This is a genomic window from Burkholderia sp. Tr-20355, assembly GCF_017104685.1.
Taxonomy (GTDB): domain Bacteria; phylum Pseudomonadota; class Gammaproteobacteria; order Burkholderiales; family Burkholderiaceae; genus Burkholderia; species Burkholderia seminalis.
The window spans coordinates 1-56,800 of sequence record NZ_JAAGPK010000039.1 but is presented as its reverse complement, the minus strand read 5'-3'; the positions used below and the strand labels follow the sequence as shown (position 1 = coordinate 56,800).

52 protein-coding genes and 1 pseudogene (1 of these 53 cut by a window edge) are annotated in these 56,800 nt (G+C 67.5%); 39 read left to right on the top strand and 14 right to left on the bottom strand.

Features of this window, described 5'->3' with window-relative positions:
- The 8 genes from G3N62_RS13320 to G3N62_RS13285 form a co-directional block, all read left to right on the top strand.
- Window positions 1-714, top strand: the 3' portion of a protein-coding gene (locus tag G3N62_RS13320; RefSeq protein ID WP_034186127.1) for an ureidoglycolate lyase. It extends 129 nt beyond the left edge of the window; only the last 714 of its 843 coding nucleotides appear in the window; the start codon falls outside the window, past its left edge; the stop codon is at window positions 712-714.
- 23 nt (window positions 715-737) lie between these two features.
- The gene (locus tag G3N62_RS13315) at window positions 738-2,015 is read left to right on the top strand and encodes an L-fuconate dehydratase (RefSeq protein WP_034186128.1); all 1,278 of its coding nucleotides are present in this window, start codon (window positions 738-740) and stop codon (window positions 2,013-2,015) included.
- A 43-nt stretch (window positions 2,016-2,058) separates the two neighbouring features.
- Complete coding sequence (locus tag G3N62_RS13310; protein WP_124669629.1) at window positions 2,059-2,835, top strand: SDR family oxidoreductase; 777 nt, start codon at window positions 2,059-2,061, stop codon at window positions 2,833-2,835.
- 12 nt (window positions 2,836-2,847) lie between these two features.
- Complete coding sequence (locus G3N62_RS13305; protein ID WP_124669630.1) at window positions 2,848-4,386, top strand: sugar ABC transporter ATP-binding protein; 1,539 nt, start codon at window positions 2,848-2,850, stop codon at window positions 4,384-4,386.
- Between the two features lie 14 nt (window positions 4,387-4,400).
- On the top strand, window positions 4,401-5,438 hold the full coding sequence (locus tag G3N62_RS13300; RefSeq protein ID WP_034186131.1) for an ABC transporter permease: 1,038 nt from the start codon (window positions 4,401-4,403) through the stop codon (window positions 5,436-5,438).
- A gap of 77 nt (window positions 5,439-5,515) precedes the next feature.
- Window positions 5,516-6,457 carry an ABC transporter substrate-binding protein gene (locus tag G3N62_RS13295; RefSeq protein WP_049029304.1) on the top strand — a complete coding sequence of 314 codons (942 nt, stop codon included), beginning with the start codon at window positions 5,516-5,518 and terminating at the stop codon, window positions 6,455-6,457.
- Between the two features lie 67 nt (window positions 6,458-6,524).
- Window positions 6,525-7,415, top strand: coding sequence for an amidohydrolase family protein (locus tag G3N62_RS13290; RefSeq protein ID WP_124669631.1), 891 nt, complete (start codon window positions 6,525-6,527; stop codon window positions 7,413-7,415).
- A 68-nt stretch (window positions 7,416-7,483) separates the two neighbouring features.
- Window positions 7,484-8,257 (top strand): FadR/GntR family transcriptional regulator, encoded by a 774-nt coding sequence (locus G3N62_RS13285; RefSeq protein ID WP_034186133.1) that lies wholly within the window; start codon window positions 7,484-7,486, stop codon window positions 8,255-8,257.
- A gap of 23 nt (window positions 8,258-8,280) precedes the next feature.
- On the opposite strand, the gene G3N62_RS13280 is transcribed toward G3N62_RS13285, so the two are convergent.
- A complete protein-coding gene (locus G3N62_RS13280; RefSeq protein WP_059556886.1) occupies window positions 8,281-9,522 on the bottom strand; it encodes an FAD-binding oxidoreductase in 1,242 nt (413 codons plus the stop codon).
- Window positions 9,523-9,683: 161 nt separating this feature from the next.
- Here G3N62_RS13280 and G3N62_RS13275 point away from each other — a divergent pair.
- The 4 genes and pseudogenes from G3N62_RS13275 to G3N62_RS13260 all read left to right on the top strand — a co-directional run.
- Window positions 9,684-10,364 (top strand): annotated as a pseudogene (locus G3N62_RS13275) (molybdopterin cofactor-binding domain-containing protein); the annotation flags it as partial.
- Window positions 10,365-10,644: 280 nt separating this feature from the next.
- Window positions 10,645-11,358, top strand: coding sequence for a YfiR family protein (locus G3N62_RS13270; protein WP_124669632.1), 714 nt, complete (start codon window positions 10,645-10,647; stop codon window positions 11,356-11,358).
- A complete protein-coding gene (locus tag G3N62_RS13265) occupies window positions 11,355-12,623 on the top strand; it encodes a diguanylate cyclase (RefSeq protein WP_124607625.1) in 1,269 nt (422 codons plus the stop codon). The genes G3N62_RS13270 and G3N62_RS13265 overlap by 4 nt, the downstream gene beginning before the upstream one ends.
- A gap of 87 nt (window positions 12,624-12,710) precedes the next feature.
- Window positions 12,711-13,229, top strand: coding sequence for an OmpA family protein (locus G3N62_RS13260; protein WP_034186139.1), 519 nt, complete (start codon window positions 12,711-12,713; stop codon window positions 13,227-13,229).
- A gap of 189 nt (window positions 13,230-13,418) precedes the next feature.
- Here the strand turns inward: G3N62_RS13260 and G3N62_RS13255 are convergent, their stop codons facing one another.
- Window positions 13,419-14,129, bottom strand: a complete 711-nt coding sequence (locus tag G3N62_RS13255; protein ID WP_034186140.1) for an IclR family transcriptional regulator — start codon at window positions 14,127-14,129, stop codon at window positions 13,419-13,421.
- Between the two features lie 165 nt (window positions 14,130-14,294).
- Here G3N62_RS13255 and G3N62_RS13250 point away from each other — a divergent pair, with 165 nt between their 5' ends.
- The 10 genes from G3N62_RS13250 to G3N62_RS13205 all read left to right on the top strand — a co-directional run bounded on the left by G3N62_RS13250 (window position 14,295) and on the right by G3N62_RS13205 (window position 25,392).
- Window positions 14,295-14,993, top strand: a complete 699-nt coding sequence (locus G3N62_RS13250; protein ID WP_034186141.1) for a diguanylate cyclase — start codon at window positions 14,295-14,297, stop codon at window positions 14,991-14,993.
- Window positions 14,993-15,940: a hydroxyacid dehydrogenase gene (locus G3N62_RS13245; protein ID WP_034186218.1), complete on the top strand. Its 948-nt coding sequence runs from the start codon at window positions 14,993-14,995 to the stop codon at window positions 15,938-15,940. Before G3N62_RS13250 ends, G3N62_RS13245 begins: the two co-directional genes overlap by 1 nt.
- Before the next feature lie 21 nt (window positions 15,941-15,961).
- A complete protein-coding gene (locus G3N62_RS13240) occupies window positions 15,962-16,891 on the top strand; it encodes an SMP-30/gluconolactonase/LRE family protein (RefSeq protein WP_124669633.1) in 930 nt (309 codons plus the stop codon).
- A gap of 85 nt (window positions 16,892-16,976) precedes the next feature.
- Window positions 16,977-18,356 (top strand): MFS transporter, encoded by a 1,380-nt coding sequence (locus tag G3N62_RS13235; RefSeq protein ID WP_124669634.1) that lies wholly within the window; start codon window positions 16,977-16,979, stop codon window positions 18,354-18,356.
- A 46-nt stretch (window positions 18,357-18,402) separates the two neighbouring features.
- Window positions 18,403-19,554: a porin gene (locus G3N62_RS13230; protein WP_124607629.1), complete on the top strand. Its 1,152-nt coding sequence runs from the start codon at window positions 18,403-18,405 to the stop codon at window positions 19,552-19,554.
- Between the two features lie 10 nt (window positions 19,555-19,564).
- Entirely contained in the window at window positions 19,565-20,611 is a 1,047-nt protein-coding gene (locus G3N62_RS13225; protein ID WP_124669635.1) for an amidohydrolase family protein, read from the top strand.
- Window positions 20,608-21,888, top strand: coding sequence for an MFS transporter (locus tag G3N62_RS13220; RefSeq protein ID WP_034186145.1), 1,281 nt, complete (start codon window positions 20,608-20,610; stop codon window positions 21,886-21,888). The genes G3N62_RS13225 and G3N62_RS13220 overlap by 4 nt, the downstream gene beginning before the upstream one ends.
- Window positions 21,885-23,123 (top strand): MFS transporter, encoded by a 1,239-nt coding sequence (locus tag G3N62_RS13215; protein WP_124669636.1) that lies wholly within the window; start codon window positions 21,885-21,887, stop codon window positions 23,121-23,123. The genes G3N62_RS13220 and G3N62_RS13215 overlap by 4 nt, the downstream gene beginning before the upstream one ends.
- Before the next feature lie 11 nt (window positions 23,124-23,134).
- Complete coding sequence (locus G3N62_RS13210) at window positions 23,135-24,457, top strand: MFS transporter (RefSeq protein ID WP_034186147.1); 1,323 nt, start codon at window positions 23,135-23,137, stop codon at window positions 24,455-24,457.
- 2 nt (window positions 24,458-24,459) lie between these two features.
- Window positions 24,460-25,392, top strand: coding sequence for an amidohydrolase family protein (locus tag G3N62_RS13205; RefSeq protein ID WP_049031322.1), 933 nt, complete (start codon window positions 24,460-24,462; stop codon window positions 25,390-25,392).
- A gap of 78 nt (window positions 25,393-25,470) precedes the next feature.
- On the opposite strand, the gene G3N62_RS13200 is transcribed toward G3N62_RS13205, so the two are convergent.
- The gene (locus G3N62_RS13200) at window positions 25,471-26,070 is read right to left on the bottom strand and encodes a hypothetical protein (RefSeq protein ID WP_241013081.1); all 600 of its coding nucleotides are present in this window, start codon (window positions 26,068-26,070) and stop codon (window positions 25,471-25,473) included.
- A gap of 833 nt (window positions 26,071-26,903) precedes the next feature.
- On the opposite strand from G3N62_RS13200, the gene G3N62_RS13195 reads away from it, so the two are divergent.
- From G3N62_RS13195 to G3N62_RS13175, 5 genes are all read left to right on the top strand, one after another.
- Window positions 26,904-28,022: a branched-chain amino acid ABC transporter substrate-binding protein gene (locus tag G3N62_RS13195; protein WP_006484706.1), complete on the top strand. Its 1,119-nt coding sequence runs from the start codon at window positions 26,904-26,906 to the stop codon at window positions 28,020-28,022.
- 183 nt (window positions 28,023-28,205) lie between these two features.
- Window positions 28,206-29,132, top strand: a complete 927-nt coding sequence (gene livH / locus G3N62_RS13190) for a high-affinity branched-chain amino acid ABC transporter permease LivH (RefSeq protein ID WP_034186151.1) — start codon at window positions 28,206-28,208, stop codon at window positions 29,130-29,132.
- Between the two features lie 11 nt (window positions 29,133-29,143).
- Entirely contained in the window at window positions 29,144-30,415 is a 1,272-nt protein-coding gene (locus G3N62_RS13185) for a high-affinity branched-chain amino acid ABC transporter permease LivM (RefSeq protein ID WP_124669638.1), read from the top strand.
- Entirely contained in the window at window positions 30,412-31,185 is a 774-nt protein-coding gene (gene livG, locus G3N62_RS13180) for a high-affinity branched-chain amino acid ABC transporter ATP-binding protein LivG (RefSeq protein WP_059556876.1), read from the top strand. Before G3N62_RS13185 ends, livG begins: the two co-directional genes overlap by 4 nt.
- Entirely contained in the window at window positions 31,185-31,886 is a 702-nt protein-coding gene (locus G3N62_RS13175) for an ABC transporter ATP-binding protein (RefSeq protein ID WP_124669639.1), read from the top strand. The genes livG and G3N62_RS13175 overlap by 1 nt, the downstream gene beginning before the upstream one ends.
- An 89-nt stretch (window positions 31,887-31,975) precedes the next feature.
- Here the strand turns inward: G3N62_RS13175 and G3N62_RS13170 are convergent, their stop codons facing one another.
- Entirely contained in the window at window positions 31,976-32,827 is an 852-nt protein-coding gene (locus tag G3N62_RS13170) for a LysR substrate-binding domain-containing protein (RefSeq protein WP_034186154.1), read from the bottom strand.
- 133 nt (window positions 32,828-32,960) lie between these two features.
- Between G3N62_RS13170 and G3N62_RS13165 the strand changes: the two genes are divergently transcribed.
- The 4 genes from G3N62_RS13165 (at window position 32,961) to G3N62_RS13150 (ending at window position 36,322) form a co-directional block, all read left to right on the top strand.
- Window positions 32,961-33,941, top strand: a complete 981-nt coding sequence (locus tag G3N62_RS13165; protein WP_069245987.1) for a hypothetical protein — start codon at window positions 32,961-32,963, stop codon at window positions 33,939-33,941.
- 29 nt (window positions 33,942-33,970) lie between these two features.
- A complete protein-coding gene (locus tag G3N62_RS13160) occupies window positions 33,971-34,960 on the top strand; it encodes a 2OG-Fe(II) oxygenase (RefSeq protein WP_124669640.1) in 990 nt (329 codons plus the stop codon).
- A 13-nt stretch (window positions 34,961-34,973) separates the two neighbouring features.
- Window positions 34,974-35,906 (top strand): DMT family transporter, encoded by a 933-nt coding sequence (locus G3N62_RS13155; RefSeq protein ID WP_124669641.1) that lies wholly within the window; start codon window positions 34,974-34,976, stop codon window positions 35,904-35,906.
- Window positions 35,907-35,971: 65 nt separating this feature from the next.
- The gene (locus tag G3N62_RS13150) at window positions 35,972-36,322 is read left to right on the top strand and encodes a VOC family protein (RefSeq protein WP_034186157.1); all 351 of its coding nucleotides are present in this window, start codon (window positions 35,972-35,974) and stop codon (window positions 36,320-36,322) included.
- Between the two features lie 35 nt (window positions 36,323-36,357).
- On the opposite strand, the gene G3N62_RS13145 is transcribed toward G3N62_RS13150, so the two are convergent.
- From G3N62_RS13145 to G3N62_RS13135, 3 genes are all read right to left on the bottom strand, one after another.
- The gene (locus G3N62_RS13145) at window positions 36,358-36,765 is read right to left on the bottom strand and encodes a DUF2000 domain-containing protein (RefSeq protein WP_034186158.1); all 408 of its coding nucleotides are present in this window, start codon (window positions 36,763-36,765) and stop codon (window positions 36,358-36,360) included.
- Window positions 36,766-36,809: 44 nt separating this feature from the next.
- Window positions 36,810-37,655, bottom strand: a complete 846-nt coding sequence (locus G3N62_RS13140) for an AraC family transcriptional regulator (RefSeq protein ID WP_124669642.1) — start codon at window positions 37,653-37,655, stop codon at window positions 36,810-36,812.
- 73 nt (window positions 37,656-37,728) lie between these two features.
- Window positions 37,729-38,646, bottom strand: coding sequence for an AraC family transcriptional regulator (locus G3N62_RS13135; RefSeq protein WP_034186160.1), 918 nt, complete (start codon window positions 38,644-38,646; stop codon window positions 37,729-37,731).
- 101 nt (window positions 38,647-38,747) lie between these two features.
- On the opposite strand from G3N62_RS13135, the gene G3N62_RS13130 reads away from it, so the two are divergent.
- Window positions 38,748-39,497 (top strand): SDR family oxidoreductase, encoded by a 750-nt coding sequence (locus G3N62_RS13130; protein ID WP_034186161.1) that lies wholly within the window; start codon window positions 38,748-38,750, stop codon window positions 39,495-39,497.
- Window positions 39,498-39,569: 72 nt separating this feature from the next.
- Here G3N62_RS13130 and G3N62_RS13125 read toward each other — a convergent pair whose 3' ends face one another.
- On the bottom strand, window positions 39,570-40,871 hold the full coding sequence (locus tag G3N62_RS13125; RefSeq protein ID WP_059556872.1) for an aspartate aminotransferase family protein: 1,302 nt from the start codon (window positions 40,869-40,871) through the stop codon (window positions 39,570-39,572).
- Window positions 40,872-40,950: 79 nt separating this feature from the next.
- Here G3N62_RS13125 and G3N62_RS13120 point away from each other — a divergent pair, with 79 nt between their 5' ends.
- The 3 genes from G3N62_RS13120 to G3N62_RS13110 all read left to right on the top strand — a co-directional run bounded on the left by G3N62_RS13120 (window position 40,951) and on the right by G3N62_RS13110 (window position 45,435).
- A complete protein-coding gene (locus G3N62_RS13120) occupies window positions 40,951-41,835 on the top strand; it encodes a LysR family transcriptional regulator (RefSeq protein WP_175026792.1) in 885 nt (294 codons plus the stop codon).
- A 299-nt stretch (window positions 41,836-42,134) separates the two neighbouring features.
- Entirely contained in the window at window positions 42,135-43,442 is a 1,308-nt protein-coding gene (locus G3N62_RS13115; RefSeq protein ID WP_124669643.1) for a dicarboxylate/amino acid:cation symporter, read from the top strand.
- Between the two features lie 679 nt (window positions 43,443-44,121).
- Window positions 44,122-45,435 carry a right-handed parallel beta-helix repeat-containing protein gene (locus G3N62_RS13110; RefSeq protein WP_124669644.1) on the top strand — a complete coding sequence of 438 codons (1,314 nt, stop codon included), beginning with the start codon at window positions 44,122-44,124 and terminating at the stop codon, window positions 45,433-45,435.
- A 14-nt stretch (window positions 45,436-45,449) separates the two neighbouring features.
- On the opposite strand, the gene G3N62_RS13105 is transcribed toward G3N62_RS13110, so the two are convergent.
- The gene (locus G3N62_RS13105) at window positions 45,450-46,274 is read right to left on the bottom strand and encodes a response regulator transcription factor (protein WP_226252690.1); all 825 of its coding nucleotides are present in this window, start codon (window positions 46,272-46,274) and stop codon (window positions 45,450-45,452) included.
- 262 nt (window positions 46,275-46,536) lie between these two features.
- Between G3N62_RS13105 and G3N62_RS13100 the strand changes: the two genes are divergently transcribed.
- Together G3N62_RS13100 and flhC are read left to right on the top strand one after the other, a co-directional pair.
- A complete protein-coding gene (locus tag G3N62_RS13100; RefSeq protein ID WP_034186167.1) occupies window positions 46,537-46,860 on the top strand; it encodes a flagellar transcriptional regulator FlhD in 324 nt (107 codons plus the stop codon).
- Window positions 46,857-47,489, top strand: a complete 633-nt coding sequence (flhC, locus tag G3N62_RS13095) for a flagellar transcriptional regulator FlhC (RefSeq protein ID WP_124669645.1) — start codon at window positions 46,857-46,859, stop codon at window positions 47,487-47,489. Before G3N62_RS13100 ends, flhC begins: the two co-directional genes overlap by 4 nt.
- Here flhC and G3N62_RS13090 read toward each other — a convergent pair.
- From G3N62_RS13090 to G3N62_RS13070, 5 genes are all read right to left on the bottom strand, one after another.
- Window positions 47,486-49,312, bottom strand: coding sequence for a hybrid sensor histidine kinase/response regulator (locus G3N62_RS13090; RefSeq protein ID WP_124669646.1), 1,827 nt, complete (start codon window positions 49,310-49,312; stop codon window positions 47,486-47,488). The two genes, flhC and G3N62_RS13090, sit on opposite strands and share 4 nt — an antisense overlap.
- 377 nt (window positions 49,313-49,689) lie before the next feature.
- Window positions 49,690-51,114, bottom strand: coding sequence for an isochorismate synthase (locus tag G3N62_RS13085; RefSeq protein ID WP_124669647.1), 1,425 nt, complete (start codon window positions 51,112-51,114; stop codon window positions 49,690-49,692).
- Window positions 51,111-51,416, bottom strand: coding sequence for an isochorismate lyase (locus G3N62_RS13080; RefSeq protein ID WP_034186169.1), 306 nt, complete (start codon window positions 51,414-51,416; stop codon window positions 51,111-51,113). The genes G3N62_RS13085 and G3N62_RS13080 overlap by 4 nt, the downstream gene beginning before the upstream one ends.
- Window positions 51,413-52,186 (bottom strand): alpha/beta fold hydrolase, encoded by a 774-nt coding sequence (locus G3N62_RS13075; protein WP_034186170.1) that lies wholly within the window; start codon window positions 52,184-52,186, stop codon window positions 51,413-51,415. The genes G3N62_RS13080 and G3N62_RS13075 overlap by 4 nt, the downstream gene beginning before the upstream one ends.
- Window positions 52,183-53,835, bottom strand: a complete 1,653-nt coding sequence (locus G3N62_RS13070) for an AMP-binding protein (protein WP_124669648.1) — start codon at window positions 53,833-53,835, stop codon at window positions 52,183-52,185. Before G3N62_RS13070 ends, G3N62_RS13075 begins: the two co-directional genes overlap by 4 nt.
- Window positions 53,836-54,053: 218 nt before the next feature.
- On the opposite strand from G3N62_RS13070, the gene G3N62_RS13065 reads away from it, so the two are divergent.
- Entirely contained in the window at window positions 54,054-54,995 is a 942-nt protein-coding gene (locus G3N62_RS13065; protein ID WP_124669649.1) for an AraC family transcriptional regulator, read from the top strand.
- Window positions 54,996-55,118: 123 nt separating this feature from the next.
- Window positions 55,119-56,800, top strand: a 1,682-nt coding sequence (locus G3N62_RS13060; protein ID WP_241013080.1) for a condensation domain-containing protein, incomplete at its 3' end; no start/stop codon positions are given.

Below are 56,800 nucleotides of genomic sequence, written 5' to 3'. Positions count from 1 at the left end.
GCGCGGCTGCGCGACATTCCGCCGTCGTCGCTGCCGCGCGTCGAGGGCGCGCCGCGGATCGGCGCGTGCGTCGGCCGCGTCGGCAAGTTCATCTGCATCGGGCTCAACTATTCGGACCACGCGGCCGAGTCGGGCATGGAGGTGCCGAAGGAGCCCGTCGTGTTCGGCAAGTGGACGAGCGCGATCTCGGGCCCGAACGATGACGTCGAGATCCCGCGAGGCTCGCGGAAGACCGACTGGGAAGTCGAGCTCGGCGTGGTGATCGGCCAGGGCGGCCGCTACATCGACGAAGCCGATGCGCTGTCGCACGTGGCCGGCTACTGCGTCGTGAACGACGTGTCGGAACGCGAATACCAGCTCGAACGCGGCGGCACGTGGGACAAGGGCAAGGGCAACGACACGTTCGGCCCGCTTGGGCCGTGGCTCGTGACGGCCGACGAAGTGCCAGATCCGCACGCGCTGCGGCTGTGGCTCGACGTCGACGGCCACCGCTACCAGAACGGCACGACCGCGACGATGGTGTTCCGCGTGCCGCACCTGATCAGCTACCTGAGCCGCTTCATGAGCCTGCAGCCGGGCGACGTGATCTCGACCGGCACGCCGCCGGGCGTCGGCCTCGGGCAGAAGCCGCCCGTCTATCTGCGCGCCGGACAGGTGATCACGCTCGGCATCGACGGGCTCGGCGAGCAGCGCCAGCGCACCGTGCAGGCCTGATCTCCTTTTACGGACGGTTCGTCATGCCTATCATTCGATCGATGCGCGTCCTCGACGTGCGCTTCCCGACCTCGCGCCAGCTCGACGGTTCCGATGCGATGAATCCGGACCCCGATTATTCGGCGGCCTACGTCGTCCTCGAAACCGATCGCGACGGGCTCGAGGGGCACGGGCTCACGTTCACCATCGGGCGCGGCAACGAAATCTGCTGCGCGGCGATCGACGCGATGCGTCACCTCGTCGTCGGCCTCGACCTCGACTGGATTCGCGAGGACATGGGCCGCTTCTGGCGTCACGTGACGTCGGACAGCCAGTTGCGCTGGATCGGCCCCGACAAGGGCGCGATCCACCTCGCGACCGGCGCCGTCGTCAATGCGGTGTGGGATCTGTGGGCGAAGGCCGTCGGCAAGCCGCTGTGGCGGCTCGTCGCCGACATGAGCCCCGAGGAACTGGTACGCACGATCGACTTTCGCTACCTGACCGACTGCCTGACGCCGGATGAAGCGCTCGAACTGCTGCGCCGGCAGGCGCCCGGCAAGGCCGCGCGGATCGCGGCGCTCGAGCGCGACGGCTACCCGTGCTACACGACGTCGGCCGGCTGGCTCGGCTACAGCGACGACAAGCTGCGCCGGCTGTGCCGCGAGGCGGTGGACGCCGGTTTCGACCATGTGAAGCTGAAGGTCGGCGCGAACCTCGAGGACGACATCCGCCGCGTGACGATCGCGCGCGAAGTGATCGGACCCGATCGCAAGCTGATGATCGACGCGAACCAGGTGTGGGAAGTCGACGAGGCGATCGACTGGGTGCGCGAGCTCGCGTTCGCGCGGCCGTGGTTCATCGAGGAGCCGACCAGCCCCGACGACGTCGAAGGGCATCGCAAGATCCGCAAGGCGATCGCGCCCGTGCAGGTCGCGACCGGCGAGATGTGCCAGAACCGCGTGCTGTTCAAGCAGTTCATCGCGCGCGGCGCGATCGACGTCGTGCAGATCGATGCGTGCCGGCTCGGCGGCGTGAACGAGATTCTCGCGGTGATGCTGATGGCCGCGAAGTACGGGCTGCCCGTATGCCCGCATGCGGGCGGCGTCGGGCTGTGCGAGTACGTGCAGCACCTGTCGATGATCGACTACGTGTGCATTGCCGGCACGAAGGAAGGGCGCGTGACCGAGTACGTCGATCACCTGCACGAGCATTTCGTCGAGCCGTGCATCGTGCGCGGCGCGGCGTACCTGCCGCCGACGGCACCCGGCTTCTCGATCGAGATGAAGCCCGAATCGCTGGAGCAGTACCGGTTCCGCGGCTGACACGCATCGAGCGTGCCGACAACATGAACGACGGAGACGCGAAGTGGATCTGAATCTGCAGGACAAGGTCGTGATCGTGACCGGCGGTGCGTCGGGCATCGGCGCCGCGATCTCGATGCGGCTGGCCGGCGAAGGCGCGATACCGGTGGTGTTCGCGCGGCACGTGCCCGACGACGCGTTCTGGCGCGCGCTCACGCGCGAGCAGCCGAACGCCGCGTGTGTGTCGGTCGAATTGCAGGACGATGCGCAGTGCCGCGACGCGGTCGCGCGGACCGTCGCGCGATTCGGCCGGCTCGACGGGCTCGTCAACAACGCCGGCGTCAACGACAGCATCGGGCTCGATGCGGGGCGCGACGCGTTCGTCGCGTCGCTCGAACGCAATCTGGTCCACTACTACGTGATGGCGCATTACTGCGTGCCGCACCTGAAGGCGGCGCGCGGCGCGATCGTCAACATCTCGTCGAAGACGGCCGTGACCGGGCAGGGCAACACGAGCGGCTACTGCGCGTCGAAGGGCGCGCAGCTCGCGCTGACGCGCGAATGGGCCGTCGCGTTGCGCGACGACGGCGTGCGCGTGAACGCGGTGATCCCGGCCGAGGTGATGACGCCGCTGTACCGGAAATGGATCGACGGCTTCGACGATCCGGAGACGAAGCTCGCGGCGATCGCGGGCAAGGTGCCGCTCGGCCGGCGCTTCACGACGGCCGACGAGATCGCCGACACGACGGTGTTCCTGCTGTCGGAACGCGCGTCGCACACGACGGGCCAGTGGCTGTTCGTCGACGGCGGCTATACGCATCTCGACCGTGCGATCAGCTGAGGGCCGCGAGCGATGCAACCCGATCTCCACCCGAACCTCGCGCCGCCGCTGATTGCATTGACCGGCATCGGCAAGCGCTTCCCGGGCGTGCAGGCGCTCGATGATTGCCGCTTCGACCTGCGCGCGGGCGAAGTGCATGCGCTGATGGGCGAGAACGGCGCCGGCAAGTCGACGCTGATGAAGATCCTCGCGGGCGTGTACCCGCGCGACGACGGCGAGATCCGGATGGACGGCCATCCGGTCAAGATCGCCGATCCGCGCGCCGCGCAGGCGCTCGGGATCGGCATCATTCATCAGGAACTGAACCTGATGAATCACCTGAGCGTCGCGCAGAACATCTTCATCGGCCGCGAGCCGCGCGGCCGTCTCGGCGTGTTCGTCGACGAAGACAAGCTGAATCGCGATGCCGCCGCGATCTTCCGGCGGATGCGGCTCGATCTCGATCCGCGCACGCCGGTCGGCCGGCTGACGGTCGCGAAGCAGCAGATGGTCGAGATCGCGAAGGCGCTGTCGTTCGATTCGCGCGTGCTGATCATGGACGAGCCGACCGCCGCGCTGAACAACGCGGAGATCGGCGAGTTGTTCCGCATCATCCGCGACCTGCGGGCGAACGGCGTCGGCATCGTCTACATCTCGCACAAGATGGACGAACTGCGCCAGATCGCCGATCGCGTGACCGTGATGCGCGACGGCAAGTACGTCGCGACCGTGCCGATGGCCGGCACGTCGATGGAGACGATCATTTCGATGATGGTCGGGCGCCAGCTCGAAACGGAAGCGCGCACGCCGCCCGATACGTCGTCGAACGACGTGGCGCTCGAGGTGCGCGGGCTGTCGCGCGGGCGTGCGATCCGCGATGTCGGCTTCACGCTGCGGCGCGGCGAGATCCTCGGCTTCGCGGGGCTGATGGGCGCGGGCCGCACCGAGGTCGCGCGCGCGGTGTTCGGCGCGGACCCGATCGATGCCGGTGAAATTCGCGTGCACGGCCGCACCGTGACGATCCGCACGCCGGCCGACGCGGTGAGGCACGGGATCGGCTACCTGTCCGAGGATCGCAAGCACTTCGGGCTCGCGGTCGGCATGGACGTGCAGAACAACGTCGCGCTGGCGAGCATGCGCCGTTTCTTGCATCGCGGTGCGTTCCTGGATGCGCGCAAGATGCGCGACACCGCGCAGTCGTACGTGCGGCGGCTCGCGATCCGCACGCCGTCGGTCACGCAGCCCGCGCGGCTGCTGTCGGGCGGCAACCAGCAGAAGATCGTGATCGCGAAATGGCTGCTGCGCGACTGCGACATCCTGTTCTTCGACGAGCCGACGCGCGGCATCGACGTCGGCGCGAAAAGCGAGATCTACAAGCTGCTCGACGCGCTCGCCGCCGACGGCAAGGCGATCGTGATGATCTCGTCGGAACTGCCCGAGGTGCTGCGCATGAGCCACCGGATTCTCGTCATGTGCGAAGGGCGCGTGACCGGCGAATTGCGTGCGGCCGACGCCACGCAGGAGAAGATCATGCATCTCGCGACGCAGCGCGAGTCGACCGTATTGTCCTGATTCAGACGCTTACCATGTCCAACGATACGCATCCCGTCCCGCCCCTCGCTTCCGGCGACACGCCGGCCGCCGCGCCCGGTTTTCGCGCGCGCTTCTTCAACCCCGCCGCGCGCCAGAAGCTGCTCGCGTTCGCGAGCCTCGTGCTGCTGATCGTGTTCTTCAGCTTCGGTTCGCCGAACTTTCTCGAAGTCGACAACCTCGTGTCGATCCTGCAGGCCACCGCGGTCAATGGCGTGCTCGCCGTCGCCTGCACGTACGTGATCATCACGTCGGGCATCGACCTGTCGGTCGGCACGCTGATGACGTTCTGCGCGGTGATGGCCGGCGTCGTGCTGACGAAATGGGGGATGCCGCTGCCGTTCGGCATCCTGGCCGCGTTGTGCTTCGGCGCGTTGTCGGGCTGCGTGTCGGGCTTCGTGATCGCGAAGATGAAGGTGCCGCCGTTCATCGCGACGCTCGGCATGATGATGCTGCTCAAGGGCCTGTCGCTCGTGATCTCGGGCACGCGGCCGATCTACTTCAACGACACGCCGGGCTTCACGTCGATCGCGCAGGACTCGCTGATCGGCAACCTGATCCCCGCGCTGCCGATTCCGAACGCGGTGCTGATCCTGTTTCTCGTCGCGATCGGCGCGTCGATCGTGCTGAACCGGACGATCTTCGGCCGCTACACGTTCGCGCTCGGCAGCAACGAGGAAGCGCTGCGGTTGTCCGGCGTGAACGTCGATGCATGGAAGATCGCCGTCTACACGTTCAGCGGCGCGGTGTGCGGGATCGCCGGCCTGCTGATCGCGTCGCGGCTGAACTCCGCGCAGCCGGCGCTCGGGCAGGGTTACGAGCTCGATGCGATCGCGGCCGTCGTGATCGGCGGCACGTCGCTGTCGGGCGGCGCGGGCAGCATCGTCGGCACCATCATCGGCGCGTTCATCATGAGCGTGCTGACCAACGGCCTGCGCATCATGTCGGTCGCGCAGGAATGGCAGACGGTCGTGACCGGGGTGATCATCATCCTCGCCGTGTACGTCGACATCCTGCGCCGGCGCCGCCGCTGACGCACGCCTGCACGCAGGCATCCGCTTCACCGCCGGCCCGGCCGGCATCCAGAAGAATCCAACCAAGGAGACGCGAAGTGATCAGGAGCAAGGTGTTGAACGCGATCGTCGGGCTGACGTTCGCCGTCGGCGTCACGGCCGGCGCGCAGGCGCAGGAAGCCTATATCCCGCTGATCTCGAAAGGCTTCCAGCATCAGTTCTGGCAGGCCGTGAAGTCGGGCGCCGTGCAGGCCGCGAAGGACTACAAGGTGAAGGTGACGTTCGAGGGGCCGGAAACCGAGGCGATGGTCGACAAGCAGATCGACATGCTGTCGGCCGCGATCGCGAAGAAGCCGGCCGCGCTCGGCTTCGCGGCGCTCGACAGCAAGGCCGCGCTGCCGCTGCTGAAGAAGGCGCAGGCCGAGAAGATCCCGGTGATCGCGTTCGACTCGGGCGTCGACAGCGACATCCCGGTGACGACCGCCGCGACCAACAACAAGGCGGCCGCCGCGCTCGCCGCCGACAAGCTCGCCGCGCTGATCGGCGACGAAGGCGAGGTGGCCGTGGTCGCGCACGACCAGACGAGCCGTACCGGCATCGACCGCCGCGACGGTTTTCTCGAGCGGATGAAGGCGGCGCACCCGAAGGTGCAGGTCGTGACCGTGCAGTACGGCGAAGGCGACCAGCTGAAGTCGACCGAGGTGACGAAGTCGATCCTGCAGGCGTATCCGAAGCTCAAGGGGCTGTTCGGCACCAACGAAGGCTCGGCGATCGGCGTGGTCAACGGCGTGCGCGAGATGAAGCGCAAGGTCGTGATCGTCGGCTACGATTCCGGCAAGCAGCAGAAGGACGCGATCCGCAGCGGGCTGATGGCCGGCGCGATCACGCAGAACCCGATCGGGATCGGCTACAAGACCGTCGAGGCGGCCGTGAAGGCGATCAAGGGCGAGAAGCTGCCGAAGGTCATCGACACCGGTTTCTACTGGTACGACAAGACCAATATCGACGATCCGAAGATCGCGGCGGTGTTGTACGACTGAGCGTTGCGCGCGAGCGGCGGCGATGACGCGCGCCGCCGCGACAGCGGCGACTGAACACGAGGGCACCATGGGCGCAGTGCGCATCGATTCCCATCAGCACTTCTGGCGTTATCGCGCGGCCGACTATCCGTGGATCGGCCCCGGGATGGGCGTGCTCGCGCGCGACTACCTGCCCGACGCGCTGTGGCCGCAGATGCATGCGCAGGCGCTCGGCGCGTCGATCGCGGTGCAGGCGCGCGCCGGGCGCGACGAGACGGCGTTCCTGCTCGATCTCGCGCGCGACGACGCCCGCATCGCGGCGGTGGTCGGCTGGGAGGATCTCGGCGCGCCCGGGCTGGCCGAGCGGGTCGCCGCGTGGGGCAGCCCGAAGCTGCGCGGCTTTCGTCATCAGGTGCAGGACGAAGCCGACGTGGCCGCATTCGTCGCCGATCCCGGTTTCAATCGGGGCATCGCGTGGCTGCAGGCGAACGGTTACGTGTACGACGTGCTCGTGTTCGAGCGCCAGTTGCCGGACGTGCGCGCGTTCTGCGCGACGCACGATGCGCACTGGCTCGTGCTCGATCATGCCGGCAAGCCGGCGCTCACCGAGTTCGAGCGGGACGACACGGCGCTCGCACGCTGGCGCGCGTCGCTGCGCGAGCTGGGCGCGTTGCCGCACGTGGCATGCAAGCTGTCGGGGCTCGTGACCGAGGCGGACTGGCGGCGCGGCCTGCGCGCGCGGGACATCCGGCACATCGAGCAGTGCCTCGACGCGGCGCTCGACGCGTTCGGGCCGCAGCGGCTGATGTTCGGGTCGGACTGGCCCGTGTGCCTGCTGGCGGCCTCGTATGACGAAGTGGCGTCGCTCGTCGAACGCTGGGCCGAATCGCGGCTGTCGGCGGCCGAGCGCAACGCGCTGTGGGGCGGCACGGCCGCGCGTTGTTACGCGGTGCCGGGCGATGTGAGGCGCGGCATATAAAATAGGCGCGAACGGTCTGTGCGATTCGTCAGACCGTCCGGAACGAAACCGATTACCAGCGTCAACGTATGTCCATCCAGCCGATTCAGAACCGCCGCCTCTACCAGCAGATCGCCGACAAGCTCAGCGCGATGATCGAGTCCGGCGATTTTCCGCCGGGCAGCTATCTGCCGCCCGAGCGCGAACTGGCCGAGCAGTTCGGCGTGTCGCGCACGTCGGTGCGCGAGGCGCTGATCGCGCTCGAAGTGAGCGGGCTCGTCAGCGTGCGCGTCGGCGACGGCGTGAAGGTGCGTCATCCCGAAGCGGCCGCGGCGCCGGAGCCCGCGCCCGAACCCGTATCCCGTGCGACGGTCGCGCCGTTCTCGATCGTCGAGATCGATCCCGAACTCGGCATCGCGCTCGACCTCGATACCGAGATCCCGCCGTTCGCGCTGTTGCAGGCGCGCCGGCTGATCGAACCGGAAGCGGCGTCGCTCGCGGCAAAGCACGGCTCGGACGCGCAGATCGAAGGAATTCACGAAGCGTTCCTGCGCAACCAGGAAGACAACCGCAGCGGCTCGCTCACGCACCCGGGCGACCGGCTGTTCCATATCCGCATCGCGGAAGCGAGCGACAACGCCGCGTATGCGCTGATGATCAAGCAGCTGCTCGCGCACAAGTACGACCTGATGTTCCAGCGGCTGCAGTCGCTGTACATGCCGAACGACATGCCGCACCGTTCGGAGCTGGAACACCGCGCGATCCTCGACGCGATCCGTGCGCGCGATCCCGACGCCGCGCGCCGCGCGATGGCCGAGCACCTCGACGAAGTCATCCGGATCTTCGGCCGCGCGCTCGACTGAGCGCGCGGTGACGGGTCATCTGTTCAGAAACGATCGGCGCGATACGGCGCCGGATCGGTGAACGGCGCTTCGCCCGTCATCATCTCGGCCAGCAGGCGGCCGGTGACGGGGCCGAGCGTGAGCCCGTGGTGGTTGTGGCCGAACGCGAACCACAGGCCGCGATGCGCGGGCGCGGGGCCGATCACCGGGCGCATGTCCGGCGTGCACGGCCGGAAGCCGAGCCACGGCTGCGGGTCGAGCCGTTCGCCGAAACCGAACACGGGCCGCGCGACGCGTTCCGCGCGTTCGAGCTGCACGCCGGTCGGCGGCACGCGGCGCCGCGCGATCTCGACCCCCGTCGTCAGCCGCAGCCCGCGCCGCATCGGCGCGATCACGTAGCCGTATTCGCGATCGACGATCGGCGCCGACGGCACGCCGCGCGCGGACGGCGCGTAGTGCATGTGATAGCCGCGCTTCTCGCGCAGCGGGATCTTGTAGCCGAACTTGCCGAACACGATGTCGGACCACGGGCCGAGCGCGACGACGACGGCCGGCGCGGCGGCCGGGCCGTCCTGCGTGTGAACCTGCCAGCCGGGCGACAGTGCGTCGAGGCTGGCGGCGTCGCCGCCGAGCAGCGTGCCGCCGCCCTGCACGAACAGTTGCGCATACGCTTTGACGAGCGCGGACGGATCGACGACGCTTTTCGGATCGAGCCAGTGCAGCGCGCCGCAGAAGCCGGGTGCGAGGCTCGGCTCGTGCGCGTGCAGCGCGGCCGCGTCGAGCGGCGTGATGCCGAGCCCGTGGCGGCGCGCGGTGAGGCCGGCCTCGGCCACGCCGCGTTCGAAGGCGGCCGGCGTGCGGAACGCTTCCAGCCAGCCGGTCGCGCGGATCAGTTCGCCGGCGCCGGCCCGCGCGATCAGTGCGTCGTGCTCGACGATGCAGCGCTCGATCAGCGGCAGCATGTCGCGCGAAGCGGCCGCGTGGCGCAGCGGCGCCGATTCCCACCAGAACCGTGCGAGCCATGGCGCGAACGCGGGCAGCGATGCGCTGTGCCAGTAGAGATCGGTCGAGCGGTTCAGCGCATAACGCATGAGCGTGAACGGGCTGCGCGGGAACGGATACGGCTCGACCGACGAGCGTTCGATCAGCCCGGCGTTGCCGAAGCTCGTGCCTTCGCCGGGCGCGCCGCGATCGACAAGGGCAACCTTGCGTCCGCGATCCTGCAGATGCAGCGCGGCGGACACGCCGACGATGCCGGCGCCGAGAACGATTACGTCGAAATCCATCGATGGTGAAGGGCGGTTGGCGGGGCAGGGGGCGTGGTGTCGCGATCGTCGTGCCGCCGCGTGTTGGAGAACGTTCGACGTACAAGCATACTCGCCGCGGCGTGAAGGACCAAGCCGGCGGCGGTGCCGATACGCGGAACGTGGCCCGTGCACGATGATTCGCGATCGTCGCGGCGAGGCGGGCAGCATGGGGCGACGACCCGGCCGCGCGTGTCGTGCCGACGATTGCCGACGGCGATTCCGCGAAGGCGAAAGCGGCCCGCGCACGTACGATCGAGGCGTCGTATTCGATGCCGCACAAGGCCACGAATCCGCCGGAGCCGATCAACGTCACCGTGTTCGCGCGTAACGGCGGCACTCCCGCGCATTGCGTGACGCTGCACGAACGCGTGTCGGGCGGCAGCTTCGGTGCGCGCGAATCGACGTACTGGCTGTTCGACGCGACATGGTGTGCGGTGAAGGCGGGCAAGCCCGTGAAGCTGATGAACAGTCGCAAGGACGGCGCGGTGAAGATGGAGAGGCTCACGTGCGTGGCCGACTGCGGGAGCGCGGTGTCGCCGGCCGGGGGCGACGAGTAATGGTACGGCGGGCTGATGTGGGGGCTCGGCCATGCGACGGTCGATCGCATCGATTTCCGGCACGGCCGCGTGCTGCAGTCGAACTTCGATACGTATCGCGTGATGCGGATGAGCGACATGCCAGAGACCGACATTCACATCGTGCCGGGCGGCGTCGGCGAACTGTCGAGCCCGGCGGTGACGCCGGCGATTGCGAATGCGGGGTTCAGGCTGACGGGGACGCGCCAGCGGGAGACGCCGTTCGATTTGTCGGCGATCGCATAGCGCGCATGAACGTATGAAGTTTGCCGCCCGCGGGCATCCAATCCGCTGACCAATCTACCGGCGTCGACACCGGATCGACGCCGGTCATCGCCTTCGCTCGCATCGTCGTGACGCAGTACCGATTCCGCATACTTTCCGACGTTTTATCGGGTGTTTCCCACTGCTTGGTCATCCGAATTTTTACCTAAGATGAAGCCATCATGCGCGTAATTCGGTGCCTGCACGCGCATGGGAAGAGGCGAGGGGCAGCGCCGGAGCGACGCCAGCGGATGTTGCCATCATGGATGCGAAAGTGTGCGCGTCGGCTGTCGGTCTCGCGACTGCAGCGACGTCAGCGGGCGCGGCGCCCATCGCCGCGCGGACGGTGTCCGGCCGTCTCGGCCGAGCCGCTTCGCTGCGCCACGCGCTGTTCGCAATCGTTTGCTGGTTGGGCGCGGCGCCCGCCGTGCTCGCAGGGGCGCCCGTCGATACCGACGTTCCGGTCGATCCCATGCACCTCGCCGCCGCAAGCCCTGCCGATCATGTCGATCACGCCGACCCGGCCCATTCCTCACACGACTCCGCCGTGCGTCAGGTCGTGCTCGGCATCGTCAGCTTCACGCGCTGGCCGACCACGCCCGTTCGCCTGCATCTGTGCGTCACGGGCCGGCCCGACTACGCGCGCGGCCTGACCGACACGCTGGAGGCCGGCTCGACGCTGGTCGACGTGCAGCGCGTACGTCCCGACGATCCGGCGCTCGGCATCGCATGCGACATCGTCTACCTCGGCACGCTGAGCAACGACGAACGCGCGCGGGTGAGAACCGCGGTGGCCGGTCATCCGGTGCTGACGATCTCGGAACACGATCCGTCCTGCACCGCGGGCGGCATGTTCTGCCTGAGTGTCGACGGCGATCGCGTGTCGTTCGACATCAATCTCGACGCCGTCGCGCGCAGCGGCGTGCGTGTGCACCCGAACGTGCTCAATCTCGCCCGGCGGCCGGTGACGCCATGACACGGTCCGCGCTCCCCGTTTCCGCTTCCCGCATGCCGCGCCCGACGCTGCAAAGCGTGCTGCGTCGGGCGCACCTGCGCCTCGCGTTCATCGCGGTGACGATGGCGGCCGTGTCGTTGATCGTCGTCGCCGTGATCGCGTTGCGCGCGTACGCGGGCAACAACCTGAACCTGCTCGCGCGCTCGCTCGGTTACACGGTCGAGGCGGCGCTCGTGTTCGGCGATCGCGTCGCGGCGAACGAGGCGATCGGATTGATCGCCAGCGACGAGGATGTCGCACAGGTGGTCGTCACGGACAGCAAGGGGCAACTGTTCGCGACGTGGCAATTGCCTGCCGGCAACGGCATCGCGCGGCTCGAACGCGCCGTGGCGGATGTGGCGCTGCCCGGGCCGGTGACCGTCCCGGTGCTGCACGACGGCATCATTGTCGGACACGTCGTCGTGCGCGGGCGCGGCCATCAGTTCTTCGGCTTCCTGCTTGGCGGCGTGGGCGGCATTCTCGGCTGCCTGGCCGTCAGCGTGTTCGGCGCGTATGTCAGCTCGAAGCGTCTGCTGCGCAACATCGTTTCGCCGCTGCGCGCGCTGGCGGGCGTCGCTCACGCGGTGCGGCGCGAGCGCGCCTTTGCGCGGCGCGTCGAACCGGTGGCGATCGCCGAACTGAACCAGCTCGGCGACGACTTCAATGCATTGCTCGACGAATTCGAGGACTGGCAGAACACGCTGCGCGACGAGAACGCGTCGCTCGAGCACAAGGCGACGCACGATGCGCTCACGGGGCTGCCCAACCGCGCGCAGTTCGAATCGCGCCTCGCGCTTGCGCTGTGCGACGCGACTTTGACGGGGCAGCGGGTTGCCGTCCTGTATCTCGACTGCGACCGCTTCAAGGAAATCAACGATTGTCTCGGCCACGATGCCGGCGACGCGGTGCTGGTCGGCATCGCGTCGCGGCTGCGTACGCAGGTGCGCGAGGCCGATCTCGTTGCCCGTCTGGGCGGCGACGAATTTGCGGTGATGCTGGCGGCGGTGCCCGAAGCGGGCAGCGTATGCCGGATCGCCGACGGGATTTTGTCCGGCATGGCGCCGTCGATCGAGCTGTCCGACGGCCGCATGGTGGCCACCATGATGAGTGCCGGCGTTGCGCTGTATCCCGATCACGCGTCGGACGCGAGCGGCCTGCTGCGGGCGGCGGATGCCGCGATGTACCGCGCCAAGCGTGCGCGGCCGGGCTCCTGGCAATTGGCGGAGGGGGTGGTCGGATCGGCTTGAGGATGAACGTTTCGCGCCGCGGGCGAGGCCGCGGCAGCGATTGACAAGAAGCGCGTTCAACAAGGGCGCACTCGAAGGGGATGCGAAATGAACCACTCGTTTCCTGTAAGCATGGAGCGGCTGTGCGTGGGAAGCGCATTGCTGCTGGGCATGCTGCTGGGGGGCTGCAAGACGCCGCCGCCGCCGCCGCTTCATCGCGGGCTGACGCAGACGCAGGTCACGGCGCTGAAATCAGCCGGGTTCCAGGAGACTGGACAGGGGTTCGAGTTCGGGTCCACCGGGCCCATTCTGTTTGATTTCGACCGGTACAACCTCAAGCCGGACGTGCGGCGGATCGTCGAACGGATCGGGCGGACGCTGCGGTCGTCGGGGATCAACGGCGTGCGGGTGTATGGCTACTCGGATGACAGCGGGACGGAGAAATACGATCTCGAGTTGTCGAAGCGGCGGGCGGAGGTGGTGGCCGCCGAGCTGGTCGACGTCGGGCTGGATGCGAAGCAGATCGCGATCGCGGGGAAAGGGAAGCGTGATCCGGTAGGGGATAACCGGACGCCGGCCGGGCGGGCGCAGAATCGGCGGGCGGCGATTGTGATTTCGCCGAGGTGACGGGCATCGTTGTTCTGCGTGAAGCGCGATGCCGGCAGGCAAGACAGTCCGCGTTGGCACGCTACGCACGCGTAGCGGAATGGCGCTGTATCGCCAGTTCCAGTCGTCAGCTCGAACCAACGCGCGGCGACTTGGGCAACCGCTGTTGCTTCAGCGCCGACCTGAACCATGCGTTGGTCGCCGCGAGGATCAGGTGCCGTAGATGTTTTCGCAGAGCGCGACACTCGCGCCCAGCTTCCGGGACAGATCGGCGGCCGCATCCAGTTGCGGTCGATCCAACTCGCCCGACTCGTATGCGGCGCTGAGACGAGACGCAGGACCGGAAAGCGTCAGTGCCGCCATGAACTTGTCGCCGGCGCCGAAGATCGGCACCGCGAACGCTGCCGTGTGCACGTCGCGCGCACCCGCGGTGAAGAGGGGCAGCGCAGGCGGCTTGTCATAGATCGGTTCGCCGAGTCCCCAGAAGCGGATCACCTGGCTGATGGCCGTGTCGTCGAGCGGCAGCATCGTCCCCGCGAGCCGCGTTTCACGCAGGCCTTCGGACGGCTCGGCCCGAAACAGGCAAAGCCGCTGCCCGCTGTCGTGCACGTAGTACGATGCGCTTTCCTTCGTCAGCGCGGCCAGCGCGTGCAGCGCCGGTTCAACCACCGTGGACAGATGGAACGACTGCTCGTACAGCTTGCCGAGGTACAGCACGCGATGTCCCAGCGAATAGTTGCCGGATTGCGCGCGCACGACATAGCCCATTCGCTCCAGCGAGTTCATCAGCCGATAGACCGTCGTCTTGTGCATGCCGGATGCCTGCGACAGCATCGCGAGTGACTGCGATTCGGCACCGGGCTTGAAGCAGTCCAGCAGCGAAAGCGCCTTTTCCACGGCAACGACCCCTTCATTTCCCATCTCTTCTCTCCTGTCGACATGCAACAGGGATTGTACAGAGTAAAACGCTGGTTTACCACGTAAAAGGGTAAACGCCAGTGCCATGATGCTCGTCCTCTGGTTATAGTGATTTCACGATGTACACCATTGTTGTACAGAGTACAACGCACAACCCGAGGTCGAATCATGAGCAAGCCACCCGTCAGCACTTCCCCGATCATTCGCGACATCGAACGCGTGTCGCCCGAACTCGTTCAGGCCGCCGCCCGCTATCAAGCGGCGATCCTGGCCGACGTCGCCGGCCGCCGCGGCACCGTGCATGGCCGCGTGCGGCCGCTGTCGCCGAAGATGAAGGTCGCCGGCCCCGCGATCACGGTCGAAGTCCGCGTGGGCGACAACCTGGCGATCCATGCGGCGCTCGCCGTCGCGAAGCCGGGCGACGTCGTCGTGGTCGACGGCAAGGGCGACATCTCGTGCGCGCTGCTCGGCGAAATCATGGCGGCGCAGGCGAAGGCGAGCGGCATCGCTGGCATCATCATCGACGGCGCGGTGCGCGATGCGCATGAACTGGCCAACGGCGACTATCCGATCTTCTCGGCCGGCCTCAATCCGTGCGGCCCGACCAAAAGTGTCGCGGGGCGCGTGAATGCGCCGATCTCGCTGGGCGGCACGGCGGTCAATCCGGGCGACCTGGTGGTCGGCGACGCCGACGGCGTCGTCGTCGTTGCGCGCGCCGACGTCGCGCGCATCGTCGATCTGGCGCAGAAAAAGCTCGATGCCGAAACGGCGCGTATCGCGGCGATCCACAAGGGCGACGTTCGTCCGGGCTGGATCGAGAAGGAACTGCGCGCAGCCGGCATGCTGGCCGAAGGCGAGGCGCTGTGATGCAGACCGCTTCGCATAAGCCCGTCGTCCTCGTGACCGCCGCCGACCTTGCGGCTCAAGCGCTCGACATGCTCACGCAGTTCGACGTCGTGTTCGCCGGCAAGCAGCCGACCGAAGACGACATCGTCGCGCTCTGCATCGCGCACAAGCCGGTCGCGATCATCGTCCGGTACGGCAAGATCAACGCGCGCATCATGGACGCCGCCGAAAACCTGCAGGTGATTTCGAAGCACGGCAGCGGCATCGACGTGATCGATCAGGACGCCGCCGCCGCACGCGGCATCGCGGTGCGTGCCGCGGTCGGCGCGAATGCGGCCGCCGTCGCCGAGCACGCATGGGCGCTGCTGCTCGCGTGTGCGAAGTCGGTTCCGCAGCTCGATTCCCGCATGCGCGAAGGCCATTGGGACAAGTCGACGCACAAGTCCGTCGAACTCGACGGCCGCACGCTCGGCCTCGTCGGGCTCGGCGCGATCGGCCGGCGCGTGGCCGCGATCGGCGCGGCGTTCGGCATGAAGGTTGTCGCGTTCGATCCGTTCGCGAAGGAAGTGCCCGCCGGTGTGAAGCGGGTGCCGCTCGACACGCTGTACGCGGAGTCGGACGTCGTGTCGCTGCATTGTCCGTTGACGGCCGACAACCGCCGGATGCTCGACCGCGACACGCTCGCGCGTTTCAAGCGCGGCGCGATCCTCGTCAATACCGCCCGCGGCGGCTTGATCGACGAAGCCGCGCTTGCCGACGCACTGACGAGCGGTCACTTGCGCGCGGCCGGGCTCGACAGCTTCGACGTGGAACCGATGGCGGTGCCGCACCCGTTCCAGCAGATCCCCAACGCGATTCTGTCTCCGCATATCGGCGGCGTGAGCGATGCCGCGTACGTGAACATGGGCAAGGGCGCGGCCGCCAACCTCCTCGCGGTGCTGGACGAACGCGCGCACAGCGCGGCTTGAACCCTGGACATCGAGGTACGCATGTTTTATCTGACGAATCCCGACGTGCGCGAAGCCGAAGTCTTCACGCGCATGCCGGAGAAGTTTCGCAAGCCGGACGTCCGCACGGAATGGGCGCGCGCGAATCGCGGCGGAATGGTCACGGATTCCTTTCTCGAAGGGCCGGTCTGGGATCCGGACGGTTATCTGTTCGTCACCGACATTCCGCACGGGCGCATCTTCCGCATTTCACCGTCGGGCGACTGGGAACTCGTCGCCGAATACGACGGCGAGCCCAACGGGATGAAGCGCTTCGACGCGTCACACCTGATCATCACCGACTACCGGAACGGCGTGATGCTGCTCGATATCGAGCGCGGTGAAGTCCGCCCGTATCTCGAGCGCCGCAACACCGAGCGCTTCAAGGGCGTGAACGACCTGACGTTCGACTCGGCCGGCAACCTCTATTTCACCGACCAGGGGCAGACCGGCCTGCACGATCCGACGGGCCGCGTGTACCGGCTGTCGCCCGACGGCAAGCTCGACATGCTGCTCGATACCTGCCCGAGCCCGAACGGGCTCGTCCTGTCGCGCGACGAGAAGGTGCTGTTCGTCGCGATGACGCGCGGCAATGCCGTGTGGCGCATGCCGCTGCAGGCCGACGGCTCGGTCACGAAGGTCAGCCAGTTCTTCACGTCCTACGGACCGAGCGGCCCCGACGGCCTCACCGTCGATCTCGACGGCCGCCTGTTCGTCGCGAATCCGGGGCTCGGCCGCGTGTGGGTGCTCAACCACTGCGCGGAGCCCGTCGAGATCCTGACCGGACCGAAAGGCGCGTCGCTCACGAGCGTGTGCTTCGGCGGCCCGGACATGAAGACGCTTTTCATCACCGAAGCGACGTCCGGTTCCGTCCTGAAAGCGGACATGACCGTTGCCGGCCCGCTGCCGAAACAGGCAGCGAAGCAGGACTGAGACCACGAGCCGGGAAGCCGCGCGTCGGCTTCCCGCCCGCATGCCGAAAGATCGCGCCGCCAGCCGCGCGACGAAGGAGACAAGCATGACCATTTCGCACGTGCTGCATGCCGGCGAGGACGCACCGCGCGCCGCCGCGCAAGCCGCGGAGCGCCTGGCCGCCGACGATTACGCGGCCAGCGAGCGCACGCTCGCCAAGGCGTTCCGGCGCATTCTGCCGTTCATCTTCGTCTGCTACGTGATCAGTTATCTCGACAGGACCAACGTCGGTTTTGCCGCGCTGACGATGAACAAGGATCTCGGTCTCACGGCCGAGCAGTTCGGCATCGGCGCCGGCCTGTTCTTCATCGGCTATTTCCTGTTCGAGATTCCGAGCAACCTGATCATGCAGAAGGTCGGCGCGCGCGTGTGGATCGCGAGAATCATGATCACGTGGGGCCTGTTCTCGATGGCGACGGCGTTCGTCGTCGGCCCGAAGAGCTTTGCGGCCGCGCGCTTTCTGCTCGGGCTCGCCGAGGCAGGATTCACGCCCGGCATCTATCTGTATTTCACGCACTGGTTTCCCGGCAAGTGGCGCGCGAAGGTGACGGCCGCGTTCCTCGTCGGCATTCCCGTCGCGAACATGATCGGCTCGCCGATTTCCGGCGCGCTGCTCGAACTCGGCGGCCTGCACGGGCTGCGCAGCTGGCAGTGGCTGCTGCTGATCGAAGGCGTGCCGGCCGTGGTGCTCGGCATCGCGTGCCTGTTCGTGCTGGCCGACCGTCCCGAGAAAGCGGCGTGGCTCGGTGACGAAGAGAAGGCGTCGCTCGCGAAGCGCCTCGCGTTCGAGCAGCGCGACATTGGCGCGAAGCATGGCAGCGACCTGCGCGACGCCATGACGAACTGGCGCGTGTTCGTGCTCGCGTTCATCAACTTCTGCGGGATCGTCGGCTCGCTCGGCGTCGGCTTGTGGATGCCGCAGATCATCCGGCAGTTCGGCGTCGAACACGCGGTGGTCGGCTGGCTGACGGCGATTCCGTATGCGATCGGTGCCGGCGCGATGCTCTGGTGGGCGCGGGTCGCCAATCGGGCGGCCAACCGCATTCCGTACGTCGCCGGTGCACTGGCCGTCGCCGCCGGAGCGCTGTGCGCGAGCGCCTTCATTCACGCGCCGGCTTTCAAGCTGATCGCGCTGTGCGTCACGGTGAGCGGGATCCTCGCGTTCCAGGCGACTTACTGGGCCATTCCGTCCGGATTCCTCACCGGGCGGGCCGCCGCCGGCGGCCTCGCGCTGATCGTGTCGGTCGGCAACCTCGGCGGCTTCGTCGGACCGTCGCTGATCGGTGCGCTCAAGCAGTTCTCCGGCGGTTTCACCACGCCGCTCGTCGCCGTGTCGGCCGTGCTGCTGCTCGGTGCGCTGACCATTGCATGGCTCGGCGATCCGGGCTCGTGCGCCGGCGAAGCGCCCGCCGCCCGCAGGACGTGAATATTTCTTCGTCAGACCCACCCACAAAAAACAGTTTGGAGACTCCATGTTGTCGAATCAGGCCAGCCAGAATGCCCGCCCGAAATCCCGCTTCGTGCTCGGCGCCGTCACCGTCGCGAGCGCGGTGTTGGGGGGCGGTGTCGCACATGCGCAAAGCAGCGTCACGCTGTACGGCATTGCCGACGTCGGCATCGAACACATCAACAATACGAGCACCGGCGGCGCGCAGACGCGCGAAGCGTCGGGCAACCTGTCCGGTTCGCGCTGGGGATTGAAGGGCGTCGAGGAACTCGGCGGCGGCATGAAGGCCATTTTCCAGCTGGAAGACGGCTTCAACATCAATGACGGCACGACCGCGCAGTCGACGAAAGGCCTCGGTGCGAACGCCGCCACGACGTCGCGGATTTTCGGCCGGCAGGCGTGGGTGGGGCTGTCTTATCGAGGGCAGCAACTGACGTTCGGCCGCCAGAACTCGCTCTTCTACGAACAGGCCGTGGCGTTCGACCCGATGGGCGCGTCGTCGCGCTATTCGGTGCTGTCGCTCGACTACGCGGCGGCCGCGCGTATCGACAATTCGGCGAAATACACCGGCGTGTTCGGTCCGCTGACGGCGCAAGCGATGTACAGCACCCGCTACGACACCGGATACGGCGCCGAGGTGCCGGGCGCGCAGCTCACCGGCCGCTTCTTCAGCGGCGCGTTGAGTTTCGCGCAGGGGCCGCTCGCCGCGAGCGTGTCGTACGAGCAACGCAACAGCAACACCGTCGCGACGAACACGGGCACCGAGCGTCGCGCGACGGCCGCCGCGTCGTATGCGATCGGACCGGTGAAGGGATTCGCCGGTTATCGCTACCTGCATGCGTCGAACGCGTTCCTGCCGGCGAACCCGATCCGTGTCGCGAACGGCGCCGAAGCCAGCGCGGCGAACCTGTACTGGGCCGGCGCGCAATACGCGGTGTCGCCGGCGTTCGTGGTCACGGCAACGGCGTATTACCAGGACGTGCATTCGACCAGTGCCGATCCGTGGCTCGCCGTGCTCTGTGCGGACTATCTGCTGTCGAAGCGCACCGATGTCTACGCGACGGCCGGTTTCGCGCGCAACAAGGGCGGCTCCGCGCTTGGCGTGAACGGCTACGGCACGGTTGCACCCGATCACAACCAGACGGGCGTGGTGATCGGCATGCGCCAGAAATTCTAAGGCGATTGCGATGCAGACCGTTCACGCGCCCCATCTGCCCGTCAGGCCCGAGTGGCTCGCATTGCGCGACGAGCCGGTGCTCGAACCCGAGCTTGCCATCGTCGACGCCCATCATCACCTGTGGGACCGCCAGACCGGGCGCTATCTCGCGGACGAATTCGGCGCGGATGTGCGCAGCGGGCATCGGGTCGTGTCGACGGTCTACGTGCAGTGTCGCTCGATGTTGCGTGCCAGCGGGCCGGATGCGCTCAAGCCGGTCGGCGAAGTGCAATTCGCGAGCGGCGTCGCCGCGATGTTCGAAAGCGGCGCATACGGCCCCGCGCGGTGCTGCGAGGCCATCGTAGGCGGCGCCGATCTGTCGCTCGGCGCGGCGCTCGATGCGGTGCTCGACACGATGCTGCAGGTGTCCGGCGGACGACTGCGCGGGATCCGCAATCCGCTCGCGTGGCATGCGAGCCCCGACGTGCGATCGAGCCCGGTCACGCCGCCGCGCGACCGGATGTCGGATCCGGCTTTCCGGCGGGGCGTGACGACGCTCGCTCGCTACGGATTGTCGCTCGACGCCTGGGTCTATCACACGCAGCTCGACGACCTGTACGAACTCGCGCGCGCCTGCGAGGACGTCGTCGTGGTCATCGACCATTTCGGCGGCCCGGTCGGCGTGGGCCCGCATGCCGGCCGGCATGCGGAAGTCCGTGCGCAATGGCAACGGCAACTCGCGCGTCTCGCCGCGCTGCCGAACACGCGCATGAAGCTCGGCGGCGCGGGCATGAGCGTGTTCGGTTTCGATTTCGCCGCGCGCGACCTGCCGCCGTCGTCGCAGGAACTGGCGGCCGCGTGGCAGCCGTATTTCGATACCTGCGTCGAATGCTTCGGCGTCGATCGCTGCATGTTCGAGAGCAACTTCCCCGTCGACAAGGGGATGTTCGGCTATCGCGTGCTGTGGAACGCCTTCAAACGACTCGCGTCGGCGATGTCGGCCGATGAAAAGGCCGCGCTGTTCAGCCGGACGGCCGCATCGACGTATCGCATCGCAATTCCCGGAGACAACCCATGAAGACGAGTGCAACCGTGGCGACGCAGGAGAGGGCGTCCGCTGCCGCGGAAAAAGGCGGTACGCGCATGACCCGTATCGAGCGGCGTTCGCTGACGCTCGCGGGGCTCGGCTGGACCTTCGAGAGCTACGACTCGTTCCTGCTTTCGCTGCTGCTGCCGACGCTCGCGCTGCAGTTCGGGCTGAGCAAGGCGCAGCTCGGTTTGTTCACGAGCGTCACGGCGGCCGGACAGATCGTCGGCGGCATTCTGTTCGGCTTCGTGTCGGACCGGATCGGGCGCGTGCGCACCGCGTTGCTGTGCGTCGGCATCTACTCGCTGTTTTCCGGCCTGATCGCATTTGCGCCCGACGCGCATTCGTTCGCCGCGTTGCGCTTTTTCGGCGCGCTCGGCATGGGCGGCACCTGGACCGCCGGCGCGGCGCTCATCGCGGAGACCTGGCACCCGAGCCGGCGCGGCAAGGGCGGCGCGCTGATGCAGATGGGCTTGCCGGTCGGCGCGATCCTCGCGATCGTGATCTCGGGCATCGTCGGCGCCGCGCATGGCGGATTGGCCGGCGACAGCTGGCGTCTGCTGTTCCTGATCGGCGCGTCGCCGTTCTTCATCCTGTTCTGGGTCGCGCGCAAGACGCCGGAATCGCCGATCTGGCTCGAACGCCGGCACGCGAAGCCGCACGCCCGCAAGCTCGACGCGGCCAGTCACGAGAAGCTTAACGTGCGCGGCCTGCTCACCGCCTTCTGCTTCATCTTCTTCCTGCAGTACCTCTACTGGGGCGTATTCACGTGGACGCCGACGTTCCTCGTCACGGTGAAGCACCTCGACTTCGTGCATAGCCTCAAGTTCGTGCTTGCGCTGCAGTTCGGCGCGATTGCCGGGTTTCTGCTGTTCTCGGCATGGGTCGACCGGCTCGGCCGGCGGCCGATGTTCCTGGCCTATCTGCTGGTCGGCGCGATGGCCGTCGGCGTGTACATCGTGTCGGCGAATCCGTGGCTGCTGATGACCGCGATCTTCCTGACCGGCTTCAGCGTGAACGGCATCTTCGCGGGCGCCGGCCCGTTCCTCGCGGAGATCATCGGCAACACGGCATCGCGCGGGTTCTTCATGGGCCTCGCGTACAACGGCGGCAGGCTCGGCGGCTTCATCGCGCCGTTGATCATCGGCGCGCTGGCGTCGACGTCGGGCGGTTTCGTGCTCGGGCTCGCGACGACGATCGTCGCGTTCGTCGCCGCGGCCGCGGTCGTGCTGTTCGCGCCCGAAACGCGCGGAAAGGCGCTGTCATGAGCGTGGCAACGCGAGCGGGGTGGGTGAGCACGCTGTTTCCGGCGCTGTCCGAGGCGTCGCTGCGGCGCTATCTGAGCGGGCAGGTCGCGTCGGTGCTCGGCAGCTGGACGCAGAACGTCACGCTGAATCTGCTGGTCTATCACCTGTCCGGCTCGGGGGCGATCCTCGCGCTGCTCAACTTTCTGCTGTACGGGCCGCAGTTGATCGTCGCGCCGGTGGCGGGCTCCCGCATCGGCTCGGCCAACGCGCGCCGCGTGACGCTGTGCGTGCTGACGGCGTCGCTGCTGCTGACCGGCAGCCTCTTCACGTTGTCGCTGCTCGGCCTGCTCGGCGTGAAGCTGATCCTCGCGCATGCGCTCGCGATCGGCGTGTCGAGCGCGGTGGAAACGCCCGCGCGGCAGGTGCTGCTGCTGACGAGCCTGCAGGACGCGACGCATACCTCCAACGCGGTCGCGATGAACACGATGGTCTACAACGTCGGGCGCATGGTCGGCCCGACCATCGCCGGATTCGTCTATCCGACGCTGGGGCCAAGGACGTCGTTTGCGATCTATGCGCTCGCGCTGTGCTTCATGGCGGCGTGCGTGCGGTCGATCCGGACCGCGTCGGCGGGCCGCCCGTCGCGCGCGGAGAGCGGCCTGCGCGATGCGGTCGGCTATGTCCTGTCCGATGCGTTCTCGGCCCGCTATCTGCCGATTCTCGCGTGCATCGGCCTGTTCGCCGGCAGCTACCAGACGCTCGTGCCGCTGCTCGCGGACCAGGGCTTTCACGATGCGGCGCGCTTTACCGGCGTGTTCTTCGCGTGCGCCGGCGCCGGCTCGTTGAGCGCGGCGGTGCTGCTGTCGTCGGCATTCGGGCCGCGCGCGTCGCACCGGTTCATCGCGTATGCACCGTGGACGGCGGTCGGCGCGCTTGCCGTGCTGGCCGCGACGACCGATGCGGCCGGATCGATTCCCGCGTTTTATGCGCTCGGCTTCAGCCTCACGTTCGCGGCCACGTCGACGAACGCGACCATTCAGCGCCAGTGCCCGGATCACGTGCGCGGCGGGCTCGTCGGGATGTACGGCATGGCCTACAACGGCACGATGCCGTTCGGTTACCTGCTCGTCGGCAGCGCATCCGAGGCGCTCGGCGTGCGACACACCTTCGCGGCAATGGCCGCCGTGCTCGCGTGCGGCGTCATGGCGGTCATCGCGTGGCAACGGTTCACAGGAACGCGCCCAGGCGCACAATAAACGGAGACAACATGCAAACCGGGTTCATGGAAGCGTCCGCGATCGAGCGCCGGACCATACGAAAGGTCGTCTGGCGACTCATTCCCTTTTTGATGATCTGCTACCTGCTTGCCTTTATCGACCGGGGCAACGTGGGGATGGCGTCGCTGCAGATGAACCACGACCTCGGGATGTCGGCGACGGTCTTCGGTTTCGGCAGCAGCCTGTTCTTCATTTCCTACTTCTTTTTCGAAGTGCCGAGCAATCTCGCGCTGCAGAAATACGGCGCGCGGATCTGGATCGCCCGGATCATGATCACGTGGGGCATCGTGTCGGCGGCGACCGCGCTCGTGCACAACGCGACGACGTTCTACGTGCTGCGTTTCCTGCTGGGCGCGGCCGAAGCCGGCTTCTTCCCGGGCGTGCTGCTTTATTTGTCGTACTGGATTCCCGCGCAGTATCGTGCGCGCATCGTCGCGACGTTCATGGTCGCGATTCCGGCCGCGAGCTTCATCGGCTCGCCGATCTCCGCGCTGCTGTTGCAGATGGACGGCGTCTGGGGGCTGCGCGGATGGCACTGGCTGTTCATCCTCGAAGGCATTCCGACCGTGCTGCTCGGCATCGCATGCCTGTTCATGCTGACGAACAAGCCGGAAAACGCGAGGTGGCTCGACGACGACGAGCGCGCGTGGCTCTCGGGCGCGCTTGCCGCCGGCCACAAGACCCGCAAGAAGGTGCCGTCGCTGCCGCTCACGCAGCTGTTCCGCAACCGCTACGTGCTGTGCCTCGCGCTCGTCGACACGTGTGCGTCCGCGGCGGGCAGCACGCTGTCCGTGTGGCAGCCGCAGCTGCTCAAGTCGTTCGGCCTGACCGTCATGCAGACCGGCCTGCTGAACGCGGTGCCGTACGCGGTGGCCTCCGTGCTGATGGTTTACTGGGGCCGGCGCTCGGACCGTGTCGGCGAACGGCGCTGGCACACGGCCGTGCCGATGCTGCTGATCGGCGTGGGCCTGTTCGCGACGTCGCTGAGCGGCTCGCTGCTGCCGACGGTCTGCATGCTCTGCGCGGTGCTGGTCGGCGCGTATTCGTTCAAGGGGCCGTTCTGGGCGCTCGCGACCGACATGCTGTCCAACAGCACCGTGGCGGCCGGGCTCGCGACGGTCAATGCGATCGCGAACCTGCTCGGCGGCGGGCTGATGGTGAACGTGTACGGGTGGGTGAAGGCCGCGACGGGCAGCTACGCGCTCGCCTTGATGCCGCTCGCGATCCTCACGCTCGTGAGCGTCGCGACGCTGCTGCTGCTCACGCGCAATCATGCGGCCGGCAAGCTGGTCGGCAAGACGGGGACCATCTGATCATGGCACGCATGGCGAGACGCGCATTCCTCCGGATCGCCGGCGCGACGCTGGCTTCGGCTGCATTGCCGAGGCCGGCCGCCGCCGACGAAACGTGGTCGAGCGGCATCGAGCCGCCGGCGTTCCGGCTGCCCGACGGGGCGATCGACTGTCACATGCACATCTACGACGACCGGTTCCCGGTCGCGCCGGGCACGACGCTGCGACCGCCGAATGCGACCGTCGCGCAATACCGGCGCGTGCAGGCGCGGATCGGCGTGAAGCGCAACGTGGTCGTGACGCCGTCGACGTACGGGACGGACAATCGCTGCACGCTCGCGGCGATCGCGCAGTTCGGCGGCGACGCGCGCGGTGTCGCCGTCGTCGACGGCACCGTGAGCGACGACGAACTCCGGGTGCTCGATCGCGGCGGCATCCGTGCGATCCGGTTCAACCTGAGCTATCCGGGCGCGACGACGCTCGACATGCTGGCGCCGCTCGCCGCGCGTATCGCGAACCTCGGATGGCACATCGAGCTGGTGGTGCAGGGCGCGCGGCTGCCCGAGCTGGAGCCGCATCTCGCGGCGCTGCCTTGTCCGCTCGTCATCGACCATATCGCGCACGTGCCGCAGCCCGGCGGGCTGGCGTCGGCCGCGCTTCGTACCGCGCAACGCCTCGTCGACAAGGGCCATACGTGGATCACGTTGTCCGGCCCGTACGTCGACAGCAAGACGGGCGCGCCTGCCTACGAGGACGTCGCCCCGGTCGCGAAGGCGCTGATCGGCATGGCGCCGGAGCGCATGCTCTGGGGCACCGACTGGCCGCACCCGACGCAGAAGACGGACAAGCCGGACGACGCGAGCCTGCTGGACGTGATCGCCGGCTGGATCGGGCGTCCGGACTGGCAGCAGCTGATATTCGTTGCGAACCCCGCGAAGCTGTACGGGTTTGCATAGCGCGGACAGGATGAGGTCGCGAACGGGCGCGCATGCGCGGACTTGGATTGACGCGCCGCGCGGCGTTACCACTCTGCGTCACCAGGCGATATTGCAGGACGACCACGACGTCCCCGCGCCTCCGGTAGCCGTGCAATGCGTGCCCGCACCGTTGTCGAAAAACGTCCGTGTTTCCGGTTGCGGTACGGACGGATCGTACGGATTCGGCGTCCCGTGCGGACCGCGTGCGGCATCGTACGGCTGCGTCGGCGCATACGCCCCGCCGCTGCCGACCGGTTTCGAACCGTTGTCCCGCAGGTATTCGTTCCAGTTCCGTGCGCGCTGTTCGGATCCGGGCAACGCGCGCCCGAGGCTGTCGCTGCCGCCCGCGCCGAGCGCGACGCGATTCGCAGGCAAGACGAAGCCGGATGCATGTCCGGCCGGCGTTTTCGCTTCGAGCGTATTGCCGGACACTCGCAACGGCCGCGTATCGGGCGTATCGAACGGGCTGCGTTCCGCGGGCGCGGCATACTGCGCGCGTCGAGTGACGCGCCGCGCACGCACCTCGTCGCGACCGGCAGCACGACGCTCCGAGCGAAACACATTGGCGCCGGCCGACCGATCGGCCAGCGTGCCGCGCTCCGAGGCATCGGCTACGGAAACGGAAAGCGTCCACACGAACGCAGCGGCGAAAGACAAGCGAAGAGCGTGACTCATCAGCGATCCCAATCAGGTGATGTGCATGGAGAAAAACGGCAGATCACTGGCTGGCGAGACTGAACGACGGACGGGCGTTGGTGCGGCCCCGAAGCGACGCGGCGAAGCGCGGTGGCGCGGTTCGCGGGAAGGCTGGCTGGATTGCAGAAGCGAGTTCGTATTATTTCATGAAAATAACAATTTGCTTTCTGTGACGATGAAATCGTCGGCGAACGGAAGGTTTTACCGCTTCGCGCGAACGCCCCTCATTGGTGCTTGCTGCCCCAATCGTCAGTTGATTGATTTTTCGCGATCGGCCTCCTGGCACCCTCCAATCGTGCCGGACTCCGCACCGAATCGCCTAAACCCTTGCACGGCAAGGCATAGATCTATCCCGCCACCTGCTATCGCAACCCGATTGCACCCCACGCAAACGTTCCCGCCCCGTCGGGGTTGCGCCCTCGTCGCCACCGTACAACACCCAAACCCTACGTGTTTTCCCTCAGTCGACAGGCATTTTTGACAGACGATTTAAAAACGCCCATATAATTTCGACTGCCTTGCCAATGGCTGTCGGACCATCCCTCCGAACCAGCGATCTGGCAAGCGGGGCAGGCGAAACGCTTGCGCAATGCAAGACGCATCACGATGTCTTTCCGAACCAGACGTCCCCCTCCGGGGACTGCAAGAGCCGGGCCCCGCTACGCAACATTCCGCTGGAGTTCCGTCTTCTATGTGTCTCGGGCGTGTCCCATGTCCTCGCCCCGGGTGCTGTTCGATTGCGCAAGTCATGCCGCCTTTGCCCGTATGACTAAACAACATCGAGGAGCTCCCAGATGACGCTGTCCCGTCTTACGTCCATTTCCGTTGCCGCCGTGCTGTTCGCCGCCGGCGCCGCCGCCGCGCAAGCGGAAACCGTGAAGATCGCCATTGCTGGTCCGATGAGCGGCTCGGTCGCCCAGTATGGCGACATGGTGAAGGCCGGCGCGCTGACCGCGATCGAACAGATCAACGCGGCAGGCGGTGCGGGCGGCAACAAGTTCGAAGTGGTGATGATGGACGACGCGTGCGAACCGAAGCAGGCTGTCGCCGTCGCCAACAAGATCGTCAGCCAGAAGATCAAGTACGTGATCGGCCACGTGTGCTCGGGTTCGACGATCCCGGCCTCGGACATCTACGAGAACGAAGGCATCGTGATGGTCACGCCGTCGGCGACCGCGCCGCAGCTGACCGAAGGCAAGAAGCGCCACTTCATCTTCCGCACGATCGGCCGCGACGACCAGCAAGGGCCGGCCGCCGCGCACTACATCATCAACAACGTGAAGCCGAAGAAGGTCGCCGTCCTGCACGACAAGCAGTCGTACGGCCAGGGCATCGCGTCGTCGGTGAAGAAGGACCTCGAGGCCGCGAAGATCCCGGTCGTGCTGTTCGAAGGCATCAACGCCGGCGATTCGGACTACTCGGCGATCATCACGAAGCTGAAGTCGCAGGGCGTCGATTTCGTCTACTTCGGCGGCTACCACCCGGAAATGGGCCTGCTGATGCGCCAGGCGCGCGAGCAGGGCGTGAAGGCCACGTTCATGGGGCCTGAAGGCGTGGGCAACAAGGACGTGACGGCGATCGCCGGCCCGGCCTCGGAAGGCATGCTCGTCACGCTGCCGGCCGACTTCTCGGCCGACCCGGCCAACGCGGCGCTCGTGAAGGCGTTCGCGGACAAGAAGCGCGACCCGAACGGCCCGTTCCAGATGCCGTCGTACGCAGCGGTGAAGATCATCGCCGACTCGATCGCGGGAGCGAAGACGACCGACCCGACGAAGGTCGCCGCGTACATGCACAAGACGACGTTCGACACCCCGATCGGCAAGGTCGCGTACGACGCGCAGGGCGACCTGAAGGCGTTCAAGTTCGTCGTCTACACGTGGCACAAGGACGCGACGAAGACCGCCGCCAAGTAATACGGCGTACCCGCCCGCGCGCCCGCCCTGTCCGAGACCCGGACGGGGCGGGCGCGTATTGGCCGCGCATCGGCCCATCGCGCGGCCAACGGGCGGCCCGAGACGACACCGTGCGTTGCGCGCGGCCGAACGCCGTGATCCGGCGGCGGCAGGCGACCCAGCGCCAACGGGAGCTTCCCGCACATGACTGACTTCTTTCCGCAATTCGCCCAGCAGCTGGTCAACGGCCTGACGCTGGGTGCGATCTATGCGTTGATCGCCATCGGCTACTCGATGGTCTACGGCATCATCGGCATGATCAACTTCGCCCACGGCGAGATCTACATGATCGGCGCGTACGTGGGCCTCGTGACCCTCACGGCCATCGGCATTTCCGCCGGTTATCCGCTGCCGCTCGTGCTCGGCGCCGCACTGATCGTGTCGGTGATCGTCACCGGCCTGTACGGTTTCGCGGTCGAGCGCGTCGCATACCGCCCGCTGCGCGGCGGCCCGCGCCTTGTGCCGCTGATCTCCGCGATCGGCATGTCGATCTTCCTGCAGAACTACGTGCAGATCGGCCAGGGTGCGCGCGACGTGTCCGTGCCCGTGCTGATCTCCGGCGCGTTCGACATCCATCTCGGCGGCGACTTCGACGTGACCGTCCCGTATTCGCGCCTGATGATCGTCTGCGTGACGCTCGTGCTGATGATCGCGCTCACGCTGTTCATCTCGCATTCGCGGATGGGCCGCGCGTGCCGCGCATGCGCCGAGGACATGAAGATGGCGAACCTGCTCGGCATCGACACGAACCGCGTGATCTCGTTCACGTTCGTGCTCGGCGCGATGCTGGCGGCCGTCGGCGGCGTGCTGATCGGGCTGACGATCGGCAAACTGAATCCGTATATCGGTTTCGTCGCGGGCATCAAGGCGTTCACCGCCGCGGTGCTCGGCGGGATCGGCAGCATCCCGGGCGCGATGCTCGGCGGCGTGCTGCTCGGCCTCGCCGAAACCTTCGCCGCGGGCTACATGCCGGCCGAGTACAAGGACGTCGTCGCGTTCGGGCTGCTCGTGCTGATCCTGCTCTTCCGCCCGACCGGCCTGCTCGGCAAGTCGGACATCGAAAAGGTCTGAGGGAGACGCAGATGAGTCAAGTCATTTCCGTTCGCCGCCCGGCCGCCGACGCTTCGCTCGGCCAGGCGCTGAAAAATGCCGTGGCCGCCGCGTTGCTGACGGCGATCCTCACGATCCCGGTGCTCGGCCTGCAGCTGAAGCTCGACGGCTACCAGGTCGTGCTGACGCCGCATTGGCGGCCGGTGTGGATCGCGGTCGCGGCCGTGTTCCTGTTCCAGTTGTTCAAGCCGTGGCTCGTGCGCGCGAAAGCGGCCGTGAAACTGCCGGCGGCGCCCGCGATGGGCGCGCGGCAGCAGCGCGCGATCATCTGGGTGCTGCTCGCGGTCGGGCTCGTGTGGTCGTTCTTCGGCTCGCGCGGTGCGGTGGACGTCGCGACGCTCGCGCTGATCTACGTGATCCTCGGCCTCGGGCTGAACATCGTGGTCGGTTTCGCGGGCCTGCTCGATCTCGGCTATGTCGGGTTCTACGCGGTCGGCGGTTATACGTACGCGATGCTGAACCAGTATTTCGGGCTGTCGTTCTGGGCGTGCCTGCCGATCGCGGCGATCGCCGCGGCGACGTTCGGCTTCCTGCTCGGCTTCCCGGTGCTGCGCCTGCGCGGCGACTATCTCGCGATCGTCACGCTCGGCTTCGGCGAAATCATCCGCCTGCTCGCGAACAACCTGACGAGCCTCACCGGCGGCCCGGACGGCATCTCGGGCATTCCGAAGCCGACGGTGTTCGGCTTCGAGATGGCGCGCTCGGCGAGCGTCGAAGGCGCGAAGACCTTCCATGAACTGATCGGGCTGGAATACAGCGGCGAGCACATGGTGATCTTCCTGTACCTGATCGCGCTGGTGCTGGTCGGCTTCACGCTGTTCGTGACGAGCCGCCTGATCCGCATGCCGATGGGCCGCGCGTGGGAAGCGCTGCGCGACGACGAGATCGCGTGCCGTTCGCTCGGCCTGAACCCGACGCGCATCAAGCTGTCGGCATTCACGCTCGGCGCGGCGTTCGCGGGGATCGGCGGCGCGTTCTTCGCGGCGCGCCAGGGCCTCGTGAATCCCGAATCGTTCACCTTCATCGAATCGGCGCTGATCCTCGCGATCGTCGTGCTCGGCGGGATGGGGTCGCAGCTCGGCGTGATTCTCGCGGCGATCCTGCTGACCGTGCTGCCGGAAGTCGCGCGCGGGTTCGCCGAGTACCGGATGCTGATCTTCGGTCTCGTGATGGTGTTGATGATGATGTGGCGTCCGCAGGGCCTGCTGCCCGCGAGCCGTCCCCACGTGGAGCTGCCGCGATGAGCGTGAATACGGAACTGTTGAAGGTCGCCGGGCTGCAGATGCGCTTCGGCGGGTTGCTCGCGGTGGACGGCATCGATTTCGACGTGCGCCGCGACGAGGTGTTCGCGATCATCGGGCCGAACGGCGCGGGCAAGACCACGGTGTTCAACTGCGTCGGCGGCTTCTACAGGCCGACCGGCGGCGCGGTCGAACTCGACGGCCACCCGATCGCCGGGCTGCCGAGCCACAAGATCGCGCTGAAGGGCCTCGTGCGGACGTTCCAGAACATCCGTCTGTTCAAGTCGCTGACCGTCGTCGAGAACCTGCTCGTCGCGCAGCATCGCAAGGTGAAGGCGGGGTTGCTGCACGGGCTGTTCGCGACGCCCGCGTATCGTCACGCGGAGAAGGAGGCGCTCGAGCGCGCGGCCGTGTGGCTCGACCGGATGGGGCTGACGTCGGTCGCCAACCGCCCGGCCGGCACGCTGTCGTACGGGCACCAGCGGCGTTTGGAGATCGCGCGCTGCATGATCACCGATCCGCGGCTTTTGATGCTCGACGAGCCGGCAGCCGGCCTCAACCCGCAGGAAAAGATCGAGCTGCAGCATCTGATCGACACGCTGCGCCGTGAATTCGGCGTATCGGTGCTGCTGATCGAACACGACATGAGCCTCGTGATGGGCGTGTCCGACCGCATCCTCGTGATGGAGCACGGCCGGCCGATCGTGATCGGCACGCCGGAAGCGGTCCGCAACGACCCGCGCGTGATCAAGGCGTATCTGGGGGAAGAGTGATGCTGAAGCTGGAACAGGTCCATACGCACTACGGCGCGGTCGAGGCGCTCGCGGGCGTGTCGATCGAGGTGAACAAGGGCGAGATCGTCACGCTGATCGGCAGCAACGGCGCCGGCAAGACGACGCTGATGATGACCGTGTGCGGCACGCCGCGTGCCTCGTCGGGCCGCGTGCTGTTCGAGGGCAACGACATCACCGCGATGTCGACGCACCAGATCATGCGGCAGGGGATGGCGATCTCGCCGGAAGGGCGGCGCGTGTTCCCGAGCCTGACGGTGCTCGAAAACCTGAAGATGGGCGGCTTCTTCGCGAGCCGCCACGAGATCGACGACGGCATCGAGCACGTGTTCAAGCTGTTTCCGCGCCTGAAGGAGCGCGCGGCGCAGCGGGCCGGCACGATGTCGGGCGGCGAGCAGCAGATGCTCGCGATCGGCCGCGCGCTGATGAGCAAGCCGCGCCTGCTGCTGCTCGACGAGCCGACGCTCGGCCTCGCGCCGCTCGTGATCGCGCAGATCTTCGACATCATCCGGACGATCCGCGACGAAGGCGTCACGGTGTTCCTCGTCGAGCAGAACGCGAACAAGGCGCTCGGTGTGGCCGATCGCGGCTACGTGCTCGAAACGGGGCGCGTGGTGCTGGCGGACACGGGCGCGAACCTGCTCGCGAACGACGGCATCAAGCAGGCGTATCTCGGCGGCTGAGCGACGGGAAGCCGCCGGCCTGCAACGGGCCGGCGGTGTCCGGCTCTCGACGTTTCCGCATGCAGGGCCGGTTCCCGGCCTTGCTTTTCCTACCCGATCCTGAACGTGCTTTTCAGTACGTCGCGCAGATGCAGCGCGGCGCGATTGCTGTCGTCCGTCAGGATCGTGATCAGATGCGGCGGCAGATCGGGCAGCACGATCCCGGCGACATGGCTCGTCAGGTTGCCCGACACGCGATCGTGCTCGATCAGCCCGACCGCGAGGCCGTTCGCGATGCAGGCTTCGACCGCGGGCGAGCTGGCGCTCTCGAGCAGCATCCGGTGCGCGATCTTCGCCTTCTTCAGCGCGTTCAGCGCGGTGTCGCGATACGGGCAGCCCTGCAGCTGCACCGCGATCGGCAGCGGCGCATCGGGATTGAACTTGAACGTGCGCGCGGCGACCCACACCGGATGGGTCTTGCTGAGCAGCTCGGCGTGCGGCGGCGCTTTCGACACGACGGCGATCGTGATGTCGAGCTGGCCGCGCGCGAACAGCTGCTGCAATTCTTCGCTGGAGCGCGCCTCGACGGTCAGTTCGAGCAGCGGCCGGTCGGCGGCGAAGCGCGGCAGGAATTCCGCCATGAAGTGCGCCGCGTACGAATCCGGGATGCCGAGCCGCAGCTTGCCGGTCAGCATCTGCGGCGACAGCGATTCGACGAGCCGGTCGTGGCTCAGCAGGAACTCGGTGGTGTCGCTCAGCAGCTTGTGGCCGAACTGCGTGAGTTCGACGGCCTGGTTGTTGCGCGTGAACAGGCGCTGCGCGACCATTTCCTCCAGCTTCTGAATCTGCGCGGTGACCGACGACGGGCTGCGGTTCACGTGAGCGGCCGCATCCTTGAAGCGGCCGAGCTTCGCGACGGCGTGGAAGGTTCGCAGCAGGTCGACGTCCAGGGTGCGCGGCATGATTTGGTTTTTCCGAATCAGTGATTCAGGTAATGTCGATTGACGGAATTATTGGGCATCCCATATTCTCGGGTCAACAGGCAGACAACGGCAGGCAGCCGGTCGGGCGTTGCACGCATCCGGGGAACGATTCATGTCGATCAATGATTTTGTCGTAGATGCATTGGTGCGGGACAGGAAGCTGAAGGCGGAGTCGGTATGGACGGTCGAGAATCACGAAAAGTATTCGACGCTGAAGCGCACGGACGATGACGCGCGGCGCAGGGCAGCGGGGCGCGAAGTCTTCTCGCTGATGCGAAACCTGAACGAGCTGGGCGTGCGGAGCCCGGCGCTGTGTGCGGATCGCGACGGCAACGGTTCGTTGCGCGAAGCGATCGGCGCGTTGAGCGAGCGGCTGGCCACGTTGTCGCGCGGCCGCGATGTCCACTACATCGAGCTCGGGCCCGAGCCGGTCAAGACGACCGAGCTGATGAGGGCCGTCAGCGGCGGCGGGCCGGACCATCTGCGCTACACGGCCGTCGACATCAACGAGTCGTCGGAAGACGCGATGCGGCACGCGATCATGCCGTTCCTGAAAACGCCCGGCTGTTTCAACTACATCGCCGACGATTACCGGAACGTGCAGTGGAACCACATCCACTTGGGCCAGGACGTGACGTTCATCACGATGCTCGGGTTCCAGGAGGGCAACGAGTTGCCGGTGACGATCGGCCGGCTGATCCGCACGCTCGGCGGGAAGTCGACCTACGTCGTATCGGAGATGCAGTTGCTCGTGGAGGGGCGCGAAGAGCCGATCTACAACTTCTACCGCAACGAGAACATGGTGCGGTTCTCCGAAATCGTCAGCCGGCAGCAGGGCTTCGAGCCGCTCGGCGAGCATCATGTGTCGATCGTGCGGCTCAATCTGCTCGGCGACCAGTTTCACGTCGCGGTCACGCTGCAACCGGTGTCGAGGGCGGGCGCCGACGGGCATCTGATCACCAACGTCTGCCTGAAGTACACGCCGGAGCAATTCCGCAACGTGCGCCTGAGCCACGGCAATTGCCGCGTGATCGAGGAGCTGCGCAGCGGGGACGGCAGCGTCGTCTACCAGATCGCGCAGTTCAAGGGCTGAATGCCGGAATGCCGACAGCGAGGCACGCGATGAACAAGGGAAATGCATTGCCGGTGTTTGCGCGCGGGTTCGACCGGGTGAGGCTCGCGTTGCGGACGTCGCTGTCGGCCGGCGTGAACGTCGACGGCACGCTGGACGCAGCGACGGAACCGATGCGCTGGACGAGCGCATGCCTGCGCGACGGTTACGAGGTGCGATACCGCCGCAACCTCGACGATCTCGGCTATCGCGAGGTGCCGATGCGCGGCACGCGTTCCGATTCGCTGAACGCGGTGTGCCATCTGCGCGGGCTGTTCTCCGACGAGGCGGTGAGCGCGTTGCGCGAGATCGGCCGCGCGCTGGAGCGCAGCGCGTCGAGCAGCAACTGGATCATCTCGAAGCGCGTGCGCGCGGTGACGAACCGGTCGCGCTTCATCGACGACATGATGCACGACCGCGCGTTCCTGATGCGGGTGTCGCGTCTTGCCGGCGCCCCGCTGATTCCGTATCCGATGGTCAATGCGCGGTCGCAGTTCAATTACTACTATCCGACGGACTCGCGCGAAGGCGGCAACGCGCCGCTCGGCATGTGGCATACCGACGGCACGAGTTTCGTGCTGAATGTCGTGCTGTCGGATCGCGCCGATTACGAGGGCGGCAACTTTCTGTTCTACGAATCGACCGCGGAAACGTTCGATCGTCACGACAAGGAACGCCGGCTTGTGAAGACCGCGAACCTGGACCGCGCGGGCGACGCGCTGCTCATCTACGGCAGCAAGCTGTTCCATGGCGTCGAGCCGGTCGAGGCCGGACGCCGCATGTCGCTGGTGCTGTCGTTTCATTGCCCGTACACGCGCGAGGACGACAACGGGTTCTGGCATCTCGCGTCGGACGACGGCATTCCCCGCACGATCGTCAACTGGCTGGCGCTGCAGCGCGCCCTCCGGGACGACGCCGAATTGCAGTACCGCCGCCTGGGGCTCGAACCGATTCGCCCCGAAGACCTGGACGACCAGCGCCTGTCTCCGGCCCCCTTCTGAGAGCCGTCGCCCCATGCAGCTATTCCTGCTTCAGCTCGTTTTCGTGTTGTCGTGGAGTTCCGGTTTCATCGGCGCGAAGCTCGGCGCGGAGACGGCCGGTGCGTTCAACCTGCTGTTCTGGCGGTTCCTGCTCGTCACGCTGTGCCTGGCGGTCGTCCTCAACCGGCGGCTGGGGCGCCTGACGCTCGAAAAAATCCGCTATCACGCGGTGATCGGCTTCCTGTCGCAGTTTCTTTACCTGACCTGCGTGTACATCGCGATTCAGCATGGGCTGCCGCCGGGCATCGCCGCGATCATCGCGGCGTTGCAGCCGCTCATCACGGCCGCGATGACGTCGCTCGAGGGCAGCGAGCGCAGCGGGGCGCGCCAGTGGGCCGGGCTCGTCGTCGGGTTCGTCGGCGTGGGCATCGTGATCGGCGGGCAATATGCGTTGCCGGCCGGGTCGGTCGGGATCGTCATGTACCTGTTGCCGCTGGTGTCCGCGCTGGGGCTGTCGATCGCGACGATCTATCAGCGGCGGCGCGCGCTGACGGCGGCGCGCAGCAACGAGGACGGGCTGTTCCTGCCGCTGTTCGTGCAAGGGTGCGTGAGCCTCGTGCTGTTCGCCGCGTGCGGGATCGTCACGGGCAACCTGCATGTGCCGACACAGCCGAACGTATGGGTGTCGGTCGTGTGGCTGACGGTGTTCTCGACCTTCATCGCGTACCTGTCGCTGTGGGCGCTGCTCAAGCGCATGCCTGCGACGCGCGTGGCGACCCTCGTCTATCTCGAGCCGCCGGTGACGCTGTTGTGGGCCGCATGGATGTTCGGCGACCGGATCGAGGTGACGACCTATCTCGGCATCGTCGTCGTCGCGATCGGTGTGTGGCTGGCCGGCAGGCACGTCGAACGGCCCCCGCGGGCGCGGCGGGCGCGGCGGGCGGAGATGAAGGCGGCCGGGCGCTGACGGGCTGGCCGCGCGGGCGATTCCGGTGTAGCGTCGCGAGACAACCCGACTCGCGAAGGAACCCGATGAAAGTCAAACGGATCGTCGCCAACATCGACACACGGTCGGTCGACGACGCAACGCGTTTCTACCGGCAGATCTTCGGTCTCGACCTGCTGATGGATCACGGCTGGATCGCGACCTACGGCAATGCCGAGCAGATGGACGTACAGATCAGCTTCGCGTCGCAGGGCGGATCGGGCACGCCGACCCCCGATCTGTCGATCGAGGTCGACGACGTCGACGAAGCGCTCGAACGGGTTCGCGCGGCCGGCATTCCCGTCGAATACGGGCCGGCCGACGAGCCGTGGGGCGTGCGGCGCTTTTACGTGCGCGATCCGTTCGGCAAGCTCGTCAACGTGCTCGCGCATCGCTGACCCGACGCGTCGGGCAAGCTTCCGCGCGGCGACGTTCAGGCATGCAACGCCAGCCCCTTCACCGCCTTGTCCACGGCCTTCTTCGGCCCGTGCAGCGCCAGACCGACCAGATCGGGATTGGCCGCATCCTCGGCGCGAAACGCCGCGCGGTTGGCTGCGTCGTGGCCGGTCGAAAACATCGCGCGCACGTAGGGCACGATCGTCAGTTCGCGCGATAGCGCCTGCCGGTGCGCGGCCTGCAACCCGTTCAGGTCGGCCGCGAATACCAGCATCGGCTGGCCGAGCATCCGGCCGTAGCGGCGGCCGGCCGCATCCTCGTAAGGTTCGCCGAGCGCGTCGGGCGCGCCGGCCGCGACCCCCGTCGCGAGAAACGCGACCACATTGAGTTTTTGCCATGCGGCGAGATCGTCGCGCACGATCAGCGCTACTTTCGTATCGAACATGCTTGCTCCTGGTTGGAGCGTCCATGATCGGATGCCGCGCGCGATCAGTCTGGAACGTTTGTGCAGAGTTGCCGGTACGCGGCCGGCGTGATCCGGTACGCGCGGCGGAACCAGCGGCCCAGATGGCTCTGGTCGGCAAACCCGACGTCCGCGGCCGCCTGCGCGGGCGTGCGGCCGGCCGCCAGCAGCCGGCGCGCGGCGCGCAGCCGCAGGCGGACGAGGTACGCGTGCGGCGACGTGCCGAAGGCGCGCTGGAACATCCGCGTCAGCCGGAATCGGTCGATGCCGGCGACGCCCGCCAGTTCATCGAGGCCGATATTGCCGTCCATGTGTGCATGCAGCAGGTCGCGCACGCGGGCAATCGCGGGCGGCACGACGCCGCTTTCCAGCGCGGGCGGGCCGCGCAGTTCGCCGCCGAGCCGCGTCAGCAGGCGGTCGAGCGTCTGGTCGCGGGCGAGCCGGCCTTCGTTGTCGTGGATCGCGAAGAATGCGTTGCGGATCGCGTCGACGAGGCTGCGGTCGTCGACGAGCGTATGGCCGAACGTGGCTTCGACGCCGCCGAGGCCCGGCAGGTTCAGCCGGCGCGCGGCGCGCTCGACCCACGCTTGCGGCAGGTACAGCATGCCGTAGGTGAAGCCGCCGGCCTCGGGCGCGTGGCCGTCGTGCATCGCGCCCGGCTCGATCAGGATCGCGCGGCCCGGCACGCTGGTATGCAGCGACCGGTGGCACTGGAAGCGCTGCACGCCCTGTTCGGTGAAGCCGACCAGCATGTCGTCGTGATCGTGCGCGTCGTACGCATGGCCGGTGAAATGCGCGTGCAGGCTTTCGATGCCGGTTTCCGCATCGCGCCGTGCGACGAGCCAGTGGTCGGTCGTGGCGGTTGTCGTCATCGGATGCCTCGCGCGTGGTCGTTGCGTGACGGATAGTGTACGCAGGTCGCGGGATGGCGGCGGCGGGCGCGGCTCATGCGTCGTTCGCCGCCGCCTGTGCTTCACGCGCATATTGCGCGGGCGGCCGGCCGACGTGCCGCGTGAAGGCGACGCTGAACGTGCTGGCCGAGCTGTAGCCGACGCGCCCCGCGACCTCCGCGATGCGGCCCTCGTTGCGGCGGAGCAGGTCCTTCGCGAGCGCCATGCGCCACGTCAGCAGGTATTCCATCGGCGCGACGCCGACCGCACGGCTGAAGCGTTCGAAGAACGTCGAGCGCGACAGCGCGGCTTCCTTCGCGAGTTCGACGATCGTCCACGGGTGCGCGGGGCGTTCGTGCATCTGGCGGAGTGCCGCGGCCAGGCGGTTGTCGGCAAGGCCGCGCACGAGGCCCGGCGACGCGTTCGTGCCGGACGTGAAGCGCAGCGCCTCGATCAGCAACACTTCGAGCAGGCGCGCGAGCACGATCTCGCGGGCAGGCCGCTGCGCGCGCGATTCGTCGCGCACCAGTTGCACGAGCGTGGTCAGCCGCGGTTCGCCGCGCACGTGCACGAAGCGGGGCAGCAGTGACACCAGCAGCGAGGCGTCGGGCGAACCGAAGCTGCAGTTGCCCGCCATCATCCGCGTGTCGACCGGGTTGGCCGGATCGCCGATCCGGTATTCGCCGTGCTCGAGCGCGACGGGCGGTGCGGTCTCGACGCCCGGCGCCGGCGGTTCGAGGCTGGACATCGCGACGCCGTGCGCGGCCGGAATCAGCATGAAATCGCCGGGCAGCAGCTCGATCGGCGCATGCCCGTCGATCGCGATCCGGCACCCGCCGTCGAGGATCGCGCAGTAGAACGGCTCGCCGGCGACCGTGCGGCTGATTGCCCACGGGCTCGCGCCGCGCACGTACTTCGAGTACCGCGCGCCCGGTTGCAGCAGCGTCACGACTTCGGTCAGCGGGTCGATCATCGCCGGACTCTCGCAAATGAAAAGCGGATTTTAGATTGTAGCGAATACGGATTCAGCCATCTATCGTACGAACACCTGCCCCACCCATCACAGGAGTTTGCATGAAGACCGTATTGATCACCGGCTGTTCCTCCGGCTTCGGCCTCGAGATCGCGCGCCATTTCCTGGCCCGCGACTGGCGGGTCGTCGCGACGATGCGCACGCCGCGCGAGGACGTGCTGCCGCCGTCGGCTAACCTGCGCGTGCTGCCGCTCGACGTGACGAACGCGGACAGCATCCGCGCCGCGATAGACGCGGCCGGCCCGATCGACGTACTCGTCAACAACGCCGGCTTCGGCGCGGCCGCACCGGCCGAACTGACGCCGCTCGACACGGTGCGCGCGCTGTTCGAGACCAACACGATCGGCACGATCGCGCTCACGCAGGCCGTGCTGCCGCAGTTTCGCCAGCGCGGCGCCGGCGTGGTCGTGAACGTCACGTCGAGCGTCACGCTGAAGGCGCTGCCGCTGGTCAGCGCTTACCGCGCGAGCAAGGCGGCGGTCAATGCGTTCACCGAATCGATGGCGGTCGAACTTGCGCCGTTCGGCGTGCGCACGCATCTCGTGTTGCCGGGCCGTGCGCCCGACACGCGTTTCGGCGACAACGCACGCGCGAACATGCACGGTTTCGAGCACGAGGCGTATGCGGAATTCGTCGGGAAGGCCGTCGCGCGGATGCTCGATGCGACGGGGCCGATCACCCATGCGCAGGATGTCGCCGAAGCCGTATGGCGTGCGGCGACCGATCCGTCGAGCCCGCTGCACATGCCGGCCGGTGCCGATGCGCACGCGTGGGCGGCGGAAGCAGGCTGATCGATCGGGTGGGCGTCCGTCGTGCCGGTCGGGCAACCCGGCACGACGGTTCGTGCGAGGCGGGGACGCGCGTTACAGCGCGCGCGTGATCGCCTGCTCCAGCAGCGACAGGCCGAGGTCGATCTCCGCCTCGCTGACGGTCAGCGGTGGCGCGATCCGGAACACGCCGCCCATGCCGGGCAGCTGCACGATGTTCATGCTGAGCCCGAGGTTCATGCACTCGCGCGTGATTTTCGCGCCGAGCCCGTCCGCCGGCTCCTTCGTGCGGCGATCCTTGACGATCTCGACGCCGAGCAGCAGCCCGCGCCCGCGCACGTCGCCGATGCAGTCGAACCGCTCCATCAGGTCGAGCAGCCCGCGCCGGAGCCGGTCGCCCATCGTGTTGGCGCGCGCGACGAGCCCGTCGCGCTGCACCACGTCGAGCACGCGCAGGCCGACGGCCGCCGGCAGCGGGTCGGATACGTGCGTCGTGTAGAACAGGTAGCCGAGTGCGTGCGCACGCTCCTCGATGGCCGCGGACGTGACGATCGCCGCGAGCGGCAGGCCCGCGCCGAGCGTCTTCGACAGCGTCAGGATGTCGGGCGTCACGCCGTCGCGCTGGCACGCGAACATCGTGCCGGTGCGGCCGACGCCCGTCTGCGCCTCGTCGAGGATCAGCAGCATCCCGCGCTGCTCGCACTTGCGCTTGAGCGCCGCCATATAGCCTTCCGGCAGCTCGATGATCCCGCCCGAGCTGAGGATCGGCTCCGCGATGAACGCGGCGAGGTTGCCGCTCGACTGGCGGTCGATCAGGTCGAATGCGTAGTCGAGTTCGGCGAGCGGGTCGTACGCGCCGTTGCGCTCGAAGCGCGGCCGGTACGCGAACGGCGCCGGAATCGCGAACGACCCGACCGACGCCGGGCCGACACCCTTGCGGCCCGCGCTGTACGTGGCCGACGCGGCCGCGCCCGTCATCCCGTGCCAAGACTGCGCGAAGCCGACGATCTCGTACTTGCCGGTGACGAGCTTCGCCATCCGGATCGCCGCTTCGTTCGATTCCGCGCCGGTGCTGAGCAGCAGCGCGCGGTCGAGCCCGGGCGGCGTGACGTCGGCGAGGCGCGTCGCGAGATCGACGACCGGCCGCGACAGCATGCCGCTGAACAGGTGGTCGAGCTTGCCCGCGTAGTCGCTGATCACCGACACGATCTCCGGATGGCAGTGGCCGAGCACCGCGCTCATCTGGCCCGACGTGAAATCGAGGATCGCGCGGCCGTCGGCGTCGTAGACGAAGCTGCCTTTCGCGCGCTCGATGATCATCGGCTCGAACGTGCCGCCGTAGCGGACCAGGTGCTGCCTGGCGTTGCGCCAGAAGGTTGCGTCGTCGTTCAGGGACATCGGGCGTCTCCGCGCAAAAAGGGCTGGGATCGCTTGCAGTCTAGGCGCGCGTCTGGTTTGATGGAAACGAATAGTTCTTATGCAAGGTAGAAAAGGAGCTAATACCTTGGGACTTTCGCTTGAAATCGACCTGCTGCGGTCGTTCGTCGTGATCGCCGAGGTGCGCGCGCTCAGCCGCGCGGCGGCGCGCGTCGGCCGGACCCAGTCCGCGCTCAGCCAGCAGATGAAGCGGCTCGAGGAAGTCGTCGACCAGCCGCTGTTCCAGCGCACCGGCCGCGGCGTGGTGCTGACGCATCCGGGCGAGCGGCTGCTCGTGCACGCGCAGCGCATCCTGCGGCTGCACGACGAGGCGATGGCCGACCTGTGCGGCACGGGGTTGTCGGGGTCGATCCGGTTCGGGTGCCCGGACGATTACGCGGCGGTCTGGCTGCCGTCGCTGCTGCGGCAGTTTTCGAGCCAGCATCCGCAGGCGATCGTCGAGGTCGTGTGCGGGCCGACGCCGCGGTTGCTCGAACAGCTGGAGAAACGCGCGGTCGATCTCGCGATGATTTCGCTGCCGGACGACGGCGCGCACGCCGACATCATTCGCCGCGAGCAACTCGTGTGGATCGGTTATCCGGGGCTGGAGCCCGAGCATTTCGATCCGCTGCCGCTCGCGCTGTCCGATCGCGACACGCTCGATCACATCGCGGCGTGCGACGCGCTGGATCGCGTCGGCCGCGATTACCGCGTCGCGTATGCGAGCAGCAGCCTCGCGGGGTTGATCGCGCTGGTGCGCTCGGGGCAGGCGTTCGCGGTGATGACGCAGACGGCCGTGCCGGCCGACCTCGCGATCGTCGTCGGCGGCCCGCGGCTGCCGCCGCTGCCGGCTGTCGGCATTACGCTGAAGTTCGACCGGAAACGGCCGTCGCATCTGACGGCAGCGTTTGCCGAGCACATCCGGAATGCGTTGCCGCTGTTGTGACACGCGATGTCCGCGGGTTTTCGAGAATGGATTTCCGGATCGATTCGGTCCGTCTGCGGATGGATTGTCAATGAGTGTCAGCGCGCCTTGTGCGCCGGAATATGAAACGGGAGGATCGGGTATCCGGCGAAGCAGGCGGTGCCTTCCACGCAGGTACGGAAGCGATCTGTAAGGCGCCGGTGCGACCGGCCCGATTCGGCGGAGACGGATCGAAGCGACTCCGTGGCGCTGGATCGCGGCGGGTCGGCCAATCAATTTCGACGAGGTTCACTCGTTCCTGATGAAAAGGAATCCTTATCATGAAGAGAAGGGGAGGCGCGGCCGTCTGGATCCTGGCCGCCATGGTGATGGGGATCATCATCGGCTACATGATTTACACCAATTTTCCGGACAAGAAGGCCGCGACCGAGATCGCCGGTTATATTTCGCTGGTGTCCGACGTGTTCCTGCGCCTGATCAAGATGGTGATCGGCCCGCTGGTGTTTTCGACACTGGTGGTCGGCATCGCGCACATGGGCGATGCGGCGTCGGTCGGACGCGTGTTCACGAAGGCGCTGGGCTGGTTCGTGACGGCGTCGCTGCTGTCGCTGCTGCTCGGCCTGCTGATGTCGAACCTCCTGCGGCCCGGCGAGAACCTCGGCCTGCCGCTGCCCGATATCGGCGCGACGGCGAATCTCGCGACGGCGAAGTTCACGCTGAAGGATTTCATCGGGCACATGGTGCCGAAATCCTTCGCGGAATCGATGGCCAACAACGAGATCCTGCAGATCGTCGTGTTCTCGATGTTCTGCGGGGTGGCGCTGGCTTCGCTCGGCGAACGGGCCGCGGCGCTCGTGGCCGTGATCGAACAGACGTCGCACATGATGCTGAAGATCACCGGCTACGTGATGAAGCTCGCGCCGCTCGCGGTGATGGCCGCGATGGCGGCGACGGTCGCGGTCAACGGCCTGTCGATCCTGTACAAGTTCGCCGTGTTCATGGCCGACTTCTACCTGAGCCTGACGTTGCTCTGGACCTTGCTGGTGCTGGCCGGGCTGCTGTTCATCGGCCCGCGCGTATTCAAGCTGCTGGTGCTGATCAAGGAAGCGTTCATGCTGTCGTTCGCGACCGCGAGCTCGGAGGCCGCTTATCCGAAGATCCTCGACGCGCTCGACCGTTTCGGCGTGAAGCGCAAGATCTCGAGCTTCGTGATGCCGCTGGGCTACTCGTTCAATCTCGACGGCTCGATGATGTACTGCACGTTCGCGTCGCTGTTCATCGCGCAAGCCTACGGCATTCACCTGTCGCTCGGCACGCAGGTGTCGATGCTGCTCGTGCTGATGCTGACCTCGAAGGGCATGGCGGGCGTGCCGCGCGCATCGCTCGTCGTGATCGCGGCGACGCTGCACCAGTTCAACATCCCGGAAGCCGGCCTGCTGCTGATCCTCGGTGTCGACACGTTTCTCGACATGGGGCGCTCGGCCACCAATGCGGTCGGCAACTCGATCGCCAGTGCGGTGGTGGCCAAGTGGGAGGGCGAACTGCTGTCGGAGAGCGATGCGCAGGCGCACGCCGCGCTCATGGACGCGGAACCGGCCGCGTCGAACAAGCAGACCGTCGGCGCCTGAGCGGCCGTGTCATCTTCCGCGCGCAGACGCCGAATCATGCGTCTGCGCACGTCGTCCGTGTCCGGTCCCGTACGGGATCGGCAAGTCTGAATTCAAACGCAGTCCTGAATATCAGGCACATCCCTCGCGTCTGATGCCCGCACCTGCCCGATCGGGATTTCGATCCCGGTTGCGGCCCGTCCCCTCTCTCCCGACGTTCCGCTCGATGCCGCACCACGCACGCGTGCCGGCCTGACGAGTCGTACGCCGTCTCGTTCTCCGTGGCGATACAGGCTCGGGACCCGTCCTACGACGGTCGCGGGGCTTCTGTCGGATTTACGCGCGCCGACGGCGAAATAGACTTCCAATCGAGCGACATGATCGTACGGGACGGAACACGAAGCCGACCGGCCCGCGTCGCTCGCGCAAGCGCTTCGGCATGTCGCCCGACGGTCGCACGCTGCCGGCACCGTCGACGTCGACCGCTCTTGGGGGAGCGGCCCGCCTGTATCGGCAGACGAGGGGCAATCGCCTGACACGGGCGTTGCCCGACTGTTTCCGGACCGGATCCGGACCAAATCGTTACGCCCAGAGGGTCGACACACGTCGTGCCGGTGCGCCGGCCGACCGTCGATGCCGTGCGACCGGATGCCGTCGCATCGTGCGCCGCGTCGGGCGAATGCCTATCGAGGGGGTCATCATGACCAGGTCATTTCGTATCGTCGGCGCCGCGGTTGTCGCATGGGCGTGCGCCGTTGCCAGCTTTCCGGTTCAGGTTTGCGCCGCGACGCTCACGGAGTACACGGCGCCGCGCCATGCCGCGCGGGCGCGTCCGGCGGTACGGGCCGTGCCGGCGGCCGTGACGGTCCGGGCGGCAAGCGACGGCAGCGACCAGACCGATGCGTTGCAGGCCGCGCTCAACGCGTTGCAGGCCGGACAGACGCTGATCCTCGCGCCGGGACGCTACACGGTCAGCCGCTCGTTGTCGGTGGCGACGTCGGGCGTCGTGGTGTCGGGCTACGGCGCGACGCTCGTCGCGACCAACCCGTCCGACCAGACGATCGTGATGAGCGGCGCCGGCTCGACGCTGGTGGGCGTGACGCTGGTCGGTACCGGCACCACGCGGCTCACGACGCCGGCGTCGACCAAGGTCGAGGTGACGGGCACGGGTGTCCAGGTGCTCGGCGTGACGATCCAGGGCGGCGCCAGCGCCGGGATCTTCGTGTTCGGCGGCAGCAACGTCGCGATCGTCGGCAATACGGTGAGCGCCACGCTGGCCGACGGCATCCATACGACCTACGGCTCGACCAACGTGCTCGTGCAGAACAATACGGTGAAGGGGACCGGCGACGACCTGATCGCCGTCGTCAGCTATCTGGGAGACGGCCGCGTCAGCAGCAACGTGCTGATCGATCGCAACACCGTGTCGGGAAACGCGTGGGGGCGCGGTATTGCGGTGGTCGGCGGGCAGGCCGTGACGATCTCGAATAACACGGTCGACGGCGTGCAGAAGGCGGCGGGCATCCTGCTGGCGCAGGAGGACAGCTGGAAGACCTACGGCGTGTCGAACGTCGTGATCGACGGCAACGTGGTGACCAACGTCCAGAATTCGACCGTGAACAACGGGTTGCAGCCGACGCAGCAGGCGGCGCTCGAACTGGACACGTGGTCGGGCACGGTGTCGACCGTGACGGTCACGCGCAATCGCGTGACGGGATCGGGCTATGCGGGATTCCGGGCGCTGGGCAACGTATGCGACTTCGAGGTCGCGGGCAACACGTTCGCAGCGATCGCGGGTAGCGCGGTGTCGTTGCTGTCGAGCGGATGCACGGCCAGCCGGATCGTCGCCAGCGGCAATACGCTGGATGGCGTCGCACTGGTGCCGCCGGTCGGCGCATCGTCGTCGGGCACGATCGCGGCTGCGGGCGCGGCGACGACGGCGATGCCGCAGGTGCGCGCCGGCCTGATGCAGTCGTCGGGCAGTGCGGCGCCGGCGGCCGGCGCCGCACGATGACGTCGCGACGACGATCAGAGGAGCCCCAGGCGCTGGCCCGCGGCCGCGGCCTGGGTGCGATTGCGCACGTGCAATGCCTTGAAGATGGCGGTGATATGGGCTTTCACGGTTTTCTCGGACAGGCCGAGCCGGTCGGCGATGAGCTTGTTCGGCACGCCTTCCGCGATCAGGCGCAGCACGTCGAGCTGCCGCAACGTCAGGCGCGGGCTGTCGGGTTCGTGCGCGGACGGCGGGTCGCGATGCGCCGATTGCATGTCGAGCAGCAGCGGCGGCACGTACCGCTCGCCGTTCATCACCATCTTGATGGCCGACAGCAGCGTGTGCGCGGTGGCGGACTTGGGGACGTAGCCGAGCGCGCCGCGCGTGAATGCCGCGCGTACGTCCTGCGGGTCCTCGGACGAAGACAGCACGACGATCGGCAACTCGGGCCGCAGCTGCGTGATTCCGTCAATCGCGGCGAAACCGTCCATGCCGCTCATTTTCAGATCCAGGACGATGACGTCGAGGTCGGTGTGCAGCTCGAGCAGCCGCAACGCGTCGTCGGCGTTGCCCGCCTGAATGTCGATCATCCCGCCATTGTCCTGGCGCAACAACGTCGCCACGCCGTCTCGCAGAACCGGATGATCATCGACAATGAGTATTTTCATGAAAATAAAAATAAAGTCGGAGGCAGATCTCTTTCGCTCATAGGGAATCCGGGGTTTTCGAAAAGTCTTAATACTTTGGTCGTATGCGACGCCGTTTTTCCATGGGCTAACGTCGGATTTACATCCGGTCAAGCGTGTTTGACACTGAATCGTCGCGGTTTTCGGTGCGCTGGGACGCACAACGAGCGTCACGAAGATCGCGATGGCAAGGGCTCGGGCAAGCTGCGGAAGCCGAGAGTTTTCGGGGTGCGATCGAACCCGGGTGCAGACTATACGATAAAAAGAACCGAACGTGCCAATACGGGGTGCGCTGATTATTTCAATTGATTGCCTTCTGAAAATCAGGCAATTGACGCCGAGGCGGGCGATTCACACCGTAAAACCAGACATGTTCCTTTGCACGGATTTGACGGACGTCTCCATCGGCCTGATTCGATATCAATCAAGGTGCAATATGGAAACTATCAATGAAGAGGATTTAATTCGCGACCTGAACATGTCTTATCTGTGGCTGGCGCAGCGGTTGCTGCGGACGGATCGTGCGACCGGCATGTTTCGTCTCGGCGCGACGCCGGATATGGCGGAGGCACTGGAAAGCCTGTCGATGCGATCGATGCTGAACCTGGCATCGTCGGGCCAATTGATCTGCGTGCTGCGACTGAGCCGCCGCGATACGGTGGACGCGCTCGCGCGGCACGCGCCGTCGGACGAAGTCGCGCCGCTGCACGTCGCGCTGGCGTTCTCCAGTATGGGGGCGTTCGACCAGGATATGCCGTGAACGGCGCCGCCGATGCCGCGCATGCGGCGAGTCTTGCCGATCACGCGCGGCTCGTGCTCGATGCCGTCACGCTGATCCGGCTCGGCGCGCGCCCGCAGATGCTCGAGATCGAGCTGGCGCTGCCGCACGAGCGCCTGGTCCGCCTGTATCGCGAGGTGCGCGGCGTGGCGCCGCCAAAGGGCCTGCTGCCGTTTTCCAGCGACTGGTACATGACCTGGATGGCCAACATCCACGCGTCGCTGTTCCACAACATCTACCGTTTCCTGCGGATCGACGCGCGGTGTTCGCGACTCGACGCGCTGGTGAAGGCGTACGGGCTGTATGCGGGGCGATGCCGTGCCGCGCACTGCGATCCGCTGCTCGACCTGACGCGCGCGTGGATGCTGGTGCGCTTCGTCGACGGCGGCGTGCTGTCGACGGCGCGCTGCGTCCGGTGCCATGCCGCATTCGTGATCCATCGTCACGACCTGCGCCCCAATCGCGTCTGTGTCGCCTGCCGGCCGCCGGCACGGGCCGGCAAGCGCGCCGGCCACGTGAAGCCGGAGCCGTCCGCCGGAAGCGCGTGCGGCACGAACGCGCGGATCCGGCATGACCCGGCAAGCGCCGGCGGACACGCGCGGTGCCGCTAGATCGCGACGCCGCGGGCGTCCGCGTCGGCCATCGAGCGCCGCCGCGCACCGGCGGCGACGAGATGACCGACCGCCGTGCGCAGTTTGCCGTTCGGCAGCGGGCGGTGCAGCAGAACCAGCCCGCGCGCATGCGCCGCGGCCCGTTGTTCGTCGGTCGTATCGCCGCTGATCAGCAAGGCGGGCACGGCGGCGTCGAGCGCCCGGCGCAGCCGCTCGATGACCGCGATGCCGTTTTCACCGCGCGGCGGCAGGTAATCGCAGATCAGCAGGTCGGGTTGCCGCGCGCCGGCCGACAGCCGGTCGAGCGCCTCCTTGCCCGAGCGTACCGCGATCGTCTCGTAGCCCCACGTCGCCAGCAGTGCGGACAACCCGGTGCGGGTCGCGCGATTGCCGTCGATCACGACGACGCGCCCTGTCGTGCCGGGCACGTCGTCGTGACCGGCGATCGGCAGGTCGAGCGGATCGGGCGGGCAGGCGGCAAGCGCGATCGCGACTTCGAAGCACGAACCGCGGCCGGGCGTCGAGTGCACGGCCAGCCGGCCATCGAGCAGGGCGGCCAGCCGCCGCACGATCGCGAGCCCGAGCCCGAAGCCTTTCTCGTGATCGCGTTCGGCATTGCCGACCTGGTAGTACTCGTGGAACACGAGCTTCTGCAGGTGATCGGGAATCCCGCAGCCCGTGTCCCAGACCTGGATCGCAAGCCGGGTGCCGCGGCGCCGGCAGCCGACGACGATTCTTCCGCGCGCGGTGTAGCGCACCGCGTTGGAGACGAGATTGCGCACGATGCGTTCGACCAGCAGCGGATCCGATTGCACCACCGCGCGGCACGGCACGCGCGACAGCGCGACGCCTTTCGCTTGCGCGTCGAGCAGGCAGTCGTTGCACACGTATTCGAGCACCGCGTCGACGGCAAACGGCCGGCGCTGCACGTCGACGCTGCCGGCGTCGAGCCGCGAAAGGTCGAGCAGCGCGCCGAAGAGCCGGCTGAGCGCGTCGGACGAGCGCTCGATGCGCTCGACGAGCTGGCGCCCGTCCGGCGGCATCGGGATGCCGTGCAGCGCGCCGATCAGCAGATTCAGCGCATGCGCGGACTGGCGCAGGTCGTGGCTGGCCGCCGCGAGGAATTGCGATTTGGCGAGATTGGCCTGGTCGGCGATGTGTCGCTGGCAGTCGAGGTCGACGGCGAGTCGTTCGATCCGTGCGTTCTGCGCCTGCAGATCGACTGCGTACCGTTCGGCCTTGAAGCGCAGGCGGATGTTCCGCGTGGCCGCGCGGTTCGCCAGCAGCCCGAGATAGCCGATCACGCAGGCGATCAGCAGCATCATCGGCGCGGTCGTGCGCTGGAGCGCGTTCGTCGACAGGAGCGCGGCGCCGATATACGGGAGGGTGGCCGGCAACAGAAAGGCGATGAACGCCGGAAAGTACGTGCCGAGCACCGGGATGGCACCGGCCACGACGCCGGTCGTCGCGATGACCACGAGGCTCGCGATTTCGAAATCCGCGTGCGCCGCGAGATGAATCGACGCCCATCCCCAGCCCATGCCGGTGGCCGTGCTGAAGGCGGAGAGCCCCAGCGCCCAGCACTGCCAGCGGCTCGCGGACGACGGCGATCGCCGATACAGACGCGACAGCACGATCTGGCCGGTCGAGCACACGGCGATGTAGAGCGGCCACGCAAGGCCCGATGCGGGGGCAGGACGGCCGAGCCAGCCGATCGAAAGGGTCGCGAAGAGGGCAAGCAGCGTGCTGCCGACGGCGTAGGGCATCACGACGTCGTAGACGATCCTGACCTGTTCCGAGGCAATCCGGTCTCGCGACTGCATATGCGTCCACCAAGATCGCTGCGCACGGCAGCGGGGCGTATCGGCGCGCCCGGCACAGACGCGTATTCCCGTTACATCAGCATAGTCGTTGCGGTGTCGAAATACGCGGTATTTTTTGACGTAATCTGAAAGTTACTCAGGACTACAGATGTAATTGAGAATCGCCGGTTTGGATTCGAACGGGGTTGCATTGGATTGTGCCTCGGCAGTGCGCAATCGGTTACATGCGGCCGCGCAGCGGCCGCGCCGGCATGGCTGGAGCACCCGACATTTTCACGGAGAAATCGTCGTTGCCACGGACGGCGCCGCCTGCCGAACGCGTGCGGCGTGGGAATGGGCCGCCGTTGCCGTGAAGCGAGCGGCGGCCACGGCAAGCTTCAATCGACCGTCGACGACATGCGCGCGCGGCCGTGGGCATCCGCCGCATCGCGCACGCGGATCGCCGCCTGCATGCCGGACAGCTTCAGTTCGGTTTCCTGATACTCGTTGACCGGATCGGAATCGGCGACGATGCCGCAGCCCGCGAACAGCCGGCACGCGCCGCCTTCGATCAGCGCCGAACGCAGCGCGACGATGAAGTCGCCGTTGCCGTGCGCATCGATCCAGCCGATCGGTGCCGCGTACCAGCCGCGATCGAAGCCTTCATGTGCGCGGATATGGTCGAGTGCCGGCGCGCGCGGATGGCCGGCGACGGCGGGCGTCGGGTGCAGCGCCGCGACGACCTGCAGCAGCGTCGCGTCCGCATGCAGCGTGGCGCGGATCGGCGTGCTCAGGTGCTGCAGTTTCGGCAGCCGGTGCAGCGACGGGTGCTCGGGCACGTCGAGCATGCGCGACAGCGGCGTCAGCGCGGCGCGGATCGCGTCGACGACGAGCGCGTGTTCGAGCCGTTCCTTCGCGGAGCCCAGCAGCGCGGCGCCGAGCGCGTGGTCGTCGTCGGGCGTGGCGCCGCGCCGGATCGTCCCGGCGAGCGCATGCGTGCGCACGTCGCCGGCCGCGACCCGCGCGAGCCGTTCCGGCGTGGCGCCGACGAAGCATGCATTTGCGCGACGGATGGCGAACAGGTGGGCATGCGCGTCGCGTTGGCGGAGCCTGCGCAGCAGCGGCGCGATCGCGACGGGCCGCGCGTACTGGTCGAGCACGTCGCGGGCGAGCACGACCTTGCCGAACGCGCCGCCGCGTATCGCGTCCACCGCGCGCCGGACTTCGCGCTGCCATTCGCTTGCCTGCAGTGCCTGCGTGTGCAGCAGGTGGGATGCATCGTCGTCGTGGGCGGCGGCGAGTGCACCGAGCGACTCGATCCGTGCAAGACACGCATGCGCGAGCGCGGCCGGATCGTCGTGCGCGGCGACGACGTGCTGGCAGACCGCCCAGTGCGCTTCGCCTTCACGCACGATCAGCAGCGTGGCCACCGTCATGCTCGCGTCGGGAAACGACGCCCAGTGCACGCTGCGCGCCCCATGCGAATCGAACCGGAAGCCGCCGACGACGCGCGGCGGCTGCGGGCCGGCCGTCACCGCGCCACGAACCAGCGTGCGCCAGCGCGCGTCGATCTGCGCGAAGCGCGTATCGCCCGTGGCGTTCAGCTCGAGCGCGCGGTCCCAGCCGAACAGCGTGACGGACGCGTCGCCGGCTTCGTGAAAGAACCACGGCGTGACGCCGTCGTCCCAGGCCGCGATCAGGTCGAAGAAGTCGAGCGGCCGCAGCGGCACCGACACCGAGGCGAGCGTCGGCTCGCCGGTGGCGGCGGCGCGTCGGGCGGCACGCGCGAACGTGTCGTGCAGCAGCGGAAGGCCGGCGTTCATGCGAGCCCCCGCTGTTGCCGCCAGTACTGCGTTTGCTGGGCGATGTACCACGCGATCAGCCCGGCGAACAGCGACTCGACGTAGTCGGCGTCGAGACCGGCCTGTTCGGCCCAGCGGCGCCGGTCGGGCAGCATCGCGGCCACCCGTTCCGGCGCGGCGATGCTCGCTTCGTCGGGCTTGAAGCGCGACGCGGCCTTCACGTATTGCATGCGCCGGCCGAGCGCGTCGATGATGTCGGCGTCCAGGCGATCGATGGCGTCGCGAATGTCGGGAAGCCCCGTGCAGGCGTCCGGTGCTTTCATGTGTACTCCTTTCCGTAACGAAGGGACTGGTCGATCCGTTCGACCAGATGCGCGATCACCGCCGGGTATTGGTGCCGCAGGTAGAAGTGGTCGCCGTCGAACGTCTCGATGCGGATCGGGCGCGCCGCGACGTCCTGCCACGCATGCGCTTCGTCGCGGTCGAGTTCGGTATCGGCGAGCGGATGCATCACGCCGAGCGGCGCATCGATGCGTGGCGGCCGGTCGCGCCGGTACGTCTCGATCGCGCGATAGTCGTCGCGGATCATCGGCAGGTAGATCGCACGCATTTCCGGATCGGCGAGCAGCGCGGCGTGTTCGCCGGACAGCCGGGCGACATCGCCTGCGAGCGCGTCGTCGGATTGCAGGTGCAGATTCGACAGGCGCTGGCGATGCGGCGGCGGCAGCGCGGAGACGGCCACGTAAAGCGGCGCGGCGCCGCGTGCTTCGAGCCGTAACGCGACCTCGTACGCGAGCGCCGCGCCGAGGCTGTGCCCGAACAGCACGAGCGGCGCGTGCGCATAGCGTTGCAGGGCGTCGGTCGCGGGGCCGGCGAGTGCCTCGATCGACTGCAGGCACGGTTCGCCGAAGCGCTCCTCGCGGCCCGGATACTGCAGCGCGAGCAGATCGACGTCCCACGGAAGCGCACGGCTCCAGTTGCGAAAGAAATTCGCGGTGCCGCCCGCGTGCGGGAAGCACACGAGTTGCGCCCGTGCGCACGGCGACAGCCGCAGCTCGCGGATCCAGTTCGAACCGGTCGGGCGCGCGATCATGCGGCGGCCGCCTGCAACTGGCGGCGCAGCAGCTCGCGCAGCGATTTCTTGCTGGTCTTGCCGATGCCGGTTTCCGGGAAACGCGGCATGAACTCGATACGGTCGGGAATCTTGAAGGCCGCGAGTCCGCAATCGCGCAGGTAGCGTTTCAGCACCAGCCTGGACGGTGCAGGCGCGCGCGCGACGACGAACGCGCACGTACGCTCGCCGAGCAGCGTGTCGGGCATTGCGACGACTGCCGCGTCGTGCACCTGCGGATGCGCGAGCAGCAGGTTCTCGACTTCCTCGGCCGACACGTTCTCGCCGCCGCGGTTGATCTGGTCCTTGTCGCGGCCCTCGACGACGAGGTCGCCGTCCGCGGTGCGCCGCACGCGATCGCCGCTGCGGTAGAAGCCGTCGGCCGTGAACGCCGTTGCGTCGTGGTCGGCGAGCCGGTAATAACCGCGTATCGTGTACGGGCCGCGTACCTGCAGCTCGCCGATCTCGCCGGGCGCGACCGGTTCGCCGGCTTCGTCGACGATGCGCACTTCATCGGCATCCGATACCGGGCGCCCCTGCGTACGCGCGATGCGTTCGGGCGAATCGTCGAGCCGCGTGCAGCAGATGAGCCCTTCGGCCATCCCGAACACCTGCTGCAGCCGGCAGCCGAGCACGGGCGTCACGCGCGCGGCCGCGTGGTCCATCAGCCGCGCGCCGCCGACCTGCAGCACGCGCAGGCTCGACAGGTCGGCCTGCCGTTGCGGTTGCTCGTCGAGCCACAGCAGCGCGAGCGGCGGCACGAGCGCGGTATGCGTGACGCGTTCCCGCGCGATCAGCGCGAAACTCTGTTCGGGCTCGGGCCGGCCGGTCGTGACCACGCGGCCGCCCGCGAGCAGCGCACCGATCGTGCCGGGGCAGCACAGCGTGAAGTTGTGCGCCATCGGCAGCGCGGCGAGATACACGGTGTCGGCACCGAAGCCGCTTGCGGCGCTGCATGCGCGCACGTTGTACAGGTATTCGCGATGGCGGCGCGGAATCAGTTTCGGCGTACCGGTCGTGCCGCCCGACAGCTGGAAGCAGGCGATGTCGTCGGCGCGCGCCGCGCATTCGAGTACGGGCGGCGCGTCATACAGCGCGTCGAACGACGTGAACGCGTGATCGTCGCCGGCCATCACCACGTGCGCGAGCGTCGGGCAGTCGGCCTGCAACGCGGCCGCGAGCGGGCGGCAGTCGAAATCGCCGAGTTGCGACGCACCGAGATAGGCGCGCGCGCCGGCAAAGCGGCAGAACGCGCCGATCTCGTAGTGGCGGTGCGCGGGCAGCGCGAGCACCGGCCGCACGCCGAGCTGGAACAGCGCGAAGCACGTCTCGATGAAGCGCGCGCCGTTCGGCAAATGGACGACGACCGCGTCGCCGCGCGTCAGGCCGAGCCGAGCGAGGCCGCCCGCGAGTCGCCGGATGCGCGCCAGCAGGTCGCGATAACCGAGCCGGCAGGCGCCGTCAACGACGGCGAGCGCGTCGGGATGGCGCCGCGCACACGCATCGAGCGCGTCGAAGAACGTCGTGTCCTGCCAGTAGCCGGCGTCGCGGTAGCGGCGCGCGACGTCGTCGGGCCAGTCGGGCGCGTCGGCCGGCACGGCCGGCGCCAGGGAGGAAAGGGAGGATTGCATGCGCAGATCTTGGGTTCCGGCAAGTTGTCAAAAAATGTAAATGAGAGGTATTATCATTTGGAACACGCGCCGCGATAGCGTCGTTTCTTTTGATATCGCGGCAATTTCATTCGATCGGGCGTCCGTTGCGCGGCGCCCGCGCGGTCCGGCCGGACAATCGGCCGGTTGCCGCCGGCGCGCGCCGGTCCGCGCGTGCCGCCTAACCAACGGACCCTCCGATGAGCTCGACCTCCTTCGCTTCGTCACGACGTCACCCGCCGGTGCTCGTGCCCGGCAACCATCCGGGCGTGGTGCACGTCGATGCGGGCATGAAACTCATGAGCGGCACGCTGTGCTCGGACAGCCGCGACTGGTACGAGGAGCCGCTCGAAAAAGGGCTGAAGCTCGTCCTCGTGCAGAGCGGACAGTTGCGCTGCCGCGTGCCCGGCCAGCCCGAGCAGTGCATCAAGGGGCCGGGCCTGTGCGTGATCGCCAACGACGGCGAGTTCACGACGCACCAGATCTACGATCGCGACGTGCCGCTGCGCTACACGATCGTGCAGCTCGGCCTCGACGCGCTCGACCGCAACCTGAGCCTGCTGCCGGAAAAGATGCTCGCGCCGACGGGCGGCGATCCGCGCATCGTCAGTTGCCCGGCGTCGAAGGCGCTGCAGGCGCTCGCGGTGCAGATCGCCACCTGCCCGTTCGAGGGCGCGGTGCGCGAGTACTACCTGAAGGCGAAGGCGTTCGAGCTGACCGCGCTGAGCGCGCAGCTGCTCGCGACGCAGCGGCAGTTCGCGCCGGCCGACGTGCGCGTCACGTCGTCGGATGTCGAGCGCGTGTATGCGGCGAGCGACATCCTGACACGCGAGTTCCAGCAGCCGCCGACGCTCGACGCGCTCGCGGGCCGCGTCGGGATGAATTCGCGCAAGCTGACGGCCGGGTTCCGCAAGGTGTTCGGCACGAGCGTGTATGCGTACCTGCAGGAATACCGGCTGCGGACCGCGCACGCGATGCTGTGCGCGGAGGACGCGAACGTGTCGACCGTCGCGTATCGCGTCGGCTACAGTCCCGCGCATTTTTCGATCGCGTTCCGCAAGCGCTACGGCATTTCGCCGAGCGATATTCGCGCGTCGTCGAACGCGATCGACGACGACGAACTGACGAGCGCGGCAATCTAAAACAACTGACCGGCAGCCTAAAGGAATCGACCGGGCACATGGGAGTGAATGAGATAGATTCTCATTCACGGGTGGCCGCCACCGCGCGGATCCGCCATCGAACGACCCATACAAGGCGTGCCCATGAGCCAGACCGTTGTCGATTCCCGTATCGACCATTCCGATCCTTCCTGTTGTTCCTCCACCGACTTTCGCTCGCAGCTCGTTGCGTTGATCGCCGGGCTGCTCGACGAATCCGTCGATGAAATCGCATCGCTCGACGATGACGAGGACCTGCTGAGCTGCGGCCTCGATTCGATCCGGCTGATGTATCTGCAGACGCGCGTGAACCGTCTCGGTTACGCGCTGACGTTCGATGCGCTCGCGCGCACGCCGACGCTCGGCGCGTGGGCCGCGTTGCTGGCGAATGCGCCGCGTGTCGCGCGGCCGGCTCCCGACGTCGCGGGCGAGGATGTCGACGTGCACGCGCCGTTCGACCTGTCCGCGGTGCAGCAGGCGTACTGGCTCGGCCGCGGCGACGGCGAAGTGCTCGGCAACGTGAGCTGCCACGCGTTTCTGGAATTCCGCAGCCAGGCGCTCGATCCCGTTCGTCTCGACGCGGCGTGCCGGCGTGTGCGCGAGCGTCATCCGATGCTGCGCGCGCGCTTCGCCGGCGGTCGTCAGCAGATCCTCGCGGCATCGGACGCGCCGGTGCTCGCGCATGCGGACTGGCGCGGCAAGACGGCCGCCGACGCGGAAACCGAATGGGCGTCGCTGCGCGCGTTCCGGTCGCACGAATGTCTCGATGTCGAGCACGCGCAGGTCTTCATGATGGGGCTCGTGCAGATGCCCGGCGGCGAGGATCGCGTGTGGTTGAGTGTCGACCTGCTCGCGGCCGACGTGGACAGCGTGCGGCTGCTGATGCAGGAGATCGGTGTCGCGTATGCCGAACCGTCGGCGTTGCCCGACGCGCCGTCGACGTGGTTCCCGGCCTGGCTCGCGCGTCGCGCGGCCGATACGCGCGACGCGCGGGCCGCGGCGCGCGATGCATGGCACGCAAAGCTCGCGACGCTGCCGGAAGGGCCGGCGCTGCCGCTGGCCCGCGCGCCGGAAGCGATCCGCGCGCCGCGCTTCAGCCGCGTCGCCCACACGCTGAGCACGGACGAGCTTGCGCGCCTGCAGGCGCGGGCCGCGCAGCATGGCGTGACGCTGTCGTCGGTGTTCGGCGCGGCGTTTGCCGCGGTGCTCGCACGCTGGAGCGGCCGCCATGCGTTCCTGCTCAACGTGCCGCTGTTCGACCGGCATGGCGACGCACCCGATCTCGGCCGCGTGATCGCCGATTTCACGACGCTGCTGCTCGTCGAATGCGACGTGCAGGCCGACGCGAGCGCGGCCGATGCGGTGCGCGTTTTCCAGCAGCGGCTGCACGGCGCGATCGCGCACGCCGCGTATCCGGCGCTCGACGTGCTGCGCGATGCGCGCCGGCAGGGCACGCCGCGCGCGGCGCCCGTCGTGTTCTCGTGCAATCTCGGCGACGCGCCGTTCGTGCCCGAGGCGTTCGCGCGCGTGTTCGGCGATCTGCACGACATGATTTCGCAGACGCCGCAGGTGTGGCTCGATCATCAGCTCTATCGCGTGCCGGACGGCGCGCTGCTCGCGTGGGACAGCGTCGACGGCCTGTTTCCGGACGGGATGGTCGACGCGATGTTCGGCGCGTACGTCACGCTCGTACAGGCGCTGTGCGATCGCGACTGGCGGCTGCCGATCGCGGTCGAATTGCCGTCCGCGCAGCGTCGGGTGCGCGAGGCGCTCAACGCGCAGCCCGG

Coding starts and splice junctions, on each gene's coding strand:
- G3N62_RS13315 (WP_034186128.1), top strand. CDS start 738: ATGCCTATCATTCGATCGATGCGCGTCCTCGACGTGCGCTTCCCGACC.
- G3N62_RS13305 (WP_124669630.1), top strand. CDS start 2,848: ATGCAACCCGATCTCCACCCGAACCTCGCGCCGCCGCTGATTGCATTG.
- G3N62_RS13300 (WP_034186131.1), top strand. CDS start 4,401: ATGTCCAACGATACGCATCCCGTCCCGCCCCTCGCTTCCGGCGACACG.
- G3N62_RS13290 (WP_124669631.1), top strand. CDS start 6,525: ATGGGCGCAGTGCGCATCGATTCCCATCAGCACTTCTGGCGTTATCGC.
- G3N62_RS13285 (WP_034186133.1), top strand. CDS start 7,484: ATGTCCATCCAGCCGATTCAGAACCGCCGCCTCTACCAGCAGATCGCC.
- G3N62_RS13280 (WP_059556886.1), bottom strand. CDS start 9,522: ATGGATTTCGACGTAATCGTTCTCGGCGCCGGCATCGTCGGCGTGTCC.
- G3N62_RS13270 (WP_124669632.1), top strand. CDS start 10,645: ATGGATGCGAAAGTGTGCGCGTCGGCTGTCGGTCTCGCGACTGCAGCG.
- G3N62_RS13265 (WP_124607625.1), top strand. CDS start 11,355: ATGACACGGTCCGCGCTCCCCGTTTCCGCTTCCCGCATGCCGCGCCCG.
- G3N62_RS13260 (WP_034186139.1), top strand. CDS start 12,711: ATGAACCACTCGTTTCCTGTAAGCATGGAGCGGCTGTGCGTGGGAAGC.
- G3N62_RS13255 (WP_034186140.1), bottom strand. CDS start 14,129: ATGGGAAATGAAGGGGTCGTTGCCGTGGAAAAGGCGCTTTCGCTGCTG.
- G3N62_RS13250 (WP_034186141.1), top strand. CDS start 14,295: ATGAGCAAGCCACCCGTCAGCACTTCCCCGATCATTCGCGACATCGAA.
- G3N62_RS13245 (WP_034186218.1), top strand. CDS start 14,993: ATGCAGACCGCTTCGCATAAGCCCGTCGTCCTCGTGACCGCCGCCGAC.
- G3N62_RS13240 (WP_124669633.1), top strand. CDS start 15,962: ATGTTTTATCTGACGAATCCCGACGTGCGCGAAGCCGAAGTCTTCACG.
- G3N62_RS13235 (WP_124669634.1), top strand. CDS start 16,977: ATGACCATTTCGCACGTGCTGCATGCCGGCGAGGACGCACCGCGCGCC.
- G3N62_RS13230 (WP_124607629.1), top strand. CDS start 18,403: ATGTTGTCGAATCAGGCCAGCCAGAATGCCCGCCCGAAATCCCGCTTC.
- G3N62_RS13225 (WP_124669635.1), top strand. CDS start 19,565: ATGCAGACCGTTCACGCGCCCCATCTGCCCGTCAGGCCCGAGTGGCTC.
- G3N62_RS13220 (WP_034186145.1), top strand. CDS start 20,608: ATGAAGACGAGTGCAACCGTGGCGACGCAGGAGAGGGCGTCCGCTGCC.
- G3N62_RS13215 (WP_124669636.1), top strand. CDS start 21,885: ATGAGCGTGGCAACGCGAGCGGGGTGGGTGAGCACGCTGTTTCCGGCG.
- G3N62_RS13210 (WP_034186147.1), top strand. CDS start 23,135: ATGCAAACCGGGTTCATGGAAGCGTCCGCGATCGAGCGCCGGACCATA.
- G3N62_RS13205 (WP_049031322.1), top strand. CDS start 24,460: ATGGCACGCATGGCGAGACGCGCATTCCTCCGGATCGCCGGCGCGACG.
- G3N62_RS13195 (WP_006484706.1), top strand. CDS start 26,904: ATGACGCTGTCCCGTCTTACGTCCATTTCCGTTGCCGCCGTGCTGTTC.
- livH (WP_034186151.1), top strand. CDS start 28,206: ATGACTGACTTCTTTCCGCAATTCGCCCAGCAGCTGGTCAACGGCCTG.
- G3N62_RS13185 (WP_124669638.1), top strand. CDS start 29,144: ATGAGTCAAGTCATTTCCGTTCGCCGCCCGGCCGCCGACGCTTCGCTC.
- livG (WP_059556876.1), top strand. CDS start 30,412: ATGAGCGTGAATACGGAACTGTTGAAGGTCGCCGGGCTGCAGATGCGC.
- G3N62_RS13175 (WP_124669639.1), top strand. CDS start 31,185: ATGCTGAAGCTGGAACAGGTCCATACGCACTACGGCGCGGTCGAGGCG.
- G3N62_RS13170 (WP_034186154.1), bottom strand. CDS start 32,827: ATGCCGCGCACCCTGGACGTCGACCTGCTGCGAACCTTCCACGCCGTC.
- G3N62_RS13165 (WP_069245987.1), top strand. CDS start 32,961: ATGTCGATCAATGATTTTGTCGTAGATGCATTGGTGCGGGACAGGAAG.
- G3N62_RS13160 (WP_124669640.1), top strand. CDS start 33,971: ATGAACAAGGGAAATGCATTGCCGGTGTTTGCGCGCGGGTTCGACCGG.
- G3N62_RS13155 (WP_124669641.1), top strand. CDS start 34,974: ATGCAGCTATTCCTGCTTCAGCTCGTTTTCGTGTTGTCGTGGAGTTCC.
- G3N62_RS13150 (WP_034186157.1), top strand. CDS start 35,972: ATGAAAGTCAAACGGATCGTCGCCAACATCGACACACGGTCGGTCGAC.
- G3N62_RS13145 (WP_034186158.1), bottom strand. CDS start 36,765: ATGTTCGATACGAAAGTAGCGCTGATCGTGCGCGACGATCTCGCCGCA.
- G3N62_RS13140 (WP_124669642.1), bottom strand. CDS start 37,655: ATGACGACAACCGCCACGACCGACCACTGGCTCGTCGCACGGCGCGAT.
- G3N62_RS13135 (WP_034186160.1), bottom strand. CDS start 38,646: ATGATCGACCCGCTGACCGAAGTCGTGACGCTGCTGCAACCGGGCGCG.
- G3N62_RS13130 (WP_034186161.1), top strand. CDS start 38,748: ATGAAGACCGTATTGATCACCGGCTGTTCCTCCGGCTTCGGCCTCGAG.
- G3N62_RS13125 (WP_059556872.1), bottom strand. CDS start 40,871: ATGTCCCTGAACGACGACGCAACCTTCTGGCGCAACGCCAGGCAGCAC.
- G3N62_RS13120 (WP_175026792.1), top strand. CDS start 40,951: ATGCAAGGTAGAAAAGGAGCTAATACCTTGGGACTTTCGCTTGAAATC.
- G3N62_RS13115 (WP_124669643.1), top strand. CDS start 42,135: ATGAAGAGAAGGGGAGGCGCGGCCGTCTGGATCCTGGCCGCCATGGTG.
- G3N62_RS13110 (WP_124669644.1), top strand. CDS start 44,122: ATGACCAGGTCATTTCGTATCGTCGGCGCCGCGGTTGTCGCATGGGCG.
- G3N62_RS13100 (WP_034186167.1), top strand. CDS start 46,537: ATGGAAACTATCAATGAAGAGGATTTAATTCGCGACCTGAACATGTCT.
- G3N62_RS13090 (WP_124669646.1), bottom strand. CDS start 49,312: ATGCAGTCGCGAGACCGGATTGCCTCGGAACAGGTCAGGATCGTCTAC.
- G3N62_RS13085 (WP_124669647.1), bottom strand. CDS start 51,114: ATGAACGCCGGCCTTCCGCTGCTGCACGACACGTTCGCGCGTGCCGCC.
- G3N62_RS13080 (WP_034186169.1), bottom strand. CDS start 51,416: ATGAAAGCACCGGACGCCTGCACGGGGCTTCCCGACATTCGCGACGCC.
- G3N62_RS13075 (WP_034186170.1), bottom strand. CDS start 52,186: ATGATCGCGCGCCCGACCGGTTCGAACTGGATCCGCGAGCTGCGGCTG.
- G3N62_RS13070 (WP_124669648.1), bottom strand. CDS start 53,835: ATGCAATCCTCCCTTTCCTCCCTGGCGCCGGCCGTGCCGGCCGACGCG.
- G3N62_RS13065 (WP_124669649.1), top strand. CDS start 54,054: ATGAGCTCGACCTCCTTCGCTTCGTCACGACGTCACCCGCCGGTGCTC.